Source organism: Bradyrhizobium sp. CCBAU 11430, from assembly GCF_028128855.1.
Taxonomy (GTDB): Bacteria; Pseudomonadota; Alphaproteobacteria; order Rhizobiales; family Xanthobacteraceae; genus Bradyrhizobium; species Bradyrhizobium ottawaense.
Genome location: NZ_LBJV01000040.1, coordinates 1 through 48,211, shown reverse-complemented (window position 1 = coordinate 48,211; position 48,211 = coordinate 1). Strand labels below are relative to the sequence as shown.

The following is a 48,211-nucleotide window of genomic DNA, read 5'->3' as shown; positions in this document are numbered from 1 at the left end:
CGGACGCCAACGATCTCGGCGGCGCTGCCGCCCAGGCCAGCCGCGCCGCGCGCCGCACCTACGCCAACGTGCCCTCGCCCTCGCCGGAATTCGACCGGCTCGAGCCGAGCCTGGAAAACCGCGCCGGCGAGCAGGACGCGCCCTATTCCTACGACGAGTCGGTCGAGGAGGCCGAGCGCTATGCGCCGCAGCCGCCGTCGCCGCGTCCGCGCATCGTGCCCGAGCGCGACGCCAAGAAGCGCGCCCGCACGCGCTCCGCCTTCCCGTTCAAGAGTGCGATCGCCGTCGGCATCGTGCTGATCCTGGTCGGCGCCGGCATCCTCTGGGGCAAGCAGCTGGTCCAGATCGCGACCAACCTGCTCAAGTCCTCGCCGACCCAGGTGGTGGAGGCGCCGAAGGATCCGTCCCAGCCGCAGAGCAAGCCCAAGATTCCTGATCGCGTCGGCCAGCCCTCGGCCAGCGACCAGCCGGTCGCGCCGGTGGCGCAGAAGGTCGTGCTCTATGACGAGGATCCGTCCGATCCGAAGGGCAAGCAATATGTCGGCTCGGTGGTGTGGCGGCTCGAGCCGATCAAGGCGTCGGGCAACCAGAAGGCCGACGTCGCCGTGCGTGCCGACATCGAGATCCCCGACCGCAAGTTCAAGATGACGATGTCGTTCCGCCGCAACACCGATTCCTCGCTGCCGGCGAGCCACACGGCGGAGCTGACCTTCATCCTGCCGCCGGATTTTCCCGGCGGCAGTGTCTCCAACGTGCCGGGCATTCTGATGAAGTCGAACGAGCAGGCGCGCGGCACGCCGCTCGCCGGCCTCGCGGTCAAGGTCACCGACGGCTTCTTCCTGGTCGGCCTGTCCAATGTCGACGCCGACCGCTCCCGCAACGTCCAGCTCCTGAAGGAGCGCTCGTGGTTCGACGTGCCGCTGGTCTATGCCAATCAGCGCCGCGCCATCATCGCCATCGAGAAGGGCGCCCCCGGCGAACGCGCCTTCAACGACGCCTTCGCACAGTGGGGCGACTGAGGCATTGCTGTCATTCCGGGCTCGGTGCTGCGCACCGCCCCGGAATGACATTCTTCATGGATTACTATTGCGCCGCCGCTTCCCGCTTGCGGGATGCTGATGCCGCGGCTTCGCGGTCCATCACGGCGCGGCAGCCGGGGCTGACCTGGGCCTTGTTCCGCACCATGCAGGCCCTGACCCTGGGAATGTCGGGGATCTCACTTGAGCACAGCCGCATCGCATCGCCCGTGCACATCTGCTGCGCTTCGGACGAGAAGGCGAGGCCGGGTGAGGTCTGGAGTGCGATGGCCGTGGTTGCTACGGCCAACAGCGAAGCGGTGGTCTTAAGCAGCGAAGCGATCGTCTGATAGCGTGTCATGCAGAATGCGTCCCCGAGTTCCGTGAGCTTGAGCCACTTGGTTTTTGGGGCGCCGCACACGGCTTGATCTGCCGCATGTCACAGCCTTCACGCCGGGAACTTTGGTCCCGCATGTGGTCGCTCGATTTCTTGATGTTCGAATCGAAAAGTGCTGCGCCGCCCGAGCGAAGTATGCGCCATTGTCACGCGGCTGCAATGGCAGGTGCAAAGGAATTTGCAGCTGTTGCGTGGACGTCACGCACAAAGCGTGCGCGCGCGATCAGATCATCCGATCGAAGGAGGCGCTCGCTTGTTCCACATCGCTCGCGCCGAGCGCGGCGGCGTGTTCCTCGACGGCGGTGACGCCTTTGGCAGTCAGCTCGAACAAATCGCCGTCCTTCATCACGTAGCCGTCGGCGATGAGCTCGCCGATCTTGCCGTGGCGGTCGTCGGCGAAGGCAACGGACTGGCTGATGTCCCGCAGGATCGAGAGCTGTTCGTCGCGCAACATGGCTTCACTCTCCGTTCGCTGGGGATGGTCGCGGTCCTCACATGCCGTGGCTCTGAAACACCTTGCTGCAAGAGCGCGACAGCTTGGCCCGGTTGGCTTGCAGGCAGCCCTGCACGGCGCCGTCATTGCCGAGGTCCTTGCGGCAGAAGCGCGAGGCGTCGCGCGAGCAGGCCTGCTGTTCCTGGGGCGAGCCCATGTGGCCTTGCGCAAGAGCGGGTGCGTTCGACAGGCCACTCAGGGCTGCCAGCGTGATCGTCGCCAGGAGAAATCTGCGGGCCATCGGCGGCTCCAATCTGACAGGGATAATTCAGGTCCTGTCTGAACTCGTCGCCTTGCCACTTGTTCCTCCAAAGGCAGAGCTCGCCCCGCTATTCAAGGTTCCCGCGGCGCTGCTATAACACCGGCGAAACGTGAGGTGTTTGATGAAACGCTATCTGGTGTTTGCGCTGGTTGGCCCGTTCGTCGGCGGGTTCCTGCTGCTGCTGACGACGACCTATCAGTCCGGCTATTGGGCCCAGACCAGTCTCGGCGAGGTCGGCAAGCTGTTCGCGGTGTTCTTCAAGACCCTGCAGTACAGCTATCTGTTCGGCTTCCTGCCTTCGCTGATGATCGGCGCAGTCGATGACATCCTGACCCATGTCAGGCGGATCGGCCCGGGCTTGCGGATGCTCCTGGTCGGCCTGTTCGCCTTCGTGCTGGCCTCGCTCACCTACAGCTCGCGCGGGCCGGATTCGGGTGCGGTGCAGTTCATCCTGTATGGCCTCGTCGGGTTCGTGCCGGCGGTGATTTCGTCCTGGCTCGTGCATAAATACATCAAGGAGCCGCACCCGGTGGCGGCGCCGACGTGAGCGCGCGACGTTCGGACGCGGCGCAGCAACCTCCGCCTCGTCCGCGCGTTCCCTGAGGGCCATGACCATGTCCGACGACGACATCCTAGCTCCACGCAGATCCCGTTCGGGGAGCTCGCGCGCGACCTCTTCCGGCACCGAGACACGCGGGCCGATCATCGACCAGGACGGCCGGGAAATCCGCTCCGAGACGCTGCAGCAGGGGTTTCGCGAATTCGGTTTCGAGCTTGGCAAGGACAATCCATTCGCCGGGAGTCCGTTCGGCAATCTGACGCGCGAGCAGCGGATCGCGCGGATCGAGGCGATCGCAAAGCTGCTCGACGTCGCCTTCATCCTGCCCGGCACCAACATCCGCTACGGCATCGACGGGCTGATAGGTCTGATCCCCGTCGTCGGCGACATCATCACCACGGCGATCTCGCTGTGGCTGGTGCGGGAGGCCCGCGCGTTGGGCGCGCCCTGGTACATCACCACCCGCATGCTCGGCAATGTCGCGCTCGACGGCGTGGTCGGCATGGTCCCGTTCGCGGGCGACGCTTTCGACGTGATGTTCCGCGCCAACATGCGCAACGTGCGTCTGCTCCGCCGCTGGCTCGACAAGCAGCCGCGGATTTAGCGCGGCGGCTGGGAGCGCTTGCCGCGAGTCCATCTGGTCGATGATGCGCCGCTGCGGGGAGAACCCCCAAACGCAAAAAACGCGACAGCCTTTCGGCCATCGCGCTTCTGCGCACATCGGAGGCTTGCGAAAACTTAGGCCGCGTCGGCGGCGTCGGTCTCGGCCGGCGCCGGCTTGGGACGGCGGGGCAACGGGAAGGCTTCGCTCTCATAGAGCGAGCGGATGCCGTTTTGGTCGAAACGCGCTTCCTCGACCTGGAGATAGGCGCCGTTCAGTGAATCCGTCGGCAATTGCTCCATCGCGAACTGCACGGCTTCGGCCGCGGTGCCGAACCGGCGATAGGTGAAGCCTGCGCGCTTCTTCTTGCGGATCGCGGCGGGGAAGAGTTCGGCGGAGGTGTTGAAGTTGAACGGACGCAGTGGACGCATGGTCAAAGACCTCGTGATCTTCTCTGGGGCTTTAAGCGCGTGGGGTTTGGGAGGGCAGGGGCCGCCATCGAGCGAGCCCGCCGCACATGCCATTTCGCCCTCTAATATAGGCCGATTTGACAAAAATGCGACCCCCGCGATGGGAGATGATGAATCCGCGCATGGCAGCTCCGCGGATGAAATTAATCAAATTATTACAATGGCTTATATGGATTACAATTTGCCAAGAAGCAGCAGGACGACCAGCACCGCCAGCACGACGCCGCCGATGCCCATGCCGGAATGGCCCATCCCATAGCCGTAACCGCCGATGCGGCCGGACAGGCCGCCGAGCAGATAGATGATCACCAGGATGATCAGGACGGTCCCGAGTGACATGGCATCCTCCCTGGCGGCCGCCAAATGCGATGATCGGCCGCACCGCCAGACAAGAAAAGCACATCGCGCGGCCGGGTTCCACGAAGGAACCGGGCCGCGCGCAACCTTATTTCGGCTCCAGCTTCAGCGCGGCCGAGTTGATGCAGTAGCGCAGGCCGGTCGGCCCGGGGCCGTCGGGGAAGACGTGGCCGAGATGGCCGCTGCATTTGGAGCAGAGCACCTCGGTGCGGACCATGCCGTGGCTCACGTCCCGCTCCTCGTCGATATGGCTCTCGACGGCGGGCTGGGTGAAGCTCGGCCAGCCGCAGCCGGAATCGAACTTGGCGTCGGACTCGAACAGCACATTGCCGCAGCCGGCGCACGTGTAGGTGCCGGCGCGGTGGTCGTGCTCATACTCGCCGGAGAAGGGACGCTCGGTCGCCTTCTCGCGCAGCACCGCGTACTGCATCGGCGACAATTCGCGCCGCCACTGCTCTTCGCTCTTGATGACCTTGTTATCAGTGGTTTTCATTTTGGTGTCGGGCATGGGTCTCCCGTTTGTTTCGGTGATCTCGCGATCAGTTGGTGGCCTTGCTGGCGCTCACCAGCGTCGGCTTTTCAATGTAGTTATCCGCGAACAGCTTTTTCAGGTTCTCGACCTTGGGCAGGTCGTTATAGGCGATGTAAGGCTGGTTCGGGTGCAGCGTCAGATAGTCCTGGTGGTAGGCCTCCGCCGGGTAGAACGCCTCCAGCGCGCCGACCTTGGTCACGATCGGCTTGCTGAAGACCTTGGCGCCGTTGAGCTGGGCGATATAGGCCTCCGCCACCTTCTTCTGCTCGTCGGAGGTGGTGAAGACGGCCGAGCGATATTGCGTGCCGACGTCGGGGCCCTGGCGGTTGAGCTGGGTCGGGTCGTGCGCCACCGAGAAGTAGATCTGGAGGATCTTGCCGTAGGAGATCTTCTTCGGGTCGTACTTGATCTCGACCGCCTCGGCATGGCCGGTCCGGCCGCTCGAGACCGTCTGGTAGTCGGCGGTCGCCTTGGTGCCGCCGGCATAGCCGGAGACCGCGTTGACGACGCCCGCGGTGTGCTGGAAGACGCCCTGCACGCCCCAGAAGCAGCCGCCGGCGATCACGGCGGTCTGGATCCCGCTCGCGGGTGCCGCATCCATGGCTGGGGCGGGGATCACGACCGCATCCTCCGCGGCCCGGGACGGCGCGGCAAAGGCCAGCGCAAAGGCAAGCGAGAGGGCGGTGGTTGCGGCGAGCAGGGAGGCGAGGGCAGGTCGGCGCATGGCGGATCCTCTTTCGGAAGGTCTGACAGTCTAGGGCGGTCGGGGCCGGACGAACAGTTGCCCGGCTGCGTTTTCGCACCATCCGAGGTACGGACGCGGCCGCCGATTGTTACGACGGGACGGACACGAGTCTGTGAAATGAGCCGCGCGGGATAGCCGGGCGCCGGCGGCTTGGCGAGACCGGGAACTCCGCGCTAGATGAACCGGTGCGATCGATGATCGACTCAAGAAGAATCTGGCTGGAGCAGGCCTGACCCATGCTGCGCGTCGTTTCCCTGACCCTCGTCATCCTGACGGCCGGCCTGTTCAGCGCGGCGGCCGACCCGCAGGCCGACGATCTCACCCTCTGCCGTGACCGCCAGGCGGAGGCCCAGGCCCGCGCGAGCGCCTGCGACAATCTGCTGAAGGCCGACAAGCTCAGCGGCAAGGACAAGGCCATCGCGCTCTCCGTGCGCGGCAACACGCTGATCAGCAAGCGCGATTACGACCACGCGATCGAGACCCTGTCCATCGCGGTCGATCTCGATCCGGATTATGTCATTGCCCTCAACCTGCGCGGCCTCGCCTATGAGCGCAAGGGCCAGGACGATCTCGCCATGGCGGACTACAACCTCGCCCTCCAGAAGCGCCCCACCTACGGTGTCCCCTACAACAATCGGGGCGTCATCTATGCGCGCCGCGGCGCGTTGCAAAGCGCGATCGACGATTTCAGCCTGTCGATCAAATACACGCCCAAATTCCTGCTCGGCTGGACCAATCGCGCCCGAGCGCGGACGCTGATGAAGGATTTCGACGGCGCGATCGCGGATTTCGCGGAGGCCGAGAAGATCGACCCGGCCGCGCCGCAGATCGCCAGCAACCGCTGCATCACGTACGGCATGATGGGCAGGTACGCGCAGGCCCTTGCCGACTGCAACGGCCTGATCGAGCGGCAGCCGAAAAACGTGTTCGCGATCAACAACCGCGCCGACGTCAGCATGATGAAGGGCGACCTCGACGCCGCGCTGAAGGACTACAACACGGCGATCCAGATCAATCCGAACAACATCCGCGCGCATTCCGGTCGCGGCCAGATCTATGAGCGGAAGAAGGATCTCGCGCAGGCGCGCGCCGATTTCCGCGCGGCCGCCTATTCGTTGACGAAGTTCGACGAGCCCGACGTCGCCCGCGCCCGTGCCGTCGCGCAGGAGCGGCTCGCCGCGCTGACGCCGCAGGCGCCGGCCGGGGCAACCGGGCGCCGCGTGGCGCTGGTGATCGGCAACGGCGCCTACAAGAACGTCCACGCCTTGCCCAATCCGCCGCGCGATTCCAAACTGATCGCGAGCGTGCTGCGCGACGTCGGCTTCCAGAGCGTGATTTCCGTCAATGACCTCACCCGCGACAAGTTCTTCGACGCGTTGAAGGCCTTCGCGGAGGAAGCGGAGAAGGCCGACTGGGCCGTGGTCTATTACGCCGGCCACGGCTTCGAGATCGGCGGGGTGAACTATCTCGTTCCCGTCGACGCCAAGCTCGCCGCCGACAAGGACGCCGAGACCCAGGCGGTCGCCCTCGAGCAGGTGATCGCCGCGGTCGGTGCCGCGCGAAAAATGCGTCTCGTGGTCCTGGATGCCTGCCGCGACAATCCGTTCGCGCCGAGCATGCAGCGCACGCTGTCGCTGAAGCTGGTCGACAAGGGCTTCTCCAACATCGAGCCCGGCGCCGGCTTCATGGTGGTTTATGCCGCCAAGCACGGCGAGACCGCGATGGACGGCGACGGCAGTGCCAACAGCCCGTTCGCCACCGCGCTGGCCCGCGAGATCAAGCAGCCGCGCATCGAGATCCGAAAACTGTTCGACATCATCCGCGACGACGTCTGGGCCGCCACCAGGCACGAGCAGCAGCCGTTCACCTACGGCTCGCCGCCGGGACGCGAAGATTTTTATTTTGTCGCGGGGAAATAACTGAGCGTGAGGCGCGGCAACGCCACCTCATAACCGCTGTCGTCCCCGCGATCGCGGGGACCCATAACCCCAGGCAGGAGCGTGAGGCAAAACTCCCACTCCGAGTCTTCGTCAATCATCTTCCTGTGGGTATGGGTCCCGGATCGGCGCTCCGCTTCGCTACGCTTGTCCGGGACGACAGCGGAGGTCGAGGCTCGGGCCTCGGCACCTAAACCACGATACTCAACCTTTTCGCCGCCCGCGTGATGCCTGTGTACAGCCACCGCGCCCTTGAGTCCTGGAACGCAAAGCTCTCGTCGAACAGCACGACGTCGTCCCATTGCGAGCCCTGCGACTTGTGCACGGTCAGCACGTAGCCGTAGTCGAACTCGTCATAGGGCTTGCGCTGCTCCCAGGCGATCTGCTCGACGCCGCCCTCGAAGCAATCGGCGCGCACCGAGACCTTGGTCACCTTGTGGCCGAAATCCTCGTCCGGCGACAGCCGCATGCTGAGGATGCGCGATTTCGCGCGCGAGGTGTTGCGCGACTTCACGCGCCATAGCCCGCCGTTGAACAGGCCCTTCTTGCGGTTGTTGCGCAGGCATACCAGCTTGTCGCCGGCGACCGGGAAGACGTCCTCGATGTTCTGGCGCTGGCGCACCCGCATGTTGTAGGCGCGCCTGGTGTTGTTGCGGCCGACCAGCACCTGGTCGGCGCCCATGACCCTGTCAGGATCGAGCTCCTTGCGCGACACCACCTCGCTCTCGCCGTAGCGGCCGATGTCGAGCTCGCGTCCCTCGCGCACGTCCATCGACATCCGCACGATCGGATCGTCCTGCGCCTGGCGGTGCACCTCGGTCAGCATCGCGTCCGGTTCGGTGTTGGTGAAGAAGCCGCCGCCCTGGATCGGCGGCAGCTGCGCGGGATCACCCAGCACCAGCAGCGGGCAGTCGAACGACATCAGGTCGCGGCCCAATTCGGCGTCGACCATCGAGCATTCGTCGATCACGATCAGCTTCGCCTTCGAGGCCGGCGCGTCGTCCCACAATTCGAAGCTCGGCTGCTCCTCGCCGGATTCGCGGGCGCGGTAGATCAGGGAGTGGATGGTGGAGGCATCGTCGCACCCCTTGTTGCGCATGACGAGGGCGGCCTTGCCGGTGAAGGCGGCGAACTTCACCTCGCCGTCGACGCCGTCGGCGATGTGCCGCGCCAGCGTGGTCTTGCCGGTGCCGGCAAAGCCGAACAGACGGAAGATCGGCGGCGTGCCATTGCGGCCCGGCTTGGCCTTCAGCCAGTCGCCGACGGCCTTGAGAGCGGCATCCTGATGCGGTGTGAAACTGGCCATATCTGTCTTGAGGAAGGGCGAAAAGGCGGCGATTCGCTACGCCCCAAGTTAATCATTCGACCCCCGCTTTCAAGCCGGATGCAGCAGCGAAGATCGAGGCGTCAGCGGGCCGTCGTCAGCTTCCGCTGGCCCGCCTCGCGGCCGTAAATCCGCCTCGTCACGTCGCAGGTGAAGGCGAAGTAAACGCCTTGCCCGGTTTGCGCAATTTCGTGCGGCAAACGACCCGCAGGTTAATCGTTGCTTGCGCGCGTTCGCGACGCCGGTTGATCTAGCGCAATGCAACATGGACAGCGCGAACCTATGGTCCGCAGCGGTGACAACGGCGTCGACCGAGATGTGCCCGATGGGGCGCATTCTCCTGGAAAATTCCTCAACACGGGTCTGCCCGTGAGGATTCGGATATGCCGAGACCAATGTCGCGACGCTCACTATTCTCTGCCGTTCTGCCTTTCGCATCCGGCCGCGACGCGCTTGCGCCGCGCGTGAACGAGTCGTGCCCCGAACAGGTGGCGACCGTCTCCAGCGCGAGCGCCTGCGTCGAAAGACACGGCGTGGTCTGCCGTCGCTGCGTCGAAGCCTGTGAGCATTCCGCCATCCGCATTCTCGCGCGCGAGAAGCTCGGCGCCGTCATCGATGCCGCGGCCTGCACCGGCTGCGGCGACTGCATCCCGGTCTGCCCGGTCGAAGCCATCGCGCTCGCGCCGCGGGACCGGATCGCGCTGGTATCCGAACTTGCAAACCTGGTCGTGCACAATGGCTGAGGCCACCAATATCTGCGGCGTTGCCGTCTATCTCGCACCGGATGCCGCGGACGGTCTGACGGACCGGATCCTGGCGTTGCCCGGCGTCGAGCTCGAGGCCGCATCCGGCGAGAACCGGCTCGCGCTGACCGTCGTCGATACGCCGGCCTCGCTGGCGATCGACCAGATCGCCGCGATGCATCGCCTGCCCGGCGTCGTCAGTGCCTCGCTGATCTTTCACGCCTTCGATGCGCCCGACGACGAGAGCGCGATCGAGACCGAGCCGGCCGCCTGCTGCGGCGGCCTCTGCCAGAATTCCGGCGCGCACGCGCGCCCTTCCGCAATTTGAGATTCGTTGAGCCGGAGAGACCGACGATGGTTACGAAGTTGACGAACGGAAATGAAGCCACGGCGACCCGCCGCGATGCGTTGAAGGCAGCCGCAGCGGTTGCTGCCGCCTCGACCATCGGTGTGACGCTGCCGGATGCGGCGATCGCGCAGCCGGGGAAGACCGACGGCATCCGCTGGGACAAGGGCGTATGCCGCTTCTGCGGCACCGGCTGCGGCGTGATCGTCGGCACCAAGAACGGCAAGGTCGTGGCGACGCAAGGAGATCCCGATGCGCCGGTCAATCGCGGCCTCAACTGCATCAAGGGCTACTTCCTGTCCAAGATCATGTACGGCGAGGACCGGCTGACCCAGCCGATGCTGCGCATGAAGAACGGCAAGTTCGACAAGAACGGCGAGTTCGCGCCGATCTCGTGGGACGACGCCTTCAAGCTCATGGCCGAGAAATGGAAGACCGCGTTGAAGGCCGGTGGTCCCTCGACCGTCGGCATGTTCGGCTCGGGCCAGTGGACCATCTGGGAAGGCTACGCCGCCGCCAAGCTCTACAAGGCCGGCTTCCGCTCCAACAACCTCGATCCGAATGCGCGCCACTGCATGGCCTCGGCCGTCACCGGCTTCATGCGCACCTTCGGCATCGACGAGCCGATGGGCTGTTACGACGACATCGAGCATGCCGATGCGTTCGTGCTGTGGGGCTCGAACATGGCGGAGATGCATCCGATCCTGTGGTCGCGCCTGACCGACCGCCGTCTGACCCATGAGGGCTGCGAAGTCCACGTGCTCTCCACCTTCGAGCACCGCTCGTTCGAGCTCGCCGACAATCCGCTGGTGTTCACCCCGCAGAGCGACATGGCGATCCTCAACTACATCCAGAACTACATCGTCAACTCCGGTGCGACGAACAAGGACTTCGTCGAGAAGCACGTCGAGTTCGCATCGACCGTGACCGACATCGGCTACGGATTGCGGCCGACGCACGCCCTCGAGATCAAGGCGCTCAACGCCTCGCACAAGGCCGGCAAGGACGGCGCGCTCGATCCGGCCGGGTTCAAGGACAAGATCGGATTCGACGAGTACAAGAGGCTGCTCGAGCCCTATACGCTCGACTATGCTCACAAGATGTCGGGCGTGCCGAAGGAGAATCTCGAGCGGCTCGCAAAGCTCTATGCCGATCCCAAGAAGAAGGTCGTCTCCTACTGGACGATGGGCTTCAACCAGCATGCACGCGGCACGTGGGTCAACAACATGATCTACAACGTGCACCTCTTGATGGGTAAGATCTCGGAGCCCGGCAACGGCCCGTTCTCGCTGACCGGCCAGCCCTCGGCCTGCGGCACCGCGCGCGAGGTCGGCACCTTTGCCCATCGCCTGCCGGCCGATCTGGTCGTCACCAACCCGAAGCACCGCGAGACGGCCGAGAAGGTGTGGCAGCTGCCCGAGGGCACCATCCCGGGCAACATCGGCTACCATGCCGTGCTGCAGAACCGGATGCTGAAGGACGGCAAGCTCAACGCCTATTGGGTCCAGTGCAACAACAACATGCAGACGGCCCCGAACATGAATGAGGAGGGCTATCCCGGTTATCGCAATCCGGCTGCCTTCGTCGTCGTCTCCGATCCCTATCCGACCGTGACCACGCTGGCTGCGGACCTCATCCTGCCGACGGCGATGTGGATGGAGAAGGAGGGCGCCTATGGCAATGCCGAGCGGCGCACCCAGTTCTGGCGCCAGCAGGTGAAGGCGCCGGGCGAGGCGCGCTCCGATCTCTGGCAGGTGATGGAGTTCTCCAAGTACTTCAAGATCGAGGACGTGTGGCCGGAGGAGCTGATCGCCAAGAAGCCGGAGGTGCGCGGCAAGACGCTGTTCGACGTGCTCTACGCCAACAGCGAGGTGAACAAGTTCCCGATCACCGAGTGCCAGAAGGGTTTTGACAATTCGGAGAGTGCCGCATTCGGCTTCTACGTGCAGAAGGGCCTGTTCGAGGAATACGCCAAGTTCGGCCGCGGTCACGGCCACGATCTGGCGGATTTCGAGCAGTATCACCAGGCGCGCGGCCTGCGCTGGCCGGTCGTCAGCAACAAGGAGACGCTCTGGCGCTTCCGCGAGGGCTACGATCCCTACGTCAAGCCGGGCGAGGGCGTGTCGTTCTACGGCAAGCCGGACAAGAAGGCGCGCATCATCTTCTGTCCGTTCGAGCCGGCGGCCGAAACGCCCGACAAGGAGTTCGATCTGTGGCTGTGCACCGGCCGCGTGCTGGAGCACTGGCATTCCGGCTCGATGACGCGCCGCGTCCCCGAGCTGCACCGTGCCGTGCCGGCCGCGACGCTGTTCATGCATCCGGACGACGCGGCCGAGCGCAAGCTGTTGCGCGGACAGCCGGTGAAGATCCAGACGCGGCGCGGCGAGGTGGTCACGCGGGTCGAGACCAAGGGCCGCAACAAGCCGCCGCGGGGCCTCGTCTACTTCCCGTTCTTCGACGAAAGCCAGCTCGCCAACCAGCTCACGCTCGATGCGACCTGTCCGATCTCGAAGGAGACCGACTTCAAGAAGTGCGCCTGCCGCGTGACGTCGGCCTGAACCCTCGATGGACGAGCCATGTCGGATTCCAGCTCAGGCATCCCGCGCGATCCGCGCCGCCGCAAGGCGCTGCAGGATATGACGCGTTTCGGCGGCGGCGCAGCCGTCGCCGCAACGATGCTGACGGCATTCGGCGTGTCCTCGCGGGCCAAGCCCGCGCAGACGCTGCGGCCGCCGGGTGCGCTTCCCGAGAAGGATTTTCTGGCGGCCTGCGTCCGTTGCGGCCTGTGCGTTCGCGACTGTCCTTACGACACCCTGAAGCTCGCGGACTGGGCCGACGGGCCCGCGATGGGAACGCCGTTCTACGTCGCCCGCAACGTGCCTTGCGAGATGTGCGACACCATTCCCTGCGTCAAGGCCTGCCCGACCGGCGCGCTCGAGCATGCGCTGACCGACATCGCGAAGGCCAAGATGGGCGTCGCGGTGATCACCAGCCGCGAGACCTGCCTCAATCTGCAGGGCTTGCGCTGCGACGTCTGCTATCGGGTCTGTCCGGCCATCGACAAGGCGATCACGCTCGAGGTCTCGCACAACGCGCGCACGACCAAGCACGCGATCTTCGAGCCGGTCGTTCACGCCGAGTCCTGCACCGGCTGCGGCAAGTGCGAGAAGTCCTGCGTGCTGACCGATGCCGCCATCAAGGTGCTGCCGATCGAGGTCGCCGCGCTGAAGCAGGACGAGCACTACAAGCGCGGCTGGGAAGAGAAGTCCAGGGCCGGCGGAGCCCTGGTCGACGCGCCGCTCAAGCTGCCGGTGCGCAGACCCGAGGGAGGCACGCCATGACGGCGAATGCCAGGCCTTATGTCGAAGCGCGCGCGGTCAAGGGACTTTGGGCCGCCTCGCGGTTTCTGGTGCTGCGGCGGGCGAGCCAGCTGTTCTTCCTCGCGCTGTTCCTGTCGGGGCCGCTTCTGGGCGTCTGGATCGCCAAGGGCACGCTGGCCTCGTCGATGACGCTCGGCACGCTGCCGCTGACCGATCCCTTCGTCTTGCTGCAATCGCTCGCGGCGCGCCACTGGCCGGAGGCCCTCTCGGTGATCGGCGCCGCGATCGTGCTCGCCGCCTATCTGCTGTTCGGCGGCCGGACCTATTGCTCCTGGGTCTGCCCGGTCAATCCGGCGACCGATCTTGCTGCCTGGCTGCGGCGGCGGCTCGGCATCACCTTCACGGCCAAGATCCGCCCGGAGCTCAGGCTCTATTTCGTCGGCGCGGTGCTCGCGGCCTCCGCACTATCAGGGTCGATCGCCTGGGAGCTGATCAACCCGGTGACGGCGCTGCATCGCGCGCTGGTGTTCGGTCTCTGGTTCGGCGCCGGCGGCACCGCGGCGATCTTCGTGTTCGATCTCCTCGTCGCCAGGCACGGCTGGTGCGGTCATCTCTGTCCGGTCGGGGCGTTCTACGGCCAGATCGGCAAGGTCGCGCTGATGCGCGTCACCGCCGACAACCGTGCCGCCTGCAACGACTGCATGGATTGCTTCGCCGTCTGTCCGGAGCCGCATGTCATCGGCCCCGCGCTCAGGGGCGAGCGCAGCGGCGCCACGCCGGTCATTATCGCGGGCGATTGCACGCTCTGCGGAGCCTGCATCGACGTCTGCTCCAAGCAGGTCTTTCATCTCGGTCTGCGCGGCCGCAATGCGGCGCGTCCGGACCCCTCCATGACCGCGCCATCGCCAGCGGCGCGCGTCGTCTCTTCCCAGCCGGCCGTCCTTGAAAGGGACCTCCCATGACGTTTGTTCGACTGATTCCGTTGATCGCGGCGGCGGCCGTCGCCGTCGCAGTTGCAATTCCGTTCGCGGCGTCGGGCCCGCTTGCGCAGGAGGCCAAGCAGCCCAAGGCGCTGCGCGAGGCCCCGCTGACCGAGATGTCGGCGCCGCCCGACGTGACCAAGCAGTCGGTGCCGGCGAGCGGCTTCGAGCGCGCCTATCGCCAGCAGCCGCCGCTGATCCCCCACAAGATCGACGGCTACCAGATCACGACGGAGAACAACGCGTGCATGGGCTGCCACGACTGGCCCGGCAATACGCGCGTCAACGCGCCGAAGATCTCGGAGACGCATTACGTCGACCGCCAGGGCGTGCGGCTCGATAAGGTCGCCGGCACGCGTTACTTCTGCCAGCAATGCCACGTGCCGCAGGCCGACGCGAAGCCGCTGGTCGGCAACATCTTCCAGAACGCGACGCAGGCGAAGTGAGGCTGACATGCAGGACACCAGCACTTCTGCCGCCGTCGCAGCAGCGCAGCCGGGTCGCCTGAAACGGCTGTGGCGATGGTTCTTCTCGCCGACCGCGCGCTACGCCTGGGGACTGATCGCCATCGTCGCATTCGCCGGCGGCGTCCTGTTCTGGGGCGGCTTCAACTGGGCGATGGAGATGACGAACAACGAGCAGTTCTGCATCTCCTGTCACGAGATGAAGGAAAACGTCTATCTCGAATACCGCAACACGGTTCACTATTCGAACCGCACCGGCGTGCGCGCCAGCTGTCCGGATTGCCACGTGCCGAAGGAATGGAGCCACAAGGTCGTCCGCAAGATCCAGGCCTCGAACGAGGTGCTGCACAAGATCCTCGGCACCATCGGCACGCCCGAGAAGTTCAACGCCCACCGCATCGACCTTGCCAAGAGCGTGTGGCGCGGCATGAAGACGACGGATTCGCGTGAGTGCCGCAACTGCCACAAGTTCGACCACATGGAGTATGCGGTGCAGGAGCCGCGCGCCTCCAAGCTGCACCAGACCGCGTTCGCGCAGGGCAAGACTTGCATCGATTGCCACCAGGGCATCGCGCACAAGCTGCCGCCCAAGGCGCAGGAGGGATATCGCGATATGCTCGAGCATATCGACGAGGTCGGCCCCGTGCAGCGCATGATCGACTTCCTGCAGGATGCCGACGTCGCCAAGGCGAAGGCGGCGAGGTGATGGACATGCTTCAGCAATCCCGCGATACGGCCGATAGCGCGCCCCGGCCTTCCGCCGCCGTCAGCGTTGCCCTGGTCTATGATTCGGGCCCGGCCGTGAACCGGTGGTTCGCCGGTCTCGTCACCGAGCTTCGCGGCTCGGGCAAGAGCCTGGCCGGCCTGATCCAGGACGACGTGCCCCAGCCGGGTCGCACTCGCTGCGACATGGTTCTGCACGAGCTCGCCACCGGCCGGGCGATGTCGATCTCCGAGGATCTCGGCGCGGGAGCGACCTCCTGCCGTCTGTCCACGCCGCGCCTGCTCGAAGCGGCGCAACTGGTCGAGGCTCAGCTCGCCGACGCCGAGATCGTGTTTCTCAACAAGTTCGGCAAGGCCGAGGCGGATGGCGGAGGGCTGCGCGACCTGATTGCCCATTGCATCGAGTCCGGCAAGAGCCTCGTGATCGGCGTTCCCAGCGGCAATCAGCAAGCCTGGACCGATTTCTGCGGCGAGTATTTCAGGACGGTCGCGGCAACGCCGGAGCCGAGCCAGGAGGCGATCCCGGCTCTTGCGGCTCTGCTCGGTCAGCCCAAGACTGGTCGCGCGAAGGCCGGCAGCGAGCAGCTGCACGTGGCCTGAGGCCGCATCCCGGCTCGTCCCACCGGACCGGCGGGCGCCATTGCTCCCGCTGGTTCAAGCGGGGGCAGAAGCGCTATTGCCAGCCGGGAACGCCGCGCATGTCGGGCAGCTTGTGCGCGATGCCCTTGTGGCAATCGATGCAGGTCTTCTCGCCGCTGAACAGGTAGCGCTGATGCGCAACCGAGGCCCGCGGCGACTGCTTCGTGATGTCCATGGAATCCGCGCTGTGGCAGTTGCGGCATTCCAGTGAATCGTTGGCCTTGAAGCGCGCCCATTCATGCGCGGCCAGCTCGAGCCGGTGATCCATGAATTTCTCGCGGGTGTCGATCGTGCCGAAGATCTTGCCCCAGACTTCCTTGGACGCCTGCATCTTGCGCGCGATCTTGTCGGTCCAGTTGTGCGGCACGTGGCAGTCGGGACAGGTGGCGCGGACACCGGAGCGGTTGGAGAAGTGGATGGTGGACTTCAGCTCCGCATAGACGTTGTCCTTCATTTCGTGACAGCCGGTGCAGAACTTTTCGGTGTTGGTCAGTTCCAGCGCGGTGTTGAAGCCGCCCCAGAAGATGACGCCCGCCACGAAGCCCGCGAGCACGAGCGTGCCGAGCGCGAACACAGAGCTCGGGCGCCTCAGCACGCCCCAGAGCTCGAGCACAAAGCTCCAGGTTCGCGCGATGAAGCCGCGCCTGGGCTTGGACTCCTCCGTGGTCGCGCTCATCGGCGGCCACCGGGGCTTGCGCGCGAGAGCAGCGTGTCGATGTCGACGAAGTCGTTGCTCACGGGCGGATTGGCGGTGTTCTGCGGCACGTGACACTCCGTGCAGAAGAAGCGACGCGGCGAGATCGAGGCCAGGAACTGGCCGTCGCGGTCCATGAAGTGGGTGATCGAGACCATCGGCGCCTGCGACTCCGCCGTGCGCGCGCGGGCATGGCAGGACAGGCACTTGTTGCCGTTGAGGTCGATCTGGTAGCCGTCGATCGTATGCGGGATCACCGGCGGCTGCTCCGGGTAGTTGCGCGTCTCCTTCTCGGAGGTGTTGCGGTTCGGCAGCATCGTCGGCGCCGGCCCTTCGTCGTTAAGCGGGGTCGGGCCGCGCAGGCCTGAATTGAGCGTCTGCGCGGTCAGCGCGCTCGCCCCCGCGGCAATCGCGAGCGCCAGCACGGCAATGCCAAGTCGCTTCATCATGGCTCACACCCGCTCGATGCGCACGGCGCATTTCTTGTAGTCGGTTTGCAGCGAGATCGGATCGGTGGCGTCCAGCGTCACCTTGTTGATCAGCTTGGATTCGTCGAACCACGGCACGAAGACCAGCCCACGCGGCGGCCGGTCGCGGCCGCGTGTCTCGACACGGGCGCGGATGAAGCCGCGCCGCGAGACCACCTTCACTTCGTCGCCGCGACGGAGCTTGGCCTCCTGCGCATCGTCCGGGTGCATGAAGCACACGGCCTCGGGGAAGGCCTTGTAGAGCTCGGGCACCCGGCGCGTCATGGTGCCGGAATGCCAGTGCTCCAGCACGCGGCCGGTCGAGAGCCAGAACGGATATTCGCCGTCGGGCGATTCCGCCGGCGGCTCGTAGGGCAGGGCGAAGATGCGCGCCTTGCCGTCCGGATAGCCGTAGAACTGCACGTCGGTGCCCTGCTTGACGTAGGGGTCGCTGCCCTCGCGGAAACGCCATTTGGTTTCCTGGCCGTTGACGACAGGCCAGCGCAGGCCGCGCTCGCGGTGATAGGTCTCGAACGGCGCGAGGTCGTGGCCGTGGCCGCGGCCGAACGAGGCGTATTCTTCGAAGAGTCCCTTCTGCACGTAGAAGCCGAATGCTTTGGATTCCTCGTTGGCGTAGCCCTCCTCGATCTCGGAGGTCGGGAATTTGTCGACCTGGCCGTTCTTGTAGAGCACGTCGAACAGGGTCTTGCCGCGAACCTCGGGTTTCTTGGCGATCAGCTCCTCGGGCCAGACCTCCTCGATCTTGAAGCGCTTGGAAAACTCCATGAGCTGCCAGAGATCGGACTTCGCCTCGCCGGGCGCGTTGACGAGCTGGTGCCAGAACTGCGTGCGCCGCTCGGCGTTGCCGTAAGCGCCCTCCTTCTCCACCCACATCGCGGTCGGCAGGATCAGGTCGGCGGCCAGGGCCGTCACCGACGGATAGGCGTCCGAGACCACGATGAAATTGTCGGGATTGCGGAAGCCCGGATAGGTCTCCTCGTTGGTGTTGGGGCCGGCCTGGAGATTGTTGTTGACCTGCACCCAATAGGCGTTGATGAGGCCGTCCTTCAGCATCCGGCTCTGCAACACGGCATGTGCGCCGGGCTTGTCGGGAATGGTGCCCTCGGGCAGCAGCCAGAGATGCTCGGCGTGGTCGCGGTGCTGCTTGTTGGTCACCACCATGTCGGCGGGGAGGCGGTGCGAGAAGGTGCCGACCTCGCGCGCGGTGCCGCAGGCGGAGGGCTGCCCGGTCAGCGAGAACGGGCTGTTGCCGGGCGAGGAGATCTTTCCGGTCAACAGATGGATGTTGTAGACGAGGTTGTTGCACCAGACGCCGCGGGTGTGCTGGTTGAAGCCCATGGTCCAGAACGAGACCACCTTGGTCTTCGGGTCGGCATAGAGCTCGGCCAGCGCCTCGAGGCGGTTCAGCGGCACGCCGGACATCTCCGCGGCTTTCTCCAGCGTGTAGTCCGAGACGAACTTGACGAATTCGTCGTAGCTCATGTCGGTGGAGTCATTGGCCTTCGCCGCACCCGTCGCCTTCTTCTGCAGCGGATGCTCGGGCCGCAGGCCGTAGCCGATGTCGGTCTGGCCGCGCCTGAAGATGGTGTGTGCGGCGACGAAGTCCTTGTGGACCCGGCCGGTCTTGATGATGTGATGGGCGATGGCGTTGAGAATGTAGAGGTCGGTTTGCGGCTTGAACACCATGCCGATGTCGGCGAGGTCGAACGAGCGGTGCTCGAAGGTCGAGAGCACGGCGACGCGGACATGCGGCGCCGAGAGCCGGCGGTCGGCGAGGCGCGTCCACAGGATGGGGTGCATCTCCGCCATGTTGGAGCCCCACAGCACGAAGGCGTCGGTCGCCTCGATGTCGTCGTAGCAGCCGGCCGGCTCGTCGATGCCGAAGGTGCGCATCATGCCGGCGACGGCCGAAGCCATGCAGTGCCGCGCGTTGGGATCGATGTTGTTGGTGCGGAAGCCGGCCTTGAACAGTTTCGAGGCGGCATAGCCTTCCCAGATCGTCCACTGGCCCGAGCCGAACATGGCGACGCCGTTCGGTCCGCGCTTCTTCATCGCCTCCTTCCACTTCACCTCCATGATGTCGAAGGCTTCGGTCCAGGACACGGGTGTGAACTCGCCGTTCTTGTCGTATTTGCCGTTCGCCTTGCGCAGCATCGGCTGCGTCAGGCGGTCGTGGCCGTACATGATCTTGGAGAGGAAATAGCCTTTGACGCAGTTCAGGCCGCGATTGACCTCGGCCTTGATGTCGCCGTGGGTCGCGACCACGCGGTTGTCCTTGGTGGCGACCATCACGGAGCAGCCGGTGCCGCAGAAGCGGCAGGCGGCCTTGTCCCATTTCAATTCGCTCGCCTCCCGCTCGGCGGCGAGATTGGCGGCGAGCGCCGGGACCGGCATGCCGGCAGCGGCGGCCGCGATCGCGGCAGCCTCCAGCTTCAGCATCTGGCGGCGGTCGAGCTTTGGCGATGTCATGATGGCTCTCCCGGTCTTTAGGCGGTTTCGATGGCGTGGAAGACGAGCGCCGCGGAATAAACGTGTCGCAGGGATTGGATGGTGTTGAGCATGGTGCCGAGGCTGCCGGCGTCCAGCGCCTCGGCCACGACCACGAGCTTGCCACGCACGTCGCGGCCGTAAATCTCGCAGCCCGCGAGGGCGGTGATGTCGGCTTCGACGTCGGCGAGATGCTCGGGGCGCGCCTGCACCACGATACTGGCAATCTCGCCCCCGGGCGGGGGCACGATGCGGTCGGCGCCGAGCACCTGTCCCGTGATCAGCGCGCGACGGTTGAGTTTGGCTTGGGCCATATGCCTGCCTTTCTGGATATCAATGCGGGGTCGGAGGCGGGCCGGGCGGGCCCGCGAACATCTGGTAGATCCACACGGCCAGCCCGTAGCTGCCGACGGTCCCGACCGCGAGGACGGGCATCACGACCGCCGTCAGGAACAGGAACGCGAAGATCTCCATGCGCCGTTGGCGCAAGCGCCCAGTCGTGTCGTCGCCGGGGGCCGGCATATCCGGTCTCTCTCTTGCAGTGCCTAAGATCTTGACGGCTTACGGCCGTCGCTCCGTGAACTTGTCAAACTATATCGCCGGAGACCGCCGATTCTGACATGGATCAATGCGCCTTGCATCAACTAAGTCGTCGCATTTCGCATGGCTGATTCGAGCCCGTGATGGCGAGCAGCCATGGACAGCGCGACCCCGCTCATTAAGATGCCATTAACAACAATAATCGCGGGAGAACGACGCCATGAAGTTCGGCATCTTCTACGAGCTGCAACTGCCGCGGCCCTGGGTGGCTGGCGACGAGCTCGCCCTGTACCAGAACGCGCTGACGCAGATGGAGCTTGCCGACAAGCTCGGCTACGACCACGCCTGGGTGGTCGAGCATCACTTCCTCGAGGAATATTCGCACTCGCCGTCACCGGAATCCTTCCTCGCCGCAGCAAGCCAGCGCACCAGGAACATCCGCCTCGGGCACGGCATCCTGCAGCTCACCACCAATCATCCGGCGCGCGTTGCCGAGCGCGTTGCGGTGCTGGATCTGCTCAGCAACGGCCGCTGCGAGTTCGGCATGGGCGAGAGCGCCTCGATCACCGAACTCACGCCGTTCGGCCGCGATATGGAGACCAAGAAGGAAGTGTTCGAGGAAGCCGTCGCCGCGATCTTCCCGATGTTCAAGGACGCGGGCAGCGAGCATCACGGCAAGTATTTCGATATCCCCCTGCGCAACGTCGTGCCCAAGCCGGTGCAGAAGCCGCATCCGCCGCTATGGATGGCCTGCTCGCAACTGCCGACCATCGAGCGTGCCGGCCGTCACGGCTTTGGCGCGCTCGGCTTCCAGTTCGTCAGCGCCGACGCCGCGCATGCCTGGGTGCACGCCTATTACAACGCGATGACCAAGCGGCTGCATAAACTGGCGGACTACCAGATCAACCCGAACATGGCGCTGGTCTCGTTCTTCATGTGCGCCAAGACCGACGAGGAGGCGCGCGCCCGCGCCGACGGCGCCACCTTCTTCCAGTTCGCGCTGCGCTTCTACGGTGCCTCGCAGAACCGCCAGCGGCCTGCGCCCTACACCGTCAACATGTGGGACGAGTACAACAAGTGGAAGCGCGACAATCCTGAAGCGCAGGAGGCGGCGCTGCGCGGCGGCCTGATCGGCTCGCCGGAGACGATCCGCAGGAAGCTGAAGCGCTTCCAGTCCTCGCATATCGACCAGGTCATCCTGCTCAACCAGGCCGGCAAGAACAGCCACGAGCACATCTGCGAATCGCTGGAGCTGTTCGGCCGCGAGGTGATGCCGGAGTTCCAGAACGACCCGGCGCAGGCAGCCTGGAAGCAGGGCGTGATGAGTGGCGAGATCAAGCTGGAGGAGATCGACACCGAGGCCTTTACGGACCGCTACGGCAAGCTGGCGATCAGTGTCGCCCCGGCGAAGGCGGCGGCGGGGTAGGGGGCTCTGTTGACAAAGCACCGGATCTACACGACCAGCTTCGCCAGCGTTTACCCGCTCTATGTTGCGAAGGCGGAGAAGAAAGGGCGCTCGAAGGCCGAGGTCGATCAGATCATCTCTTGGTTGACGGGCTATGGTCCGAAGGAGCTGCAAGTCCAACTGGAAGGACAGACGGATTTTGAGACCTTCTTTGCAGAGGCCCCTGCAATCAACCCCTCGCGCACCCTCATCAAAGGCGCGGTGTGTGGCGTTCGAGTGGAGGACATCAAGGAGCCAACGATGCGGGAAATCCGTTACTTGGATAAGCTGATCGACGAACTGGCCCGGGGAAAGACAATGGACCAGATTCTGCGAAGAAAGTGATTTCGAGCGGCTACCGTCCATTCGGCTCAGCGATGTTCGCGCAATCTGCCACGCAGAGCGGCCTTCCGGCGCGCCGCCATTGCTGGTAGACCACGTCAAAAGCGACAGGGAGAAGACGATGCGCCCTTGCGGGACGTCCACAACTGCAGCGGCAGGCGATATCGCGCCCGCGGTGCTCGCCATAGGCCGCTCCGATTTCCCAAAAGTCCTGATCGACACGCTGCGCCGCCACGCCGATGTCGGCCATTGCATGGTGTTCGCGCTGAGCCGTTCCGGTGCCGCGACCTGCCTGCTCGATGCAGGCAACATCCCGATCGGCGGCGATCTCGGCGCGGCCTATGCCGGGCACTTCCATGAATCAGATCCCAACCGCGATGCGCTGTTCGAAGGCGAGGGCCCTGCGCCGATCATGCTGCCGTCGTTCGCGCCGCGCATGTATGGTGCGCGCTACCGCAAGATATTCTTCCACGATTCCGGCATCGTCGACAAATGCGCGACCGCGATCTGGACTGGCGACACCTGCTTCTACGTCAATTTCTACCGCATCACGGCCCAGGGCCGCTTCAGCGCCGCGCAGCGCGAACGGCTGCAGGCGATCGCGCCAGCGATCGGCGCCAGCGTCGCACGTCATTTCCAGCAGGCCGCGACCGCGACGCCTGACCAGAACCTCGCCACATTGTTCGCCACGCGCGCGCCGCTCTCCACGCTGACACCGCGTGAGCAGGAGGTCTGCCGTCGCATCCTGCTCGGTTTCAGCTCCGAGGCAATCTCGCAAGAACTCGGCATCAGCCTGCATTCGACCCTGACCTACCGCAAGCGCGCCTATCAGCGGCTCGGCATCTCCTCGCAGAACGAATTGTTTTCGATCGTGCTGGGTCTGCTCGCGGGGCCTCACGGCCTGAACTGAGGGCAGTATCAAGCGGTATCCCATTCTTGATGTCGCCGAACAAGAATTCCGCGTTAACCATCGCCAACGGTTCCCGTCTACGCGGCATCGCTTCGAAGTTTCTTAAATTTTGCTGGGTACCTCTTCAGGCACAGTGACCCCTGGAGAAAGATATGGCTAAGCGGGCCAAGGCCAAACGTGGGAAGGCGGAGACGCTCGCAATCCCGATGGCCGCGAGGGTTGCAATTTGCGCCGTGGCCGTCGCCGCGTTGGGATACGGTTTGCTGTCCGGCCAGGCGAGCGTGCAGCCGGTACGGAAGCCGCCCGCACAGGAAGCCCGGGCATCGTCGTCTCCTGTCTACGTGGCGCCTCCAGTTCATGCCGCAGCGGCGGTTCCGGCCCCGGCTGCAGCTCCGATTCCGGCACCGGTTCCGGCGCCTCTGGCCGAGCCGCCCAAAGCCGACGCTGATGCTCCTGGAGCATTGGTGCGGCAGGTGGTCGACTATGCCAGCCGCCAGGCGCCGGGCACGGTCATCATCGATACCGGAAACACATTCCTCTATTTCGTCCTGAACGACAGGCAGGCGATGCGCTACGGCATCGGTGTCGGCCGCGAAGGTTTCACGTGGTCCGGTGAGCAGACCGTGGCCCGTAAAGCCGAATGGCCGGATTGGCATCCGCCCGTGGAGATGGTCTCGCGCCAGCCTTATCTGCCGCGCTTCATGGCAGGTGGTCCCGGCAATCCGCTCGGCGCCCGCGCAATGTATCTCGGGGAGACCGAATATCGCATTCACGGCACCAACAACCCCGCTACGATCGGCAAGCGCGTTTCGTCCGGCTGCATCCGGCTCACCAATGACGACGTCACGGACCTCTATGAACGGGTGAAGGTCGGCGCGAAAGTGATCGTGCTTCCGGCAGCCGCGGCTCGCCGACCGTCCCAGGGAGCGCCGGCCGACGCCGCATCGCGTTCGCCGGACCCGGCACCGCCGTCGAACCGGCCCTCGGCAGCCAACGCGCAGATGCTCCCATCTGGACCGAAGATCGCCGAGGCCCGGTAGCTCGGTCCGTCCCTATCGCTAGGGACAGACGCCGGCCGCGGAGTTCGCTAGTCTGGCCTGAAGGATACGACAATCCGGGGAGGCCGCTTTGAGCACCGCGCCGCGCATCGACATCGACCCTGTCGCGTTCTGGGCCGATCCCTATCCGATGCTCGCGACAATGCGGAAAGAAGCGCCGATCGCGTTCGTGCCGCAGCTCGGCTCGACCCTGCTGACCAGCCGCGACGACATCTCGATCTCCGAGAAGCAGATCGACGTGTTCTCCTCGCACCAGCCCGCCGGCCTGATGAACCGGCTGATGGGCCACAACATGATGCGCAAGGACGGCGAGGCGCACCAGGTCGAGCGCCGCGCGATGTTTCCGACGGTGTCGCCGAAGACGGTGAAGGCGCATTGGACCGCGCTATTCCAGGCCCATGCCGACCGCATCTTCGACGCGATCGCGCCGGGGCGGATCGACTTCATGCGCGACTTCGCGCTGCCGTTCTCCGGCGAATGCCTGAAGTCGATCACCGGCCTCACCAATATCGGCTTTGGCGACATGGACGCGTGGTCGCAAGGCATGATCGAGGGCATCGCCAACTATGCCGGCGATCCCGCCGTCGAGGCGCGCTGCCATGCCGCGACGTCGGGCATCGACGCTGCGATCGACGACATCCTGCCGGTGATCACGAAGAACCCGGACCAGAGCATCCTCGGCGTGCTCGTGGCCTCCGGCATGCCGATGGACAGCGTGCGGGCAAATGTCAAACTCGCGATCTCAGGCGGCCAGAATGAGCCGCGCAAGGCCATCGCCGGCACGGTCTGGGCGCTCCTGACCCATCCCGAGCAGCTCGATCTGGTGCGCAAGGGCGAGGTGACCTGGCTCGAGGCGTTCGAGGAATATGCCCGCTGGATCTCGCCGATCGGCATGTCGCCACGGCGTATCGCCAAGCCGTGGAGCATCCGCGACGTTTCGTTCGAGCTCGACGAGCGTGTGTTCCTGATGTTCGGCTCCGCCAATCGCGACGAGAGGCATTTTGAGCGCGCGGATCAGTTCGACGTGCGGCGTGATACGACCAAGAGCGTCGCGTTCGGCGCCGGCCCGCATTTTTGCGCCGGCGCATGGGCCTCTCGCGCCATGATCGCCGACGTCGCGCTGCCGACCGTGTTCGCACGCGCCAGGCTTCTCGAGATCGCCGATGACGAGCCGGTGCGGATCGGCGGCTGGGCGTTTCGCGGACTGCAGAATCTGCCGGTGACATGGCATTAGCCGGGACCAGATCCGTGCGGCTCTCACATTCGCGTGCAGAAAAAATCCCTCTGCATCATCGCGGCCGCTTGAAAGATTAATCATGCGCGCTGCCGCACGCGCAGTGCTCGCATCGCTATTTTTCCGCACGTCTCGACACCTCCGATAACCCGCACCATCATTCCTGAAACGTGAATGATGACGGCCGCACGCGGCCGGGAGTGTGGAATGCAGCGTCGTGACTTTCTCAAGCTCTCCATCGGAACCGCAGCCGCCGCTGCGCTCGCCTCGCCTGCGATCGCGCAAGGCGCGGTGAAGGAAATTCGTGTCGGCTACCAGAAGAACGGCGTGCTGGTCATCACGCGCCAGCAGGCCGCGCTGGAAAAACATTTCACGCCCCTGGGCATCGAGGTGAAGTGGGTCGAGTTCTCCTCGGGCCCGCCGATGATGGAGGCGATGAATGTCGGCAGCGTCGATTACGGCGCGGTCGGTGATTCCCCGCCGGTGTTCGCGCAGGCCGCGGGCGCCGCGATCGTCTATGCCGCGGGCCAGCCCATCACCAACGGCCAGGGCATTCTGGTGCCGAAAGATTCGCCGATCCGCGCGATCGGTGAGCTGAAAGGCAAGCGTGTCGGCTTCACCAAGGGCTCCAGCGCGCACAACATCGTGGTGCAGACGCTGGAGAAGGCGGGCCTCACCTATGCCGACATCACACCGGTCTATCTGACGCCGCCGGACGCCGGCCCCGCCTTTGCCAATGGCAGCATCGAGGCCTGGGCGATCTGGGATCCCTACTTCGCGATCGGTGAGACCAAACAGAGCGGCCGCATCCTGATCAACGCGCGCGAGGTCACCAAGACCAATTCCTTCTACATCGCCAACCGCGATTTCGCGAAGAACCACGGCGCGATCCTGCAGCAGATCGTTGACGTCACCACCGCGACCGCCAGATGGGCCGAGCAGCATCGCGACGAGGTCGCGAAGTCTCTCGCCGCGGTGACCGGCATTCCGCTGGAGATCCAGACCATCGCGGCGAACCGGTCGTCCTTCGTCGTCGGGCCCGTCACCGATGACATCGTCGCGACCCAGCAGGGCGTCGCCGATCGCTTCTACAAGCTCGGACTGATCCCGAAGCCGATCGCGATCCGCGACATCGTCTGGCGCAACCCGGCAGCCTGATCGTGCCGACCAGCCTTCCCACACACAGGGGTTTGAACATGAGGCGTATCATTCAGCGTCTGATCGCGGCCGTGGTGCTGTCGATCGGCATCGTCGCTGCCGCGGTCGGCACGTCCTACGGTCAGGACAAGGTGGTCCGCATCGGCTACCAGAAATACGGCAAGCTGGTGCTGCTCAAGAGCAAGGCCACGCTCGAGCCGAAGCTCGCCGCCGACGGCTACAAGGTGGTGTGGACCGAATTCCCCTCCGGCCCGCCGCTGCTCGAAGCCCTTAATGTCGGCGCGATCGATTTCGGAAACACCGGCGAAGCCCCGCCGATCTTCGCGCAGGCCGCCGGCGCGCCGATCCAGTACGTCGCCTATGAACCGCCGGCGCCGAAGGGCGAGGCGATCCTGGTGCCGAAGGACAGTCCGCTGAAGTCGGTCGCCGACCTCAAAGGCAAGAAGGTCGCGCTCAACAAGGGCTCTAACGTCCACTACCTCCTGGTCAAGGCGCTGGAGAAAGCCGGCGTGAAGTACTCGGAAGTTGAGCCGGTGTTCCTCGCACCCGCCGACGCGCGCGCCGCCTTCGAGCGCGGCGCGGTCGATGCCTGGGTGATCTGGGATCCGTTCCAGGCGGCGGCGGAGGCGGCCACCGGCGCGCGCACGCTCGCTGACGGCACCGGCATCGTCGCCAACTATCAGTTCTACTTTGCCTCGAAGAAATTCCTCCGTGCCAATCCTGAGATCGTCGACGTCGTGCTCGCCGAGCTCAGCACGGTCGACGATTGGGCCAAGGGCGATATCCATGCAGTAGCCGAGCAACTCGCGCCCGCGATCGGTCTGTCCGTTCCGGTCGTCGAGGTGGCGTTAAAGCGACAGTCCTACGGCATCAAGCCGATCACGGATGCCGTCATCGCCGACCAGCAGCAGGTAGCCGACGCGTTCTTCGCGCTGGGCCTGATCCCCAAATCCATCAAGATCTCCGATGTGGCTCGGAAGTCAGGATCGTGAGCAAGGTCATGAGCAAGCAACCCAACACCAACATTCTCTGGTTCCTGCCGACCCACGGCGACGGCCGCTATCTCGGCACCGGCGTCGGCGGCCGTGAGGTCAATTTCAACTATCTGCGCCAGATCGCGCAGGCCGCCGATCAGCTCGGCTATTTCGGCGTGCTGCTGCCGACCGGGCGGTCCTGCGAGGATTCCTGGATCGTCGCCTCCGCAGTCGCACCGTTCACCGAACGGCTGCGTTACCTCGTGGCTGTCAGGCCCGGCCTGCAATCGCCGAGCGTTGCGGCGCGCATGACCGCGACGCTCGATCGCGTCACGGGCGGCCGGCTGCTCGTCAACGTCGTCACCGGCGGCGATCCCGTCGAGAACAAGGGCGACGGCATCTTCCTCGGCCATGACGAGCGCTACGAGGTCACCCGCGAGTTCCTGGGCGTCTATAGCGACCTGCTCGCCGGCAAGACGGTCAATGTCGAGGGCAAGCACATCCATGTCGAGGGCGGCAAGCTGCTGTTTCCGCCGGTGCAGTCGCCGCGCCCGCCGCTCTATTTCGGCGGCTCCTCGGACGCCGGCATCGACGTCGCCGTCGATACCGTCGATAAATATCTCACCTGGGGCGAGCCGCCGGCCCTGGTGGCCGAGAAGATCGCCAAGGTGAGGGAGGTCGCAGCTGCGCGCGGCCGCAAGCTGTCCTTCGGCATCCGCCTTCATGTGATCGTTCGCGAAACCAACGAGGAGGCCTGGGGTGCCGCGAACGAGCTGATCAGGCATGTCAGCGACGACACCATCGCGCTGGCGCAGAAGAACTTTGCCCGCATGGACTCCGTCGGCCAGCAGCGCATGGCGCAGCTTCACGGCGGCAAGCGCGACAAGCTCGAGATCGCCCCGAACCTGTGGGCCGGCGTCGGCCTCGTGCGTGGCGGCGCCGGCACGGCGCTGGTGGGCGACGCCGAGACGGTGGCGGCCCGGATCAGGGAGTATCAGGAGATCGGCATCGATACCTTTATCATGTCGGGCTATCCGCATCTGGAGGAGGCCTATCGCTTCGCCGAGCTGGTGTTCCCGCTGCTCTCGCTGGAGCAGCCCTCCAACGTGACGAAGCTGCACTTCAACGGCGGTCCGTTCGGCGAGACGGTCGGCAGCGACTTCCGTCCGCAACATCGGGTGTCGCAGTCATGAGCGTGATCGACAGCGTTTCACTTCCGCGCAGCTTTCGTTTGCCGCGGATCGACGGCCTGATCCAGTGGATCGTGCCGCTCGCCATCATCGCGATCTGGCAGGTCGCCAGCGTGACCGGCTTCGTGCCGACGCGGGTGCTGCCGGCCCCGAGCGACGTCCTGCTCGCCGGCTGGAAGCTGCTGCTCTCCGGCGAGCTCGTCCGCAACATCTGGGTCTCGTTCTGGCGCGCCTCGATCGGTTTCCTGATCGGCGGCAGCATCGGCTTCGCGTTCGGTCTCGCCAACGGCCTGTCGCAGCTTTCGGCAAAACTCACCGACACCACGTTGCAGATGGTGCGCAACGTGCCGCATCTGGCTCTGATCCCGCTGGTCATCCTGTGGTTCGGCATCGACGAGAGCGCAAAACTGTTCCTGGTGGCGCTGGGCGTGTTCTTCCCGATCTACCTCAACACGCTGCACGGCATCCGCACCGTCGATCCGCAGCTGGTCGAGATGGGCCGCATCTACGGCATGACCGACGGCGAATTGTTCCGCCGCGTGATCTTCCCGGGCGCGCTGCCGTCGATCTTCGTCGGTATCCGCTTCGCGCTCGGCATCATGTGGCTGACCCTGATCGTCGCCGAGACCATCGCGGCGTCATCGGGCCTCGGCTACATGGCGATGCAGGCGCGCGAGTTCATGCTGATCGACGTCGTCGTGCTCTCGATCCTGATCTACGCCCTGCTCGGCAAGCTCGCCGACAGCGCCTCCCGCGTGCTGGAGCGTTTGACGCTCTCCTGGCACCCCGCCTTCCAGAAAAATTGAGCAGAGATACTGGGAATCACATGCAGACAGCCGTTCGTAGCTCCCTTCCGGAAACCGAGCTCGCCCGCCGCGCCAATTTTGCGCCTCACGCGCGCGTCGTGCGCGAGGCGCAAAGCACCGGCCTGCCGCTCAGCATCCGGGGCTTGCGCAAATCCTTCGGTAGCAACGAGGTGCTGCGCGGCATCGATTTGCACATTCCCGCCGGCCAGTTCGTTGCCATCGTGGGAAAAAGTGGTTGCGGCAAGAGCACTCTGCTGCGCCTCATCGCGGGCCTCGACAAGATCGACGCCGGCAGCATCAGCTTCGGCCAGGACATTCAGCCCGAGGACATCCGCGTCATGTTCCAGGAGCCGCGGCTGTTGCCCTGGGCCCGCGTGCTCGCCAATGTCGAGGTTGGCCTCGGCCGCGATCGTGCCTCCGCCGATGCGCATGCGCGCGCCGAGAAGGCCTTGAGCGAGGTCGGCCTTGCCGACAAGCGCGACCAGTGGCCGTCGGTGCTGTCGGGCGGCCAGAAGCAGCGCGTCGCGCTCGGCCGTGCGCTGGTTTCCCGTCCGCGCGTGCTGGCCTTCGACGAGCCGCTTGGTGCGCTGGATGCGCTGACCCGGATCTCGATGCAGCGCCTTTTGGAGCGTGTCTGGCGCGACCAGGGCTTTACTGCGATTTTGGTGACCCATGACGTCGCCGAGGCCGTGGCGCTGGCGGACCGGGTGCTGGTGATCGAAGAGGGCCGCATCGCCCATGATGTCGTGGTTCACGCAGGCCGGCCGCGCCAGCGCGGCTCGGCCGAGCTTGCGGGTCTGGAGGGCTCGATCCTGAGCCACCTGTTGTCGGCGGACGATCGTACCTAGATACAAGGGAACCCCGTCTCGGGGACCATGCCATGAATGTAGTGCCTCGCGATCTCATGACTGAAATCCCCGTCTCGTCCGCCGATTTCCGCGGCGCCATGCGCCATCTCACCGGCGGCGTCAGCGTCATCACGGCCGGGCGGGGCAAGGACATCACCGGCATGACGGTGACCTCGGTGACCTCGCTGTCGGTCGAGCCGCCGACGCTGCTGGTCAGCATCAATCGCGACGCCTCGTCCTTCCCCTTGATCCGGCGCCACGGCGCTTTCGGCGTGAACATCCTCAACGCCGACCAGCTCGACGTCGCCGAACGCTTTGCCGGCAAGGACGGGCTGAAGGGCGCTGACCGTTTCACGGGCGCCAAATGGGTGACGGCGGTCTCGGGCGTTCCGCTGCTCGTCGGCGCGCTGTCGGCCTTCGATTGCGAGGTCGAGGAGATCGTGGAGCGACATTCGCACGGCATCGTCATCGGCCGTGTCAGGAACGTCAGGAATTCCACCCGCAACGCGGCGCTGGCCTATTGGCATGGCCAGTACGTGGCGGTCGACCAGGACGAGGACGCCGCGAGGCTTGCGGACGTGAGCGTTCCCGCGCGCGGCCGGCGCGGCCTTTGATCGCGCGGGTGGCCGGCGCGGAAGGCTGGCCTTTTCCCCGTCATCGCTCTAGAAGCGCCTGAGCCTCCCGCCGGGACGGCAATGGAGCGGATCGATGAAGCGCGTCGCGACCTGGGCCTTCTATGCCATCGGCGCGCTGGCGATCGCCTATCTCGCGCTCTACGCCTACGCGATGTTCTCGGGCCAGCCCGTGATCATCCCCGGCGATCCCATCCACATCTTCCGCAAGCCGGACGCGCCGAGTTATTCGTAGACATTCGGGAGGTTTCGTAGGGTGGGCAAAGGCGCACTTGCGCCGTGCCCACCATCTCGTTCCAATTGCCGTCAAATCGTGGGCACGCTTCGCCTTGCCCACCCTACGGCACCTGCATTCATCCCCGCAAAATCGCCAGCGCCAGCGCTTGCGCGCGCGGCACGATGCTGTCGATATCGAGATACTCCTCCGGCGTGTGCGCGAGGCCGCCGACCGGCCCGAGGCCGCAGATGGTCGGCGTGCCCACGGCGGCGGTGAAGCCGGAATCGGCGCAGCCGCCGGAGAACTCGCCCTGGAGCGTGGTGAGGCCGGCCTCTCTTGCAGCCGCCTGGTAGTTCTCGAACAGCGTCTTCGAATCCGCGCTCTGCACCACGGGCACGAACTCGCCCTTGATGGTCAGCGTCGCACGCGTGCCCGGCACGAAAGATTTCGCGACGATGGTCTCGATCGCGTCCATCACCCGCGCACGATCCGCCGGATCGACATAGCGCAGGTCGATCTGGCCCTCGGCGTAAGGCGCCGTGGTGTTGACGGACTGTCCGCCCGAGACCAGGCCGACATTGAGCGTGATGCCCTTGTCGAGATCGGTCAGCGCGTGGATCTGCACGATCTTGTGCGCGAGCTCGCCGATCGCGCTGACACCCGCGGCGAAATTGGCGCCGGAATGCGCGGCTTTGCCGGTGATGCCGAGATGCATGAAGATGCCGCCCTTGCGGCCCGTCACGACGTTGCCGGTGGGGCGGCCCGGCTCGGAATTGAACACGGCGCGGGCGGAGCGGCCTTCACGCTCGATCACGGGCCGCGAGGAGGGCGAGCCGATCTCCTCGTCCGAGGTGATCAGCAGCTTGATCGGATGCGGGTTGCCGCCGAATTTGTGGAAGGCCGTCGCGACGAAGATGTTCATGACGACGCCGGACTTCATGTCGGCGACGCCAGGCCCATAGGCGCGGCCGTCCCTGATCGTGAACGGGCGCCGCTCCGCTTCACCCTTGCCGAACACGGTGTCGCGGTGTCCCATCAACAGCACCGGCTTCTCGTTGCTGCCGGGCTTGGCCACCTCGGCGTGGATCGCGTCGCCGAAGGCGTCGTGGCTCTCGCGCCGGAACGGAATGCCATGCTCGGCAAAATGCCGCTCGAACCGCGCACCGACCGCATCGACGCCTTCCTTGTCATAGGATCCGGAATCGATGTTCACGACATCGCGGAGCAGATCGATCATCGCCTGCCGCTGCGATGCCAGCCAGTCCGTGATTTGAGATTGAGACATGTTTACCCTCGTGGTTCTCACGCGGGGTTATAGGGCTTCGCATGCGTGCGACCTAGCCGGAGAACGCGGTGCGGCCATGTCCATCGCTGTCGTCCCCGCGAACGCGGGGACCCATACCGCGGAATCTATCGACTGAAGGCGATAGAGGTACCGAACGACGAATCTTCGCCAAACTCCCCCCTGGCGTAATGGGTCCTGGCTTTCGCCAGGACGACGGCGGAGGGTGGGGCGGCGGTGCGAGCCCCGCTCGCAAAGAAGAACGCCCGGGACCCGCCCCGGGCATTCTAACGCTTCGGTTCCGCCATTGCCTCCACACCGCGAAGCTGCGTCGCGACGACCAGCGCGCCGATCTTCCGACCCATGTCCTTGCCGACTTCGGTCGAGAACCGGTAGTGGAAGCCGGCCCAGATGCGCGCATTGGAGACTTCGTCGCTATAGTCCTGGAGCCGCGACCATTTGCGCGTGACCCCTGGCGCCGTCGGGCTGGTCAGTGAGAACTCGCCAAAATCTCCAACGACGGTCTGGAGCACGGTCGAAATTGCGGCCGAGATGATGCAGTGAGCGCAGGGATATTCAGGATGCATCGGCGTGTCCCCAAGCGGCAGCCAGGAGGGATCGCGAGGCGTTGCGGCATTCGAGGTCAGATCGGCATTGCGTATGGCCGTGATCGGGCGCCAGAAATTGTAATGGTACTTGGCGTCGAACACGGCAACGATGGCATCGTTCCCGGCAATCGACGTCAGGGCGAACAGGCGGGCGCAGTCGACGAGATCCACTCCCTTGGCCAAGGCGGCCTGCCTCACGATGGGATTGTAGGTGCGGGCGCCGACAGAGAACCAGAAGCGGCCGATCGTCGTCTGCTCGGGTGTCCGGGTCGGGCTGCCTCTGCCGCCGACCTCGCGGATTTCGTTGACGTCCCTGGTCCAAACCTCTGAATCGAGTGCCGGCGGTGGTCCGGGGCGAAACTGCGATCCGGACGCCATGACCCACGGCGTTGTCGCACCGGTGGTCGAGAAGAGCGGGACGACGGTTGGAATATAGGCGCCCGGTGTGGTCGGGGGCCGGTACGTTTCCACGGCGGCGCTGCCATCGTTCGCGCGAAGCTGGATGATCTGTGCCGCAGCTTCTTTCCCGAGCGCGATGCCGGCGCTCTTGGACTCGCCCTCGGCAATCGGCGTCAGCGCGTTCGTCAGTGTCGCATCCAGGTCCGGCTTGAGGTCCGGATAGATCGACAGCAGCACGTCGTGAGCCGCAACTGCCCCCGCGGCTTCCCGCGAGGTCGAACGCTCCGCGGACAGCGTGACCTTGTAAGGCGCGTAGCGGCGGTCGATCGCATTGACGGCCTCGAACATTGCAACGTGCATCATGGACAAGGCGCGGCTGTGCGGCGCCGGAAGAATCTGTTTCTCGGCGGCGATCGCATCGGCTTTGGCGTTCCAGTCCATGATCACGTCCGCGCGCGCAAGCGGCGCGGTGGCCGAGATCAGCGCTGCAATCAGCGAAAAGCGGGAGATCGTCCACGAAGCGTATTTCATGGCGTGCCCTTTCGGTTGAGGAGGTTCGCGAAACGCGGATGCGGCACCTCGCCGGCATCCTGCCAAGCGGCACCGGGACTCTAACGATGTTGCGGCGTGTCCTTTGTGAACTGCTTCACGCACCGTTCCTCCCGGCGCTGTCCCGGCCCCACGCGCAATTGCGCAGCAGGCGGGGACGACACCAGCATAGCACTACCCCGCAAAGAAAAATGCCCGGGACTGGCCCGGGGCATTCGCATCTCAATTTTGTCAGAAGCCCTTACGCTCCCATCATCGGCATGCGCGGATACTCGCCCGGCGTTCCCGCGGGGGTGATCGGGATGCCGCCGTCGGAATATTCGTTGAGCTTGTTGCGCAGCGTGCGGATCGAGATGCCCAGGATGTTGGCGGCATGGGTCCGGTTGCCGAGGCAGTGCTTCAGTGTCTCCAGGATCAGGTCGCGCTCGACATCGGCGACGGTGCGCCCCACCAGCGCGCGCGTCACCTGCTCGGCGGCCATCGTGGCATGCGCCACGGCCGGCACGGTTTTCGCGAGGTCGAGGCGGTCGCCGTCCGGGGTGAGGATCGCGTCGGCTCCGATCTCGTCGCCCTGCGCCATCAGCACGGAGCGGTGCATGGTGTTTTCGAGCTCGCGGACGTTGCCCTGCCAGCGGTTGGCCGAGAGCACGCGGCGCGCTTCCGCCGAGATCGGGCGCACCGGCACTCCGTTGGCTTCGGCGTACTTCTTCACGAAGTGCTGAGCGAGCTCGAGGATGTCGAGGGGACGCTCACGCAGCGGCGGGATCTTCAGGTTGACGACGTTGAGGCGGAACAGCAGGTCCTCGCGGAACGTGCCTTCGCGCACGGCCTCGGCCAGATTGCGGTTCGAGGTCGCGATGATGCGGATGTCGACCGGCACCGGCTTGGTGCCGCCGACGCGGTCGATCACGCGCTCCTGGATGGCGCGCAGCAGTTTCGATTGCAGGCGGACGTCCATCTCGGAGATTTCGTCCAGCAGCAGCGTGCCGCCGGTCGCCTCCTCGAACTTGCCGATGCGGCGCGCGATCGCGCCGGTGAAGGCGCCCTTCTCGTGGCCGAACAGCTCGGATTCCAGGAGATGCTCGGGAATAGCGGCGCAGTTGATGGAGATGAAGGGGCGCTTGGCGCGCGCCGAGCGGGTGTGGACGTAGCGGGCCAGCACTTCCTTACCCGTTCCGGACTCACCGGTGACCATTACCGAGGCGTCGGATCCTGCGATCTGCTGCGCCAGCTTGATCACCTTCGCCATCGCCTCGTCGCGATAGACCAGCTCGCGGGAATCGTTGGCGACCGCGGCCAGCACCGCGGCGATCAGCTCCGGGTCCGGCGGCAGCGGGATGTATTCCTTGGCGCCGGCGTGGATCGCGGCGACCGCGGCGCGGGCGTCGTTGGTGATGCCGCAGGCGACGATCGGGGCATGAATGTGCTCGGCCTCGAGCCGCATCACGAGGTCCCGGATGTCGAGGGCGACGTCGACCAGCAGGAGGTCGGCGCCCTTGCCGCCGCGCAGCACGCGCATGGCCTGGTCGTGATCCTCGGCATGGGTCACGGTGGCGCCGTTGTCCATCGCGATCTTGGTGGCGGTGGTGAGCTGGCCCTTCAATGTGCCAACGATGAGAAGCCGCATGTCAGTCTCCTGTCCGTCTGGTCGCGCGCGCTATCAGCTGCGTTCGGTCTTGATGATTTCGGTCATGGTCACGCCGAGCTTGTCCTCGACCAGGACGACTTCTCCGCGGGCGACCAGCTTGTTGTTGACGTAGATGTCGATGGCCTCGCCGACGCGCCGGTCGAGCTCGAGCACGGTGCCGGGTCCGAGCTTCAGGAGCTCGCTGACGTCCATCTTCGAGCGGCCGAGCACGGCCGAGACCTGCACGGGAACGTCGAACACCGCCTCGAGATCGGCGGCGGCACGCGCCGCATATTCGTCCTCGTTGTAGCCGACATCCGTGCCGGTGGGCGGCATCGGGCCGTTGAGATCGGGCAGCGGGACCTGTCCGTCGGTATCGCTCATGGCTTAGCTCCCCCTGCGGGACGCGACATAGCGTCCAACCATTTCGTCGATCTTGGCCGCGATGGCGCCGCGCTCCAGCACGACGCCGCCATCGGCCCATTCGATCCGGCAGTCGCCGGTCGCAATCTCCGGCTCGGCCAGGATCACCAGCCGTCCTTCGAAGCCGCTCTGCTTGGCGAGCCGCTCGATCTTCTCGCGGGCGCTGTCGTAGAGCGCGTCGTTGATGCGGACTACCAGATGCGGTGTCGCGACCAGATGCGAGAAGCAGTCCTTGACCAGTGCGACGATCTCGCCGAGCGGCTCGGCGGCGACCAGGTCTGCGCACAGCTTGCGCGCAACCGCCACCGCGACGTCGACCGCCTCGGTTTCCATCTTGGATTCGATGTTGCCGATGCCGGATGCGATGCCGCGGATGCCGATATTGATCTCTTCCATGGCAAGCGCGACGCGGCGGTCGCTCTCGGCCTTGGCCTCCTGCTGGCCGGCGGCAAAGCCGTCCTGATAGGCGCGCGCCTCGGCTTCCGCGACCTTCTGGGCGATCTCCGCAGCGGTCGCGGCCTTCTCGCGTGTCGTCCGCTCGGGCGCCGCGAAGTCGGTATCGAACAGGAATTTTGCCGGAGCGGCCATCAATACACCAGTTCGTCGTCGGCGCGGTTCTTGGTCAGCATGATCTCGCCCTTGGCGGCGAGATCCTTGGCGAGGTTGACCAGCAGCGCCTGGGCCTCGTCGACGTCGCGCAGCCGCACCGGGCCCATCGCCGCCATGTCGTCCTGGAGCATCTTGGCAGCGCGCGAGGACATGTTGCCGAAGAAGAAGTTGCGGACGTCCTCGTTGGCGCTCTTGAGCGCGACGCCGAGCTTGTCCTTGTCGACGTTGCGCATCAACGTCTGGGCCGAGCCGGAATCCAGCTTCACGAGGTCGTCGAAGGTGAACATCAGCGCCTTGATGCGCTCGGCCGATTCGCGGTTGTCCTCTTCCAGCGAGGTGATGAAGCGGGTTTCGGTCTGGCGGTCGAAATTGTTGAAGATCTCCGCCATCACCTCGTGGGCGTCGCGGCGGCGGGTCTGCGACAGGTTGGACATGAATTCGGTGCGCAGGGTCTTCTCCACGCTCTCGATCACCTCCTTCTGCACCGCCTCCATCTTCAGCATGCGATTGACGACGTCGAGCGCAAGCTCCTCGGGGAAGATGCCGAGAACGCGCGCGGCGTGTTCCGGTTTCAGCTTCGAGAGCACCACCGCGATGGTCTGCGGATATTCGTTCTTGAGATAGTTGGCGAGCACCTCTTCCTGCACGTTGGAGAGCTTCTCCCACATGTTGCGTCCCGCGGGGCCGCGGATCTCGTCCATGATGCCGTTGACGCGCTCGGGCGCCAGATATTGCTGCAGCAGCCGCTCGGTGGCGTCGAAATTGCCCATCAGCGCGCCCGATGCCGACATGCGCGAGACGAATTCGAGCAGCATGTCCTCGACGGTGTCGACCTCGACGGTGCCGAGCGTCGACATCTCCAGCGAGAGCTGGCGCACCTCGTCGTCGTCGAGCAGTCCCCAGATCTTGCCGCCATATTGCTCGCCGAGCGCCAGCATCAGGATCGCCGCGCGCTTCGGCCCAGACACCGCTTCGACCGCGTTGCCCGCGCGGCTGCCGGCACGCTGGCCGAGCGTGGAAATGACGCTGGTGATGTCGTTCGAGTTGGCGTTTTGCAGACTGGCGGCCATGTCAGATCACTTCTTGATTCACTTGGCGAGGGATCACTTGGTGCGGATTACTTGGCAGGTTCGGTCAGCCACTGGCGGATGATGGCGACGGTTTCGTTGGGGTTACGCTCGGCGAGCTCGCCGACGCGATGAACGGACTGGGCGTGGACCTGGCCCTGGATGGTGGCAACGTCGATCGCGCTGGCGGCGCCGCTCGGCAGCAGCGCCTGGCCGGCCGGCGCGGTCTCTTCCGAGGCCGCCGGGCCGGCGAGAACGCCGGAGATGGCGGCGGCGACTTCGTCGGAGGCCAGGATGCGCTTGACCAGCGGGCGGATCACCAGGAACAGCACGATCAGGCCGAGCAGCATCATCACGCCGAGCTCGACGAAGTACATGACGTCGTCCTTGGTGAACTGGAGCATGCCGAGGAAGCCGCCGGGCTCGCCGATCGGGGCAGTGGAGGGCGCATCCGCAAAGCGCAGATTGACGACCTCCACCTGGTCGCCGCGCTTCTGGTCGAAGCCGATCGCCGAGCGCACCAGCGTGGCGATGCGGTCGAGCTGCTCCTTGGTGCGGTCCTGATAGGCCAGCTCGCCCTTGTCGTTCTTGGAGTAGATGCCGTCCACCAGCACCGCGACCGAGATGCGGTTGACCCGGCCGGCTTCGGTCACTTCGGTCTTGGTGGTGCGGGAGATCTCGTAATTGTTGGTCTCTTCGGACTTCTTGCTCTGGTCCTTGGCCGCGACGCCGTTGTTCTGCTGGTTGCCGGGCAGCTCGTTGTTGACGGTGACCTGGCCGTTGTTGTCGGCGGTCATGCTCTGCTCTTCGCGGGTCTGGCTCGAGCGCAGCACGCGGCCCTCGGGGTCGAACTTGTCCGAGGTCTGGGTGATCTTGTTGAAGTCGAAATCGGCGGAGAGCTGGACGCGGGCGCGGCCCGAGCCGACCACGGAGGAGACGATGTCCTCGACCTGCTTGCGCATCCGCTTCTCGAAGGAGATGCGGCGCTCGTCGCCGACCGCCTGCTCCGGATCGGTGGCGGCGCCGTCGGCGAGCAGCTGGCCGGCCTCGTCGACGATCGAGACCCGCTGCGGCTTCAATCCGTTGACGGCGGAGGCGACGAGGTGGCGGATGGCGCGGATCTGCTGGGCTTCCAGCGAGCCGCGGACGCGGACCACGATCGAGGCCGACGGCTCCGGCGCCTCGCGCGCAAACAGCGGGCGCTCGGGCAGCACCAGATGGACGCGGGCGGCCTGGATGCGGTCGATGGCGCGGATGGTGCGGGCGAGCTCGCCTTCCAGCGCGCGGAGGTGATTGATGTTCTGGACGAAGGAGGTGGTGCCGAGCGCGTCCGACTTGTCGAACACCTCGTAGCCGACGCCGCCGCCCTTGGGCAGGCCGCCCTCGGCGAGCTTCATCCGCAGGCGCGTGACCTTGTCCTTGGGCACCATGATGATGCTGCCCTCGTTGCGGATCTCGAACTGGATGCCCTGGCGTTCCAGGTCCTTGATAATGCCGGAGGAATCCTCGACGCTGAGGTCGGTGAACAGCGTCGTCATCTGCGGCGTGGTGACGCGCATGATGACGAACGCGAAAAAGCCGATGAGCGCGGCGGTGACCGCGATCATCGCCCCGAACCGGGCGGCGCCGATACTCTTCAAAAAGTCCGCAAGACCTTGCAAGCAACCGCCCCAACAGATTCGGCCGCTTTCACAGGAAAGGCCGACTGGGCAATTATTGCCTAGGTGATGGTTTCGATATGGTTAACGAAGGTTAAGAGGTCGGACAAAAGTCGCGCAAAGGGCGGATATGAAAAAAATCGGCCTCGCAGGGCGAGGCCGATTTTCGTCAAAAGCCGCAGATTTCCGGATCGCCTACTGGCGATATTGCTGGATGCGGGTGGTGCGAAGACCCGCCAGACCATGCTGGTCGATGGAAAACTGCCAGGAGAGGAATTCGTCGACCGTCAGGGTATAACGGCTACAGGCCTCCTCCAGCGAGAGAAGTCCACCACGGACGGCGGCGACGACTTCGGCCTTGCGGCGGATGACCCAGCGTTTGGTGCCGGGTGCAGGCAGATCCGCGATCGTCAACGGACTGCCGTCCGGCCCGATGACGTATTTTACCCTCGGGCGATGGGGTTCTGTCATGGCGTACTCACAAACTCTCAACCACTGAACTCACGCCCGTAACCCTACGCCCGGCGGCTTAAAAATCCGCTAAGCCTAAGGCTTCAATACAATTCTCGTTGAAAATGGCTGGAACGGCGCCGTGTCGGCCGGCGAAACGGTGGAATCCGGGCCGGTCGAGGGGGACTTCGTAAATACTTTACTAACGAATGGAGCCGGAGCGCGGTGTCGCGGAGGCCCTCAATGTCGTCCCTGCGAAAGCAGGGACCCATACCGCGTGATCTATCGATGAGACGCGGGCAGCAGTACCAAGAATGACGTCCTAACCCTGGTCTTCGCCAAACTTCTCCCTGGGGCTATGGATCCCCGCCTTCGCGGGGATGACAGCGAGTATATAGCAGCGGCGCGCACCTTTAATTGCTGCTGGTGGCGATGATGCTCTTCACCTGGCTCAGTGTGTAGCTTGCGCCGTCGATGGTGAGCAGGGGCGGCGATTGGGTCAGGTCGACCGACGACACGACGCCCTGCACCTGGGCGGCGATGCCGACATTGTTGTTCGCCACGTCCTTGCCCGTCGCCGTGATCGTATACTTGCCGTCGGGCCATTGCGTGCCGTCATTGCCCATGCCGTTCCAGGTGAAGGGAATGTCGGTGCCGGCGGCGGCGGTGTATTTGCCGGTGAACACGGTCTGGCCGCTGGCATTGGCGACGGTGATGTCGACGGTGGAGTCGGTCGGCACGTTGAGATGCCAGGTGGCTGATGACTTGGTCATGGTCGCGGTCGAGCCGTCGACCAGGGCGGTCTTGCCGACGAAGCCCAGCGCCTGGGTCGCCTGCGTGGTCTGCTGCAGGGTGACGAGCTGCGACAGCGCATCGTTGGTCTTGAGCTGCTGCTCGACGCCGGCGAACTGCACCAGCTGCTGCGTAAACTGGTTGGTGTCGAGCGGATCGAGCGGGTTCTGATTCTGCAGCTGCGTGGTCAGCAGCGTCAGGAAGGTCTGGAAGTTGCCGGCGAGCGTCGATCCCGTGGTCGAGCTCAGCGAGTTCGACGAGGAGGATTTCGGGAGGTCGGTCGTGCCGGAGACGACAGCAGGAGCGGTAGCGCCAGTCGTGGTGGTCATGTCTGATACTCCTTACACTCTGATGTCGACGCCGCTGCTCGGCCCGTACATGCGGCCATAGCCGCGCCCGACGGGTGCGGCAGCAGCGGTGTCGTCCTCGCTGATGATCAGCCGGCGGGCATTGCCGCCATTGTCGTTGTTCTGGCCGGAGTTCTGGCCCGACGAATTCTGGTCGCGCAGGCTGAAGGACAGCCCGTTGCTGCCGGACTTGAGGCCGGCATCGTCGAGCGCGCGCTGCAATTGCGGCGCGTCCTGGCGCAGCATCTGCAGCGTCTCCGGCTTCTCCACCGTGAGATGCGAGGTGACGTTGCCGTTGCGGTCGACATTGATGCGGACGTCGATGCGGCCGAGCTCGGCCGGGTCGAGGCTGATGTCGAAGCGGGACTTGCCGGAGCGGATGGCGGCCGCGATCTCCACCGGCACGCCGTTGATCGGCACCGCCGTCGCACTGGCCGCGGTCGCGGTCAGCGTCGCGGTCGAAGCGGACGCGGTCGAGGTCGTGTTGGTCAGCGGCGCCTGCATCGCGGAGGCGGCCTGCGCGCTGGTGTCGGCGGTGTTGAAAGCGGCCTGCGCATTGGCATGGGCGTGGGCGGCCGGTGCGGCCGGGATCGCGTCGGGCGTACGGTCCGCTGCGCCGGGCTTCGCCTCGGTCGCTGCGCCATCTGCCTGCGGCTTGGCGCTTTGCGGATGCGCTGCGGCGTCGGCGGTCGCGGCGCCCGGCGCTTGTGTCGGGGCGGCGTTCGCCTTGCCGGCGTCCTGGCCGATATTGGAGACGTCCGACTGTCCTTGTGCGGTGGCGACGGCGGCCTGGAACGAGGTCTTCGGCGTGCCCTGGTTGACGGGGATCAACCCGCCGCTCGCCTTGGCGTCGGTCGCGGCCGCGTCGGTTGCCCCGGTCGCGGCATCGGCCAGCGTCGCGGTGGTGTCGGCGTCGACCTTGGCGCCGGCGGTCTTGGCGCTCTTGTCGGCGGGCGTGGCGGTGTCGGTCTTGGTGCCCGCGATCCGCGCCGCGGTCGAAGCGCTGGCGGCGATGCCGGCGGCGGCGATCGTCAGCGGCGAGGCGGTGGCGGCCTGGTTTGCAGCCGCGTTGGGATCGGCCGGGACGACCGGCGCGACCACGATCGCGTTCGGATCGGGCACGGCCTGCGCCGCGTCGGCCGGCGCGGTTGCTGCGGCATCGACCGCGGCGGTGAGCGTGTCGGTGCCCTCGGTCTGGTCGTCCTTGGTTTTCTCGGATGTGTCCGCCGATTTGGCGTCCGACGCCTCGGACTTGTCCTTGACCTTGTCCTTGGCCGTGCCGGCGTCCTTCGCCGCATCCGTGGTCGTGTCGTTCGACTTGTCGTTCGTCTTGTCGTTCCTGGCGGGCGCGGAGGTGTCGGTGTCGTCGCGCGCCCTGCTCTGCGAGGATTCATCCGTGGACGAGGTGTCGCGCGGCCCCTTGTCCGCGGAGGACGAATCGCTCCGCCGCGGCGCGCTATCCTGGGCCTGCGAGGCCGCATTGGTGTTGATCGCCTGGGTGTTGCTGTCGACCAGCGACCCGAAGGAGTCGTTCGCGGATGGCTCCCTGGCGCTCTGCGACCGCGCAGGCTTTTGCTGCGCGCTCGAAACTTGCACGCTGGCCACGACATCTGACGTACGACTGACCACAGGCGACCCCTTGGAAACATCTTTGGCATCAGGGGAGCAAGGAGCGGGCCAGTGCCCTTTCAGGTATATTTATGTAGCAAAATCAATCGTTTATGGATTTTATCCCGTCGCCGCAGGGCCCGCTGCGACCCCGCCATTTCTGCCTCCCCGGCAAGAATTGCCCTAAGCTGGCCGCCCCCGTGATTGCTTCACCGGAATGCCGCCTATATTAAAGAGGTTACTCTCAGCCGCTTTCGACCGGGCAGTCGTGCCTTGCGGGAACTAAAGTTCCCGGGGTTCGACGACGTCCCGCGAGAAGCATGAAATCGCGGATCGCCGCACGCCGTCACAACCCTTAAGGCCCATGCTCAACAGTCTGGATCTCGAAGGCCGTCCTGAGGACACCAGGGTCGTTGTCGCCATGTCGGGCGGCGTCGATTCCTCGACGACGGCTGCGCTTCTGAAGGCGGAAGGCTACGACGTCGTCGGCATCACGCTGCAGCTTTACGACCATGGCGCGGCGACCCATCGCAAGGGTGCCTGCTGCGCCGGCCAGGATATCCACGACGCCCGCGACGTCGCGGCAAAACTCGGCATTCCCCATTACGTGCTCGACTACGAGGATCGCTTCCGCGAATCCGTCATCGACAATTTCGCCGACAGCTACGCGCTCGGCGAGACGCCGGTGCCGTGCATCGAGTGCAACCGCAGCGTCAAATTCCGCGACCTCCTGAAGACCGCGCGCGAGCTCGGCGCACAGGCGCTCGCCACCGGCCATTACGTCGCCTCGCGCCGCCGCGAAGACGGCTCGCGCGCGCTGGTCTGCGCGGCCGACGCCGACCGCGACCAGAGCTATTTCCTGTTTGCGACGACGCAAGAACAGCTCGACTTCCTGCGCTTCCCGCTCGGCGACATGACCAAGCCCGAGACGCGCGAGCTCGCGCGCCGCTTTGGCCTGTCCGTCGCCGACAAGCACGACAGCCAGGACATCTGCTTCGTGCCGACGGGCCGCTATACCGACATCATCACGCGCCTGCGTCCGAATGCGATGGACCCCGGCGACATCGTGGATCTCGACGGACGCGTGCTCGGCCGGCACAACGGCATCGCCAATTTCACCGTCGGTCAGCGCCGCGGCCTCGGCATCGCCGCCCACGCGCCGCTGTTCGTGGTGCGGCTTGAGGCTGCCACCCGCCGCGTCGTCGTCGGCCCGCGCGATGCGCTGAAGATGCACCGCATCGCCTTGCGCGACGTCAACTGGATCGGCGGCGGCGACATCGACCGCGCCATCGGCGCCGGCCTCGAATTGTTCGTGCGCGTGCGCTCGACCCGCGCGCCGCAGCCGGCATGGCTGCGCGGCGCGAACGGCCATTATGAGGTCGAGCTCGTCGGCGGCGAGGAGGGCGTCTCGCCCGGCCAGGCCTGCGTGTTCTACGACGCGCCCAGTGGGCAGGCCCGCGTGCTTGGCGGCGGCTTCATTCAAAGCGCCGCCGCGAAAGTCGCGACAGGCACGGCGAGGCCGCTTGTCGAAGCGGTGCGCGGTTAAGAGAATTCAGGGCAGGGGGCATGGCAGCAGACATCTCGCGGGCCGGGGTCGAGAAGGCCTATGGCCGCTGGGCGCCGGTCTATGATCTCGTGTTCGGCAAGGTGTTCGACGCCGGACGGCAGTCGACCATCGCGGAGGCCGACCGCATCGGCGGCCGCATCCTCGACGTCGGCGTCGGTACCGGCCTGTCGCTGTCGGACTATTCGCGCACCACGAAAATCTGCGGCGTCGACATCTCCGAGCCGATGCTGCGCAAGGCGCAGGCGCGGGTGCGTGCGCTTCGCCTCTCCAATGTCGAAGTGCTCTCGGTGATGGATGCGAAAAACCTCGCCTTCCCCGAAAACTTCTTCGACGCGGTGGTGGCGCAATATGTCATCACCGCCGTGCCCGATCCCGAAGGCACGCTCGATGAGTTCGTGCGCGTGCTCAAGCCCGGCGGCGAGCTGATCCTCGTCAACCACATCGGCGCCGAGACCGGCCCGCGCAAACTGTTCGAGCTCGCCTTCGCGCCCGTCGCCCGCCGCCTCGGCTGGCGCCCGGAATTCCCGTGGGCCCGCCTCGAGGGCTGGGCCGCGAGGCACGGCGGCATCACCTTGGCCGAACGGAGGCCGATGCCGCCGATGGGGCACTTTTCGCTGATCCGCTACCACAAATCGTGATCGTGCCGAGGGAACACGCGCCGTGATCGGCGCGTTTTGCTCCCATGCGCACGACATCAAACATCATCCTGGCCAGCCTCCTGATCGTCGCCTCCGGCAGCGCGATCGCGCAGGCTCCGCCCGCCCCGGCGACGCCGCCGCAAGCGACCGCGCCGCCATCCCCGCAACATGCGGCCAATTGCACCCCGCAGGACCGCCCGAACCGCCAGGCCGATGGCACCACCACCGGCCAGTCCCGGGAACCGCTCGGCGACAAGCTGGCAAAGTCCGACGGCGTGCTCTGCCCGCCCGCGGGCGTCGACCCCGAGATGCACGCCCCGGCCCCCGACACCGGCGGCAACACCCCGGTGATCCCGCCCCCCGGCAGCCCCGGCGGCGACCCGAACGTGCGGCCGAAATAGGCCCGATTCTTCCTTCGCCTCTCCCGCTTGCGGGAGAGGCCGGAATCCGCAAAAGCGCGGCTTCCGGGTGAGGGGGAGTCTCCGCAAATCTGATATCCAAAAACAGGCGATCCGCCGCCAAAACCGGTCCCTTTTCCACCCCCAAACGCCCTGTCGCGCCGAAGCTTTTAGCGAAGGCGGATTGACTTCCCGCCGCCCCCTTCTTTATATGCCGCGCGTTCGCGAGATCGGCCGTAGCCGCCGTTCGCGGGCCCTGTGGCGGGGTAGCTCAGCTGGTTAGAGCACGGGAATCATAATCCTGGGGTCGGGGGTTCGAGTCCCTCTCCCGCTACCAATATCCCCGAGCTTCGCATGTCCATCCTCCAAGAGGCGTTGCACGACCTGCTGCGTGTCCTGGCCTTTGCGACCTGGGGATGTGCGGTCGTAATCTTGGCGATGGCGATACGCCTGGCCTTCTTGAGAGCCGGAGCGTCGCCCGAGTGGCGCGGCCTGCTGACGCTCAGGCGTCCGTTGGCGAGCGAGCTCTCGCGGGAATTCCACGCGGCCAATGGTCAGCTCATGCGTCTCATGCTTGCATTCGCCGCGATGCTAGGCATCGGCGCCCTGCTGTTCTGGCTGGATACCCTGCTTCTTCCTGTCTCAAGTAATTTGATGAGCGTGCTATCGCCCGGCGCGCGCGATTAGGAACTCCCGCGCACGATGGAAGCTTGAATCCGCGGGTCAGCCTCGCCGCCGATCGCTGGCCTGCACGGCCCGCCTCCAAGCCCCCATACCCCCCAGGGTGGGCCGTGCTTCACCAGAGGAGACGAGAATTGTCCGACCCGACCGAGCAAGAGATCAGAGAACGCGCGCACCGCCTGTGGGAGCAGGCCGGCAAGCCCGAAGGCCGCGAAGAAGAATTTTGGAACGCGGCCGAGCAGGAGCTGCGCAACGAGGAAAAGTCGAACACGCTGCGGACGCCGGATACGCTGTGACCGACAAGACCTGCCCATTCTGCCAGGGTCTGGGATGGGTCTGCGAAAACCATCCGCTCCGGGCGTGGAGCGAGAAACTCGGCGGCTGCCGCTGCGGTGAGGGCATGCCCTGCACCTGCAACACGACTGAGGATCCGGAAATCAGAGTGGTGATCGTCGAAGCCGACACGACGTGGCACTAAAGCATGACCCGGAAAAGTGCGCAGCGGTTTTCCGAAAAGATCATGCTTAAACAACAACCTGAAGCGCGATGGCGATTCATCCTAATCGCATCGCGCTTTAGCGGCGTCGACTCGATGTGATGGTGCGTAGGATGGGTGAGCCCTTGCGAATCCCGTCATGCGTCGACGTCGTCCAGACCCCGATGGGTTTCGCTTCGCTCACCCCATCCTACGCTCTTCCATCCCGCGCGCTTTTGCCGAGGGAACAGACCATCCCCGAAAGGAATTCAATCTCCGAACAGCACGGGCTCTGGCAACATTTCCCACGGCAGTGTCGGCGGTGGACGAGCAGAAAAAGATAGAGCACCAGATCGAACTCGCCACGCGAGCGGCCGCGCTCGTCAAGGACGAAACCACCGGCCAGCGTTTCCGAAGTTTTGCCGAAGAGCTGAAGCGAAAGCTCCGCCGCATGATGCGGCGCGGCCAGGTGCGCGCACGCGCCTACGAGCTCTGGGAGCAGGCGGGACGGCCGAGCGATCGCGAGCTGGAGTTCTGGCTCGAAGCGGAGCGGCAGGTGGAGGAAGAGCGCGAGGAGCGGAAGGGGGCGGGTGGTTCGTAGGCGGAAGCTCCACTTCGATTGAGGGAGATCACGTTCGGACATCGTCATGCCCGGGCTTGTCCCGGGCATCAACGTTCTTGTGCTGCGGAGCAACAAAGAAAAGCCGCCGGGCTCTTCACCCAGACGGCCTCAAAAGTCCCTAGCTGTCGATCGCCTCCGCAGCCTCACGCGTACCGCCGTTACCTTGTTTGCGGCCATGCTGGGTCATTGTAGGGGAGGGCCGCTGATTCTGCTGTGATCTGAAGCACACAGTGGAAAAGAGGATGGGGAGGGGAAGGTCCCGTGCCGCATGAGAGCTCGGTAGTAGGATGGGTTGAGCTCTTGCGAAACCCATCATGCCTCGGCGTTGGGAACATCTTGATGGGTTTTGGTCTCGGGGCCGCGGGAGCTAGACTTGTGTTCCATGGAGACTGAGGGCTTGTTTAGCAATCGCGACGATTGACTTGTCTGCCCATAACCCACCCTGTGTCGCCCTCCGTCAACCCCTCCCCACAAAAATATTCCACTTTACCGAAATTCGGTTTCGGCGTATGTGTCGCCCATCCCGGCTCACCCAAGAGGGGCGACTATGTGTCGTCACTGTCGCGAGCCGGGTCTGCGGTGGACGCGGCAGCGTCGGCACGAGAGGTGCGGGCAGGGCGGGTAGTCCCTGTGAGTCCGTAACCGCGTGCGACGAGCGGCGCTGTCAGGTTCGTCTCGTCTGCAGGTCGACGGCAACGTGCACAACGTCGTCGAACCCCCCCCCCCCCCCCCCCCCCCCCCCCCCCCCCCCCCCCCCCCCCCCCCCCCCCCCCCCCCCCCCCCCCCCCCCCCCCCCCCCCCCCCCCCCCCCCCCCCCCCCCCCCCCCCCCCCCCCCCCCCCCCCCCCCCCCCCCCCCCCCCCCCCCCCCCCCCCCCCCCCCCCCCCCCCCCCCCCCCCCCCCCCCCCCCCCCCCCCCCCCCCCCCCCCCCCCCCCCCCCCCCCCCCCCCCCCCCCCCCCCCCCCCCCCCCCCCCCCCCCCCCCCCCCCCCCCCCCCCCCCCCCCCCCCCCCCCCCCCCCCCCCCCCCCAATGGCGGGCCGTGCGTACGGCAAAACCGTGTGGTCCTGGCCGTCGTTGCTACGGTCAAGCATCTGCGGAGATGCGCGCGAGCCCAACCGGGCGGACGGCATCGTCAATTCGCGGGGCGAGGGAGGCCAGAAGGAAAGGTCGGCTCCCGGGAGATCACGGCATAAGCCGTCCGACCATCGCGCAGGGAAGGCCGAGTGATCGGCGACACCTGTATGCTGCTGTGCGGTCTCCTTTGCGCATTATTCGCGCAGCAGACCGCGGGTGCACGCTGGCACCCGGCCTTCCCTGCGCCCTCTTGGCTTTATGAGGGTGGAGCGACGAAGCAAAGCTCGGGCGGATTGAGCCGCGAGATCGGGAAGGCGTGTCTGTGTTTCGAGCTGCGTGCCACACACTCGATCTCGTAGGGTGGGCAAAGCGGAAGCGTGCCCACGCCTTGTTGCTTATGGAGAGAG

Annotated in this window: 54 protein-coding genes, 1 tRNA gene and 1 pseudogene; 32 read left to right on the top strand and 24 right to left on the bottom strand. The window is 65.5% G+C overall.

Annotated elements, in window-relative coordinates; genetic code table 11:
• Positions 1–1,019: pseudogene (locus tag XI04_RS10735) on the top strand (hypothetical protein); the annotation flags it as partial.
• A 64-nt stretch (positions 1,020–1,083) separates the two neighbouring features.
• Here XI04_RS10735 and XI04_RS10730 read toward each other — a convergent pair.
• The 3 genes from XI04_RS10730 to XI04_RS10720 all read right to left on the bottom strand — a co-directional run bounded on the left by XI04_RS10730 (position 1,084) and on the right by XI04_RS10720 (position 2,147).
• A complete protein-coding gene (locus tag XI04_RS10730) occupies positions 1,084–1,377 on the bottom strand; it encodes a hypothetical protein (RefSeq protein WP_162832256.1) in 294 nt (97 codons plus the stop codon).
• A 259-nt stretch (positions 1,378–1,636) separates the two neighbouring features.
• A complete protein-coding gene (locus tag XI04_RS10725; protein ID WP_026202008.1) occupies positions 1,637–1,867 on the bottom strand; it encodes a hypothetical protein in 231 nt (76 codons plus the stop codon).
• A gap of 37 nt (positions 1,868–1,904) precedes the next feature.
• Complete coding sequence (locus XI04_RS10720; protein WP_028140239.1) at positions 1,905–2,147, bottom strand: hypothetical protein; 243 nt, start codon at positions 2,145–2,147, stop codon at positions 1,905–1,907.
• Between the two features lie 142 nt (positions 2,148–2,289).
• On the opposite strand from XI04_RS10720, the gene XI04_RS10715 reads away from it, so the two are divergent.
• A complete protein-coding gene (locus XI04_RS10715; protein WP_028140238.1) occupies positions 2,290–2,715 on the top strand; it encodes a DUF5413 family protein in 426 nt (141 codons plus the stop codon).
• A 61-nt stretch (positions 2,716–2,776) separates the two neighbouring features.
• Complete coding sequence (locus tag XI04_RS10710) at positions 2,777–3,331, top strand: DUF4112 domain-containing protein (protein ID WP_028140237.1); 555 nt, start codon at positions 2,777–2,779, stop codon at positions 3,329–3,331.
• A 134-nt stretch (positions 3,332–3,465) separates the two neighbouring features.
• Here the strand turns inward: XI04_RS10710 and XI04_RS10705 are convergent, their stop codons facing one another.
• The 4 genes from XI04_RS10705 to msrA all read right to left on the bottom strand — a co-directional run bounded on the left by XI04_RS10705 (position 3,466) and on the right by msrA (position 5,411).
• Positions 3,466–3,759 (bottom strand): hypothetical protein, encoded by a 294-nt coding sequence (locus tag XI04_RS10705; RefSeq protein WP_018318374.1) that lies wholly within the window; start codon positions 3,757–3,759, stop codon positions 3,466–3,468.
• Positions 3,760–3,972: 213 nt separating this feature from the next.
• Complete coding sequence (locus tag XI04_RS10700) at positions 3,973–4,137, bottom strand: DUF3309 family protein (protein WP_080670079.1); 165 nt, start codon at positions 4,135–4,137, stop codon at positions 3,973–3,975.
• Positions 4,138–4,243: 106 nt separating this feature from the next.
• The gene (gene msrB, locus XI04_RS10695; RefSeq protein WP_028140236.1) at positions 4,244–4,663 is read right to left on the bottom strand and encodes a peptide-methionine (R)-S-oxide reductase MsrB; all 420 of its coding nucleotides are present in this window, start codon (positions 4,661–4,663) and stop codon (positions 4,244–4,246) included.
• Between the two features lie 31 nt (positions 4,664–4,694).
• The gene (msrA, locus tag XI04_RS10690; RefSeq protein WP_028140235.1) at positions 4,695–5,411 is read right to left on the bottom strand and encodes a peptide-methionine (S)-S-oxide reductase MsrA; all 717 of its coding nucleotides are present in this window, start codon (positions 5,409–5,411) and stop codon (positions 4,695–4,697) included.
• Positions 5,412–5,668: 257 nt separating this feature from the next.
• On the opposite strand from msrA, the gene XI04_RS10685 reads away from it, so the two are divergent.
• Positions 5,669–7,351: a tetratricopeptide repeat protein gene (locus XI04_RS10685; protein ID WP_028140234.1), complete on the top strand. Its 1,683-nt coding sequence runs from the start codon at positions 5,669–5,671 to the stop codon at positions 7,349–7,351.
• A gap of 208 nt (positions 7,352–7,559) precedes the next feature.
• Here the strand turns inward: XI04_RS10685 and XI04_RS10680 are convergent, their stop codons facing one another.
• Complete coding sequence (locus tag XI04_RS10680) at positions 7,560–8,675, bottom strand: ATP-dependent DNA helicase (protein WP_028140233.1); 1,116 nt, start codon at positions 8,673–8,675, stop codon at positions 7,560–7,562.
• Positions 8,676–9,088: 413 nt separating this feature from the next.
• Between XI04_RS10680 and XI04_RS10675 the strand changes: the two genes are divergently transcribed.
• From XI04_RS10675 to XI04_RS10640, 8 genes are read left to right on the top strand one after another with little or no spacing between them, the layout of a single operon-like run.
• On the top strand, positions 9,089–9,436 hold the full coding sequence (locus XI04_RS10675; protein ID WP_049801839.1) for a 4Fe-4S dicluster domain-containing protein: 348 nt from the start codon (positions 9,089–9,091) through the stop codon (positions 9,434–9,436).
• Positions 9,429–9,764 (top strand): chaperone NapD, encoded by a 336-nt coding sequence (locus XI04_RS10670; RefSeq protein WP_049801838.1) that lies wholly within the window; start codon positions 9,429–9,431, stop codon positions 9,762–9,764. Before XI04_RS10675 ends, XI04_RS10670 begins: the two co-directional genes overlap by 8 nt.
• A 26-nt stretch (positions 9,765–9,790) precedes the next feature.
• Positions 9,791–12,340 (top strand): nitrate reductase catalytic subunit NapA, encoded by a 2,550-nt coding sequence (gene napA / locus XI04_RS10665; protein WP_038948467.1) that lies wholly within the window; start codon positions 9,791–9,793, stop codon positions 12,338–12,340.
• Between the two features lie 18 nt (positions 12,341–12,358).
• Positions 12,359–13,123, top strand: coding sequence for a ferredoxin-type protein NapG (gene napG, locus XI04_RS10660; RefSeq protein ID WP_049801837.1), 765 nt, complete (start codon positions 12,359–12,361; stop codon positions 13,121–13,123).
• Positions 13,120–14,064, top strand: a complete 945-nt coding sequence (napH, locus tag XI04_RS10655) for a quinol dehydrogenase ferredoxin subunit NapH (protein ID WP_049801836.1) — start codon at positions 13,120–13,122, stop codon at positions 14,062–14,064. Before napG ends, napH begins: the two co-directional genes overlap by 4 nt.
• Positions 14,061–14,528 carry a nitrate reductase cytochrome c-type subunit gene (locus XI04_RS10650; RefSeq protein ID WP_038948471.1) on the top strand — a complete coding sequence of 156 codons (468 nt, stop codon included), beginning with the start codon at positions 14,061–14,063 and terminating at the stop codon, positions 14,526–14,528. Before napH ends, XI04_RS10650 begins: the two co-directional genes overlap by 4 nt.
• A gap of 7 nt (positions 14,529–14,535) precedes the next feature.
• Positions 14,536–15,252, top strand: coding sequence for a NapC/NirT family cytochrome c (locus XI04_RS10645; protein WP_063615300.1), 717 nt, complete (start codon positions 14,536–14,538; stop codon positions 15,250–15,252).
• A gap of 5 nt (positions 15,253–15,257) precedes the next feature.
• Positions 15,258–15,869 (top strand): DUF2478 domain-containing protein, encoded by a 612-nt coding sequence (locus XI04_RS10640; RefSeq protein ID WP_271623655.1) that lies wholly within the window; start codon positions 15,258–15,260, stop codon positions 15,867–15,869.
• Positions 15,870–15,942: 73 nt separating this feature from the next.
• Here the strand turns inward: XI04_RS10640 and XI04_RS10635 are convergent, their stop codons facing one another.
• Genes XI04_RS10635 through napE form a run of 5 tightly spaced genes read right to left on the bottom strand, consistent with a single transcriptional unit; the run spans position 15,943 to position 20,099 of the window.
• A complete protein-coding gene (locus XI04_RS10635) occupies positions 15,943–16,584 on the bottom strand; it encodes a NapC/NirT family cytochrome c (RefSeq protein WP_028140229.1) in 642 nt (213 codons plus the stop codon).
• Positions 16,581–17,051, bottom strand: a complete 471-nt coding sequence (locus XI04_RS10630; RefSeq protein ID WP_028140228.1) for a nitrate reductase cytochrome c-type subunit — start codon at positions 17,049–17,051, stop codon at positions 16,581–16,583. The genes XI04_RS10635 and XI04_RS10630 overlap by 4 nt, the downstream gene beginning before the upstream one ends.
• A gap of 3 nt (positions 17,052–17,054) precedes the next feature.
• A complete protein-coding gene (gene napA, locus XI04_RS10625) occupies positions 17,055–19,559 on the bottom strand; it encodes a nitrate reductase catalytic subunit NapA (protein ID WP_028140227.1) in 2,505 nt (834 codons plus the stop codon).
• A 17-nt stretch (positions 19,560–19,576) separates the two neighbouring features.
• Complete coding sequence (locus tag XI04_RS10620) at positions 19,577–19,891, bottom strand: chaperone NapD (protein WP_028140226.1); 315 nt, start codon at positions 19,889–19,891, stop codon at positions 19,577–19,579.
• 19 nt (positions 19,892–19,910) lie between these two features.
• Entirely contained in the window at positions 19,911–20,099 is a 189-nt protein-coding gene (gene napE / locus XI04_RS10615) for a periplasmic nitrate reductase, NapE protein (protein WP_028140225.1), read from the bottom strand.
• A 238-nt stretch (positions 20,100–20,337) separates the two neighbouring features.
• Between napE and XI04_RS10610 the strand changes: the two genes are divergently transcribed.
• The 12 genes from XI04_RS10610 (at position 20,338) to XI04_RS10555 (ending at position 30,948) form a co-directional block, all read left to right on the top strand.
• A complete protein-coding gene (locus tag XI04_RS10610; protein WP_028140224.1) occupies positions 20,338–21,543 on the top strand; it encodes an LLM class flavin-dependent oxidoreductase in 1,206 nt (401 codons plus the stop codon).
• Positions 21,544–21,552: 9 nt separating this feature from the next.
• Positions 21,553–21,906 carry a DUF2200 domain-containing protein gene (locus XI04_RS10605; protein ID WP_271596069.1) on the top strand — a complete coding sequence of 118 codons (354 nt, stop codon included), beginning with the start codon at positions 21,553–21,555 and terminating at the stop codon, positions 21,904–21,906.
• Positions 21,907–22,024: 118 nt separating this feature from the next.
• Positions 22,025–22,813, top strand: a complete 789-nt coding sequence (locus XI04_RS10600; protein WP_271608842.1) for a helix-turn-helix transcriptional regulator — start codon at positions 22,025–22,027, stop codon at positions 22,811–22,813.
• 152 nt (positions 22,814–22,965) lie between these two features.
• A complete protein-coding gene (locus tag XI04_RS10595) occupies positions 22,966–23,853 on the top strand; it encodes a L,D-transpeptidase (protein WP_038948478.1) in 888 nt (295 codons plus the stop codon).
• Between the two features lie 88 nt (positions 23,854–23,941).
• Positions 23,942–25,105: a cytochrome P450 gene (locus XI04_RS10590; protein WP_271608841.1), complete on the top strand. Its 1,164-nt coding sequence runs from the start codon at positions 23,942–23,944 to the stop codon at positions 25,103–25,105.
• Between the two features lie 207 nt (positions 25,106–25,312).
• Positions 25,313–26,263, top strand: coding sequence for a sulfonate ABC transporter substrate-binding protein (locus XI04_RS10585; protein ID WP_028140219.1), 951 nt, complete (start codon positions 25,313–25,315; stop codon positions 26,261–26,263).
• A 38-nt stretch (positions 26,264–26,301) separates the two neighbouring features.
• Positions 26,302–27,255 carry a sulfonate ABC transporter substrate-binding protein gene (locus XI04_RS10580; protein ID WP_271608840.1) on the top strand — a complete coding sequence of 318 codons (954 nt, stop codon included), beginning with the start codon at positions 26,302–26,304 and terminating at the stop codon, positions 27,253–27,255.
• A gap of 8 nt (positions 27,256–27,263) precedes the next feature.
• Entirely contained in the window at positions 27,264–28,430 is a 1,167-nt protein-coding gene (gene ssuD / locus XI04_RS10575; protein WP_028140217.1) for an FMNH2-dependent alkanesulfonate monooxygenase, read from the top strand.
• Entirely contained in the window at positions 28,427–29,233 is an 807-nt protein-coding gene (gene ssuC / locus XI04_RS10570) for an aliphatic sulfonate ABC transporter permease SsuC (protein WP_038970845.1), read from the top strand. Before ssuD ends, ssuC begins: the two co-directional genes overlap by 4 nt.
• Positions 29,234–29,253: 20 nt before the next feature.
• Positions 29,254–30,081 (top strand): ATP-binding cassette domain-containing protein, encoded by an 828-nt coding sequence (locus XI04_RS10565; protein ID WP_212429039.1) that lies wholly within the window; start codon positions 29,254–29,256, stop codon positions 30,079–30,081.
• A 32-nt stretch (positions 30,082–30,113) separates the two neighbouring features.
• Positions 30,114–30,695: a flavin reductase family protein gene (locus XI04_RS10560; protein WP_028140214.1), complete on the top strand. Its 582-nt coding sequence runs from the start codon at positions 30,114–30,116 to the stop codon at positions 30,693–30,695.
• 94 nt (positions 30,696–30,789) lie between these two features.
• Positions 30,790–30,948, top strand: a complete 159-nt coding sequence (locus XI04_RS10555) for a hypothetical protein (protein WP_018318398.1) — start codon at positions 30,790–30,792, stop codon at positions 30,946–30,948.
• 118 nt (positions 30,949–31,066) lie between these two features.
• Here the strand turns inward: XI04_RS10555 and XI04_RS10550 are convergent, their stop codons facing one another.
• The 10 genes from XI04_RS10550 to XI04_RS10505 form a co-directional block, all read right to left on the bottom strand.
• Positions 31,067–32,215: a M20 family metallopeptidase gene (locus tag XI04_RS10550; protein WP_271608838.1), complete on the bottom strand. Its 1,149-nt coding sequence runs from the start codon at positions 32,213–32,215 to the stop codon at positions 31,067–31,069.
• A gap of 284 nt (positions 32,216–32,499) precedes the next feature.
• Positions 32,500–33,750 (bottom strand): vanadium-dependent haloperoxidase, encoded by a 1,251-nt coding sequence (locus tag XI04_RS10545; protein ID WP_038948487.1) that lies wholly within the window; start codon positions 33,748–33,750, stop codon positions 32,500–32,502.
• Between the two features lie 259 nt (positions 33,751–34,009).
• Entirely contained in the window at positions 34,010–35,395 is a 1,386-nt protein-coding gene (gene flbD, locus XI04_RS10540; protein WP_028140211.1) for a sigma-54-dependent transcriptional regulator FlbD, read from the bottom strand.
• Positions 35,396–35,428: 33 nt separating this feature from the next.
• Entirely contained in the window at positions 35,429–35,779 is a 351-nt protein-coding gene (gene fliN, locus XI04_RS10535) for a flagellar motor switch protein FliN (RefSeq protein ID WP_018318401.1), read from the bottom strand.
• Positions 35,780–35,782: 3 nt separating this feature from the next.
• Positions 35,783–36,406: a FliH/SctL family protein gene (locus XI04_RS10530; RefSeq protein ID WP_018318402.1), complete on the bottom strand. Its 624-nt coding sequence runs from the start codon at positions 36,404–36,406 to the stop codon at positions 35,783–35,785.
• Positions 36,406–37,497, bottom strand: coding sequence for a flagellar motor switch protein FliG (fliG, locus tag XI04_RS10525; protein WP_028140210.1), 1,092 nt, complete (start codon positions 37,495–37,497; stop codon positions 36,406–36,408). Before fliG ends, XI04_RS10530 begins: the two co-directional genes overlap by 1 nt.
• A 47-nt stretch (positions 37,498–37,544) precedes the next feature.
• On the bottom strand, positions 37,545–39,155 hold the full coding sequence (gene fliF, locus XI04_RS10520) for a flagellar basal-body MS-ring/collar protein FliF (RefSeq protein ID WP_028140209.1): 1,611 nt from the start codon (positions 39,153–39,155) through the stop codon (positions 37,545–37,547).
• A gap of 192 nt (positions 39,156–39,347) precedes the next feature.
• A complete protein-coding gene (gene sciP / locus XI04_RS10515) occupies positions 39,348–39,623 on the bottom strand; it encodes a CtrA inhibitor SciP (RefSeq protein ID WP_002714638.1) in 276 nt (91 codons plus the stop codon).
• A gap of 392 nt (positions 39,624–40,015) precedes the next feature.
• Positions 40,016–40,723, bottom strand: a complete 708-nt coding sequence (locus tag XI04_RS10510; protein WP_028140208.1) for a flagellar hook assembly protein FlgD — start codon at positions 40,721–40,723, stop codon at positions 40,016–40,018.
• A gap of 12 nt (positions 40,724–40,735) precedes the next feature.
• Positions 40,736–42,370 carry a flagellar hook-length control protein FliK gene (locus XI04_RS10505; protein WP_271623654.1) on the bottom strand — a complete coding sequence of 545 codons (1,635 nt, stop codon included), beginning with the start codon at positions 42,368–42,370 and terminating at the stop codon, positions 40,736–40,738.
• Between the two features lie 343 nt (positions 42,371–42,713).
• Here XI04_RS10505 and mnmA point away from each other — a divergent pair, with 343 nt between their 5' ends.
• The 8 genes from mnmA to XI04_RS10465 all read left to right on the top strand — a co-directional run bounded on the left by mnmA (position 42,714) and on the right by XI04_RS10465 (position 46,709).
• The gene (gene mnmA, locus XI04_RS10500) at positions 42,714–43,895 is read left to right on the top strand and encodes a tRNA 2-thiouridine(34) synthase MnmA (RefSeq protein WP_038948492.1); all 1,182 of its coding nucleotides are present in this window, start codon (positions 42,714–42,716) and stop codon (positions 43,893–43,895) included.
• Positions 43,896–43,915: 20 nt separating this feature from the next.
• Positions 43,916–44,554, top strand: a complete 639-nt coding sequence (locus XI04_RS10495; protein WP_028140205.1) for a class I SAM-dependent methyltransferase — start codon at positions 43,916–43,918, stop codon at positions 44,552–44,554.
• Positions 44,555–44,598: 44 nt separating this feature from the next.
• Entirely contained in the window at positions 44,599–44,955 is a 357-nt protein-coding gene (locus tag XI04_RS10490; RefSeq protein ID WP_028140204.1) for a hypothetical protein, read from the top strand.
• Between the two features lie 257 nt (positions 44,956–45,212).
• Positions 45,213–45,289 (top strand) — tRNA-Met (locus tag XI04_RS10485).
• A 17-nt stretch (positions 45,290–45,306) separates the two neighbouring features.
• The gene (locus tag XI04_RS10480; protein ID WP_152102425.1) at positions 45,307–45,639 is read left to right on the top strand and encodes a hypothetical protein; all 333 of its coding nucleotides are present in this window, start codon (positions 45,307–45,309) and stop codon (positions 45,637–45,639) included.
• A 128-nt stretch (positions 45,640–45,767) separates the two neighbouring features.
• Positions 45,768–45,929, top strand: a complete 162-nt coding sequence (locus tag XI04_RS10475) for a DUF2934 domain-containing protein (protein WP_018318410.1) — start codon at positions 45,768–45,770, stop codon at positions 45,927–45,929.
• Positions 45,926–46,111 (top strand): hypothetical protein, encoded by a 186-nt coding sequence (locus XI04_RS10470; protein ID WP_038948493.1) that lies wholly within the window; start codon positions 45,926–45,928, stop codon positions 46,109–46,111. The genes XI04_RS10475 and XI04_RS10470 overlap by 4 nt, the downstream gene beginning before the upstream one ends.
• A gap of 319 nt (positions 46,112–46,430) precedes the next feature.
• On the top strand, positions 46,431–46,709 hold the full coding sequence (locus tag XI04_RS10465) for a DUF2934 domain-containing protein (RefSeq protein WP_038970857.1): 279 nt from the start codon (positions 46,431–46,433) through the stop codon (positions 46,707–46,709).
• Between the two features lie 566 nt (positions 46,710–47,275).
• Here XI04_RS10465 and XI04_RS10460 read toward each other — a convergent pair.
• Positions 47,276–47,782 (bottom strand): hypothetical protein, encoded by a 507-nt coding sequence (locus tag XI04_RS10460; RefSeq protein ID WP_271623653.1) that lies wholly within the window; start codon positions 47,780–47,782, stop codon positions 47,276–47,278.
• Between the last annotated feature and the right edge of the window lie 429 nt (positions 47,783–48,211).

Excerpts from the sequence above, each read along its gene's own strand:
- XI04_RS10730 (WP_162832256.1), bottom strand. The coding sequence starts at position 1,377 with ATGACACGCTATCAGACGATCGCTTCGCTGCTTAAGACCACCGCTTCG.
- XI04_RS10725 (WP_026202008.1), bottom strand. The coding sequence starts at position 1,867 with ATGTTGCGCGACGAACAGCTCTCGATCCTGCGGGACATCAGCCAGTCC.
- XI04_RS10720 (WP_028140239.1), bottom strand. The coding sequence starts at position 2,147 with ATGGCCCGCAGATTTCTCCTGGCGACGATCACGCTGGCAGCCCTGAGT.
- XI04_RS10715 (WP_028140238.1), top strand. The coding sequence starts at position 2,290 with ATGAAACGCTATCTGGTGTTTGCGCTGGTTGGCCCGTTCGTCGGCGGG.
- XI04_RS10710 (WP_028140237.1), top strand. The coding sequence starts at position 2,777 with ATGACCATGTCCGACGACGACATCCTAGCTCCACGCAGATCCCGTTCG.
- XI04_RS10705 (WP_018318374.1), bottom strand. The coding sequence starts at position 3,759 with ATGCGTCCACTGCGTCCGTTCAACTTCAACACCTCCGCCGAACTCTTC.
- XI04_RS10700 (WP_080670079.1), bottom strand. The coding sequence starts at position 4,137 with ATGTCACTCGGGACCGTCCTGATCATCCTGGTGATCATCTATCTGCTC.
- msrB (WP_028140236.1), bottom strand. The coding sequence starts at position 4,663 with ATGCCCGACACCAAAATGAAAACCACTGATAACAAGGTCATCAAGAGC.
- msrA (WP_028140235.1), bottom strand. The coding sequence starts at position 5,411 with ATGCGCCGACCTGCCCTCGCCTCCCTGCTCGCCGCAACCACCGCCCTC.
- XI04_RS10685 (WP_028140234.1), top strand. The coding sequence starts at position 5,669 with ATGCTGCGCGTCGTTTCCCTGACCCTCGTCATCCTGACGGCCGGCCTG.
- XI04_RS10680 (WP_028140233.1), bottom strand. The coding sequence starts at position 8,675 with ATGGCCAGTTTCACACCGCATCAGGATGCCGCTCTCAAGGCCGTCGGC.
- XI04_RS10675 (WP_049801839.1), top strand. The coding sequence starts at position 9,089 with ATGTCGCGACGCTCACTATTCTCTGCCGTTCTGCCTTTCGCATCCGGC.
- XI04_RS10670 (WP_049801838.1), top strand. The coding sequence starts at position 9,429 with ATGGCTGAGGCCACCAATATCTGCGGCGTTGCCGTCTATCTCGCACCG.
- napA (WP_038948467.1), top strand. The coding sequence starts at position 9,791 with ATGGTTACGAAGTTGACGAACGGAAATGAAGCCACGGCGACCCGCCGC.
- napG (WP_049801837.1), top strand. The coding sequence starts at position 12,359 with ATGTCGGATTCCAGCTCAGGCATCCCGCGCGATCCGCGCCGCCGCAAG.
- napH (WP_049801836.1), top strand. The coding sequence starts at position 13,120 with ATGACGGCGAATGCCAGGCCTTATGTCGAAGCGCGCGCGGTCAAGGGA.
- XI04_RS10650 (WP_038948471.1), top strand. The coding sequence starts at position 14,061 with ATGACGTTTGTTCGACTGATTCCGTTGATCGCGGCGGCGGCCGTCGCC.
- XI04_RS10645 (WP_063615300.1), top strand. The coding sequence starts at position 14,536 with ATGCAGGACACCAGCACTTCTGCCGCCGTCGCAGCAGCGCAGCCGGGT.
- XI04_RS10640 (WP_271623655.1), top strand. The coding sequence starts at position 15,258 with ATGCTTCAGCAATCCCGCGATACGGCCGATAGCGCGCCCCGGCCTTCC.
- XI04_RS10635 (WP_028140229.1), bottom strand. The coding sequence starts at position 16,584 with ATGAGCGCGACCACGGAGGAGTCCAAGCCCAGGCGCGGCTTCATCGCG.
- XI04_RS10630 (WP_028140228.1), bottom strand. The coding sequence starts at position 17,051 with ATGATGAAGCGACTTGGCATTGCCGTGCTGGCGCTCGCGATTGCCGCG.
- napA (WP_028140227.1), bottom strand. The coding sequence starts at position 19,559 with ATGACATCGCCAAAGCTCGACCGCCGCCAGATGCTGAAGCTGGAGGCT.
- XI04_RS10620 (WP_028140226.1), bottom strand. The coding sequence starts at position 19,891 with ATGGCCCAAGCCAAACTCAACCGTCGCGCGCTGATCACGGGACAGGTG.
- napE (WP_028140225.1), bottom strand. The coding sequence starts at position 20,099 with ATGCCGGCCCCCGGCGACGACACGACTGGGCGCTTGCGCCAACGGCGC.
- XI04_RS10610 (WP_028140224.1), top strand. The coding sequence starts at position 20,338 with ATGAAGTTCGGCATCTTCTACGAGCTGCAACTGCCGCGGCCCTGGGTG.
- XI04_RS10600 (WP_271608842.1), top strand. The coding sequence starts at position 22,025 with ATGCGCCCTTGCGGGACGTCCACAACTGCAGCGGCAGGCGATATCGCG.
- XI04_RS10595 (WP_038948478.1), top strand. The coding sequence starts at position 22,966 with ATGGCTAAGCGGGCCAAGGCCAAACGTGGGAAGGCGGAGACGCTCGCA.
- XI04_RS10585 (WP_028140219.1), top strand. The coding sequence starts at position 25,313 with ATGCAGCGTCGTGACTTTCTCAAGCTCTCCATCGGAACCGCAGCCGCC.
- XI04_RS10580 (WP_271608840.1), top strand. The coding sequence starts at position 26,302 with ATGAGGCGTATCATTCAGCGTCTGATCGCGGCCGTGGTGCTGTCGATC.
- ssuD (WP_028140217.1), top strand. The coding sequence starts at position 27,264 with ATGAGCAAGCAACCCAACACCAACATTCTCTGGTTCCTGCCGACCCAC.
- ssuC (WP_038970845.1), top strand. The coding sequence starts at position 28,427 with ATGAGCGTGATCGACAGCGTTTCACTTCCGCGCAGCTTTCGTTTGCCG.
- XI04_RS10565 (WP_212429039.1), top strand. The coding sequence starts at position 29,254 with ATGCAGACAGCCGTTCGTAGCTCCCTTCCGGAAACCGAGCTCGCCCGC.
- XI04_RS10560 (WP_028140214.1), top strand. The coding sequence starts at position 30,114 with ATGAATGTAGTGCCTCGCGATCTCATGACTGAAATCCCCGTCTCGTCC.
- XI04_RS10555 (WP_018318398.1), top strand. The coding sequence starts at position 30,790 with ATGAAGCGCGTCGCGACCTGGGCCTTCTATGCCATCGGCGCGCTGGCG.
- XI04_RS10550 (WP_271608838.1), bottom strand. The coding sequence starts at position 32,215 with ATGTCTCAATCTCAAATCACGGACTGGCTGGCATCGCAGCGGCAGGCG.
- XI04_RS10545 (WP_038948487.1), bottom strand. The coding sequence starts at position 33,750 with ATGAAATACGCTTCGTGGACGATCTCCCGCTTTTCGCTGATTGCAGCG.
- flbD (WP_028140211.1), bottom strand. The coding sequence starts at position 35,395 with ATGCGGCTTCTCATCGTTGGCACATTGAAGGGCCAGCTCACCACCGCC.
- fliN (WP_018318401.1), bottom strand. The coding sequence starts at position 35,779 with ATGAGCGATACCGACGGACAGGTCCCGCTGCCCGATCTCAACGGCCCG.
- XI04_RS10530 (WP_018318402.1), bottom strand. The coding sequence starts at position 36,406 with ATGGCCGCTCCGGCAAAATTCCTGTTCGATACCGACTTCGCGGCGCCC.
- fliG (WP_028140210.1), bottom strand. The coding sequence starts at position 37,497 with ATGGCCGCCAGTCTGCAAAACGCCAACTCGAACGACATCACCAGCGTC.
- sciP (WP_002714638.1), bottom strand. The coding sequence starts at position 39,623 with ATGACAGAACCCCATCGCCCGAGGGTAAAATACGTCATCGGGCCGGAC.
- XI04_RS10510 (WP_028140208.1), bottom strand. The coding sequence starts at position 40,723 with ATGACCACCACGACTGGCGCTACCGCTCCTGCTGTCGTCTCCGGCACG.
- mnmA (WP_038948492.1), top strand. The coding sequence starts at position 42,714 with ATGCTCAACAGTCTGGATCTCGAAGGCCGTCCTGAGGACACCAGGGTC.
- XI04_RS10495 (WP_028140205.1), top strand. The coding sequence starts at position 43,916 with ATGGCAGCAGACATCTCGCGGGCCGGGGTCGAGAAGGCCTATGGCCGC.
- XI04_RS10490 (WP_028140204.1), top strand. The coding sequence starts at position 44,599 with ATGCGCACGACATCAAACATCATCCTGGCCAGCCTCCTGATCGTCGCC.
- XI04_RS10480 (WP_152102425.1), top strand. The coding sequence starts at position 45,307 with ATGTCCATCCTCCAAGAGGCGTTGCACGACCTGCTGCGTGTCCTGGCC.